General features: G+C 63.5%; 54 protein-coding genes, 2 tRNA genes and 1 pseudogene (2 of these 57 only partly in view). 31 read left to right on the top strand and 26 right to left on the bottom strand.

What is annotated here, in order from left to right; translation table 11 throughout:
* Positions 1–794, top strand: the 3' portion of a protein-coding gene (locus tag HB777_09700; GenBank protein QND64156.1) for a zinc-dependent alcohol dehydrogenase family protein. The gene continues 247 nt to the left of window position 1, outside the view; 794 of the gene's 1,041 nt are visible here — the last part of the coding sequence; the start codon falls outside the window, past its left edge; it ends in the stop codon at positions 792–794.
* Positions 795–839: 45 nt separating this feature from the next.
* On the opposite strand, the gene HB777_09695 is transcribed toward HB777_09700, so the two are convergent.
* Positions 840–1,703, bottom strand: coding sequence for a DMT family transporter (locus HB777_09695; GenBank protein ID QND64155.1), 864 nt, complete (start codon positions 1,701–1,703; stop codon positions 840–842).
* Positions 1,704–1,807: 104 nt separating this feature from the next.
* On the opposite strand from HB777_09695, the gene HB777_09690 reads away from it, so the two are divergent.
* Complete coding sequence (locus HB777_09690; GenBank protein QND68722.1) at positions 1,808–3,211, top strand: PLP-dependent aminotransferase family protein; 1,404 nt, start codon at positions 1,808–1,810, stop codon at positions 3,209–3,211.
* Between the two features lie 17 nt (positions 3,212–3,228).
* On the opposite strand, the gene HB777_09685 is transcribed toward HB777_09690, so the two are convergent.
* Positions 3,229–4,119, bottom strand: a complete 891-nt coding sequence (locus tag HB777_09685) for a LysR family transcriptional regulator (GenBank protein ID QND64154.1) — start codon at positions 4,117–4,119, stop codon at positions 3,229–3,231.
* 128 nt (positions 4,120–4,247) lie between these two features.
* On the opposite strand from HB777_09685, the gene HB777_09680 reads away from it, so the two are divergent.
* On the top strand, positions 4,248–5,741 hold the full coding sequence (locus HB777_09680) for an MFS transporter (GenBank protein ID QND64153.1): 1,494 nt from the start codon (positions 4,248–4,250) through the stop codon (positions 5,739–5,741).
* A 10-nt stretch (positions 5,742–5,751) separates the two neighbouring features.
* Here the strand turns inward: HB777_09680 and HB777_09675 are convergent, their stop codons facing one another.
* The 3 genes from HB777_09675 to HB777_09665 all read right to left on the bottom strand — a co-directional run bounded on the left by HB777_09675 (position 5,752) and on the right by HB777_09665 (position 8,277).
* Positions 5,752–6,249, bottom strand: a complete 498-nt coding sequence (locus HB777_09675; protein QND64152.1) for a MaoC family dehydratase — start codon at positions 6,247–6,249, stop codon at positions 5,752–5,754.
* Between the two features lie 192 nt (positions 6,250–6,441).
* Positions 6,442–6,870: a phasin family protein gene (locus HB777_09670; GenBank protein ID QND64151.1), complete on the bottom strand. Its 429-nt coding sequence runs from the start codon at positions 6,868–6,870 to the stop codon at positions 6,442–6,444.
* Positions 6,871–6,981: 111 nt separating this feature from the next.
* Positions 6,982–8,277 (bottom strand): DUF445 domain-containing protein, encoded by a 1,296-nt coding sequence (locus HB777_09665; GenBank protein QND64150.1) that lies wholly within the window; start codon positions 8,275–8,277, stop codon positions 6,982–6,984.
* Positions 8,278–8,551: 274 nt separating this feature from the next.
* Here HB777_09665 and rirA point away from each other — a divergent pair, with 274 nt between their 5' ends.
* Positions 8,552–9,016 carry an iron-responsive transcriptional regulator RirA gene (gene rirA / locus HB777_09660; protein ID QND64149.1) on the top strand — a complete coding sequence of 155 codons (465 nt, stop codon included), beginning with the start codon at positions 8,552–8,554 and terminating at the stop codon, positions 9,014–9,016.
* A 129-nt stretch (positions 9,017–9,145) separates the two neighbouring features.
* Here rirA and HB777_09655 read toward each other — a convergent pair whose 3' ends face one another.
* Genes HB777_09655 through hemP form a run of 5 tightly spaced genes read right to left on the bottom strand, consistent with a single transcriptional unit; the run spans position 9,146 to position 13,283 of the window.
* A complete protein-coding gene (locus HB777_09655) occupies positions 9,146–9,937 on the bottom strand; it encodes a heme ABC transporter ATP-binding protein (GenBank protein QND64148.1) in 792 nt (263 codons plus the stop codon).
* A 7-nt stretch (positions 9,938–9,944) separates the two neighbouring features.
* Positions 9,945–11,042, bottom strand: coding sequence for an iron ABC transporter permease (locus tag HB777_09650; GenBank protein QND64147.1), 1,098 nt, complete (start codon positions 11,040–11,042; stop codon positions 9,945–9,947).
* A gap of 11 nt (positions 11,043–11,053) precedes the next feature.
* Entirely contained in the window at positions 11,054–11,980 is a 927-nt protein-coding gene (locus tag HB777_09645) for a hemin ABC transporter substrate-binding protein (GenBank protein QND64146.1), read from the bottom strand.
* An 11-nt stretch (positions 11,981–11,991) separates the two neighbouring features.
* A complete protein-coding gene (locus HB777_09640; GenBank protein ID QND64145.1) occupies positions 11,992–13,053 on the bottom strand; it encodes a hemin-degrading factor in 1,062 nt (353 codons plus the stop codon).
* Positions 13,054–13,076: 23 nt separating this feature from the next.
* On the bottom strand, positions 13,077–13,283 hold the full coding sequence (gene hemP, locus HB777_09635) for a hemin uptake protein HemP (GenBank protein ID QND64144.1): 207 nt from the start codon (positions 13,281–13,283) through the stop codon (positions 13,077–13,079).
* A gap of 189 nt (positions 13,284–13,472) precedes the next feature.
* On the opposite strand from hemP, the gene HB777_09630 reads away from it, so the two are divergent.
* From HB777_09630 to HB777_09615, 4 genes are all read left to right on the top strand, one after another.
* Positions 13,473–15,677, top strand: a complete 2,205-nt coding sequence (locus HB777_09630) for a TonB-dependent hemoglobin/transferrin/lactoferrin family receptor (protein QND64143.1) — start codon at positions 13,473–13,475, stop codon at positions 15,675–15,677.
* A gap of 5 nt (positions 15,678–15,682) precedes the next feature.
* Positions 15,683–16,126 (top strand): hypothetical protein, encoded by a 444-nt coding sequence (locus HB777_09625; GenBank protein QND64142.1) that lies wholly within the window; start codon positions 15,683–15,685, stop codon positions 16,124–16,126.
* Positions 16,127–16,259: 133 nt separating this feature from the next.
* Complete coding sequence (locus HB777_09620) at positions 16,260–17,231, top strand: energy transducer TonB (GenBank protein QND68721.1); 972 nt, start codon at positions 16,260–16,262, stop codon at positions 17,229–17,231.
* Between the two features lie 67 nt (positions 17,232–17,298).
* On the top strand, positions 17,299–17,613 hold the full coding sequence (locus HB777_09615) for an antibiotic biosynthesis monooxygenase (protein ID QND64141.1): 315 nt from the start codon (positions 17,299–17,301) through the stop codon (positions 17,611–17,613).
* Positions 17,614–17,626: 13 nt separating this feature from the next.
* On the opposite strand, the gene putA is transcribed toward HB777_09615, so the two are convergent.
* A complete protein-coding gene (gene putA / locus HB777_09610) occupies positions 17,627–21,235 on the bottom strand; it encodes a bifunctional proline dehydrogenase/L-glutamate gamma-semialdehyde dehydrogenase PutA (protein QND64140.1) in 3,609 nt (1,202 codons plus the stop codon).
* A gap of 163 nt (positions 21,236–21,398) precedes the next feature.
* Between putA and HB777_09605 the strand changes: the two genes are divergently transcribed.
* Positions 21,399–21,851 (top strand): winged helix-turn-helix transcriptional regulator, encoded by a 453-nt coding sequence (locus HB777_09605; GenBank protein QND64139.1) that lies wholly within the window; start codon positions 21,399–21,401, stop codon positions 21,849–21,851.
* A gap of 1 nt (position 21,852) precedes the next feature.
* Here the strand turns inward: HB777_09605 and HB777_09600 are convergent, their stop codons facing one another.
* From HB777_09600 to HB777_09585, 4 genes are read right to left on the bottom strand one after another with little or no spacing between them, the layout of a single operon-like run.
* Entirely contained in the window at positions 21,853–22,167 is a 315-nt protein-coding gene (locus HB777_09600) for a helix-turn-helix transcriptional regulator (GenBank protein QND64138.1), read from the bottom strand.
* Positions 22,164–22,487, bottom strand: a complete 324-nt coding sequence (locus HB777_09595) for a type II toxin-antitoxin system RelE/ParE family toxin (GenBank protein ID QND68720.1) — start codon at positions 22,485–22,487, stop codon at positions 22,164–22,166. The genes HB777_09600 and HB777_09595 overlap by 4 nt, the downstream gene beginning before the upstream one ends.
* A 56-nt stretch (positions 22,488–22,543) precedes the next feature.
* Complete coding sequence (locus tag HB777_09590; GenBank protein ID QND64137.1) at positions 22,544–23,743, bottom strand: c-type cytochrome; 1,200 nt, start codon at positions 23,741–23,743, stop codon at positions 22,544–22,546.
* Between the two features lie 7 nt (positions 23,744–23,750).
* Positions 23,751–24,200, bottom strand: coding sequence for a FixH family protein (locus HB777_09585; protein QND68719.1), 450 nt, complete (start codon positions 24,198–24,200; stop codon positions 23,751–23,753).
* A gap of 151 nt (positions 24,201–24,351) precedes the next feature.
* Between HB777_09585 and HB777_09580 the strand changes: the two genes are divergently transcribed.
* Positions 24,352–25,272: a sugar kinase gene (locus HB777_09580; GenBank protein ID QND64136.1), complete on the top strand. Its 921-nt coding sequence runs from the start codon at positions 24,352–24,354 to the stop codon at positions 25,270–25,272.
* A 112-nt stretch (positions 25,273–25,384) separates the two neighbouring features.
* Here HB777_09580 and HB777_09575 read toward each other — a convergent pair whose 3' ends face one another.
* The 3 genes from HB777_09575 to HB777_09565 form a co-directional block, all read right to left on the bottom strand.
* A complete protein-coding gene (locus HB777_09575; protein QND64135.1) occupies positions 25,385–26,407 on the bottom strand; it encodes a galactose mutarotase in 1,023 nt (340 codons plus the stop codon).
* Positions 26,408–26,498: 91 nt separating this feature from the next.
* Positions 26,499–27,956 (bottom strand): NAD-dependent succinate-semialdehyde dehydrogenase, encoded by a 1,458-nt coding sequence (locus HB777_09570; GenBank protein QND64134.1) that lies wholly within the window; start codon positions 27,954–27,956, stop codon positions 26,499–26,501.
* A 195-nt stretch (positions 27,957–28,151) separates the two neighbouring features.
* On the bottom strand, positions 28,152–29,102 hold the full coding sequence (locus HB777_09565) for an AEC family transporter (protein QND64133.1): 951 nt from the start codon (positions 29,100–29,102) through the stop codon (positions 28,152–28,154).
* 130 nt (positions 29,103–29,232) lie between these two features.
* Here HB777_09565 and HB777_09560 point away from each other — a divergent pair, with 130 nt between their 5' ends.
* Both HB777_09560 and HB777_09555 read left to right on the top strand, forming a co-directional pair.
* Positions 29,233–32,253 carry a peptidase C14 gene (locus HB777_09560; GenBank protein QND64132.1) on the top strand — a complete coding sequence of 1,007 codons (3,021 nt, stop codon included), beginning with the start codon at positions 29,233–29,235 and terminating at the stop codon, positions 32,251–32,253.
* 97 nt (positions 32,254–32,350) lie between these two features.
* A complete protein-coding gene (locus HB777_09555) occupies positions 32,351–32,899 on the top strand; it encodes a histidine phosphatase family protein (GenBank protein QND64131.1) in 549 nt (182 codons plus the stop codon).
* Here the strand turns inward: HB777_09555 and HB777_09550 are convergent.
* Both HB777_09550 and HB777_09545 read right to left on the bottom strand, forming a co-directional pair.
* Entirely contained in the window at positions 32,896–33,366 is a 471-nt protein-coding gene (locus tag HB777_09550; GenBank protein QND64130.1) for an SRPBCC family protein, read from the bottom strand. The genes HB777_09555 and HB777_09550 overlap by 4 nt on opposite strands.
* On the bottom strand, positions 33,363–33,611 hold the full coding sequence (locus HB777_09545) for a hypothetical protein (protein ID QND64129.1): 249 nt from the start codon (positions 33,609–33,611) through the stop codon (positions 33,363–33,365). Before HB777_09545 ends, HB777_09550 begins: the two co-directional genes overlap by 4 nt.
* A gap of 257 nt (positions 33,612–33,868) precedes the next feature.
* Here HB777_09545 and HB777_09540 point away from each other — a divergent pair.
* The 8 genes and pseudogenes from HB777_09540 to HB777_09505 all read left to right on the top strand — a co-directional run bounded on the left by HB777_09540 (position 33,869) and on the right by HB777_09505 (position 40,743).
* Positions 33,869–33,942 (top strand) — tRNA-OTHER (locus HB777_09540).
* 1 nt (position 33,943) lies between these two features.
* Positions 33,944–34,009, top strand: a tRNA-Leu gene (locus tag HB777_09535).
* A 375-nt stretch (positions 34,010–34,384) separates the two neighbouring features.
* Positions 34,385–35,527 (top strand): slipin family protein, encoded by a 1,143-nt coding sequence (locus HB777_09530; protein QND64128.1) that lies wholly within the window; start codon positions 34,385–34,387, stop codon positions 35,525–35,527.
* 233 nt (positions 35,528–35,760) lie between these two features.
* Positions 35,761–36,042, top strand: coding sequence for an acyl carrier protein (locus HB777_09525; protein ID QND64127.1), 282 nt, complete (start codon positions 35,761–35,763; stop codon positions 36,040–36,042).
* A gap of 115 nt (positions 36,043–36,157) precedes the next feature.
* The gene (locus tag HB777_09520) at positions 36,158–37,348 is read left to right on the top strand and encodes a beta-ketoacyl-ACP synthase (GenBank protein ID QND64126.1); all 1,191 of its coding nucleotides are present in this window, start codon (positions 36,158–36,160) and stop codon (positions 37,346–37,348) included.
* 51 nt (positions 37,349–37,399) lie between these two features.
* Positions 37,400–38,677, top strand: coding sequence for a beta-ketoacyl-ACP synthase (locus HB777_09515; protein QND64125.1), 1,278 nt, complete (start codon positions 37,400–37,402; stop codon positions 38,675–38,677).
* Positions 38,678–38,713: 36 nt separating this feature from the next.
* Positions 38,714–39,743 (top strand): annotated as a pseudogene (locus tag HB777_09510) (zinc-binding dehydrogenase).
* Positions 39,744–39,756: 13 nt separating this feature from the next.
* Positions 39,757–40,743 carry a lipid A biosynthesis lauroyl acyltransferase gene (locus tag HB777_09505; protein ID QND68718.1) on the top strand — a complete coding sequence of 329 codons (987 nt, stop codon included), beginning with the start codon at positions 39,757–39,759 and terminating at the stop codon, positions 40,741–40,743.
* 217 nt (positions 40,744–40,960) lie between these two features.
* Here HB777_09505 and HB777_09500 read toward each other — a convergent pair whose 3' ends face one another.
* Together HB777_09500 and HB777_09495 are read right to left on the bottom strand one after the other, a co-directional pair.
* A complete protein-coding gene (locus tag HB777_09500; GenBank protein ID QND64124.1) occupies positions 40,961–41,803 on the bottom strand; it encodes a hypothetical protein in 843 nt (280 codons plus the stop codon).
* A gap of 208 nt (positions 41,804–42,011) precedes the next feature.
* Positions 42,012–42,440: a L,D-transpeptidase gene (locus tag HB777_09495; GenBank protein ID QND64123.1), complete on the bottom strand. Its 429-nt coding sequence runs from the start codon at positions 42,438–42,440 to the stop codon at positions 42,012–42,014.
* Positions 42,441–42,662: 222 nt separating this feature from the next.
* Between HB777_09495 and HB777_09490 the strand changes: the two genes are divergently transcribed.
* The 5 genes from HB777_09490 to HB777_09470 all read left to right on the top strand — a co-directional run bounded on the left by HB777_09490 (position 42,663) and on the right by HB777_09470 (position 49,274).
* Positions 42,663–43,943: an acetylornithine deacetylase/succinyl-diaminopimelate desuccinylase family protein gene (locus HB777_09490; protein ID QND64122.1), complete on the top strand. Its 1,281-nt coding sequence runs from the start codon at positions 42,663–42,665 to the stop codon at positions 43,941–43,943.
* Between the two features lie 164 nt (positions 43,944–44,107).
* Positions 44,108–45,586 (top strand): ABC transporter substrate-binding protein, encoded by a 1,479-nt coding sequence (locus tag HB777_09485; GenBank protein QND64121.1) that lies wholly within the window; start codon positions 44,108–44,110, stop codon positions 45,584–45,586.
* Positions 45,587–45,841: 255 nt separating this feature from the next.
* A complete protein-coding gene (locus tag HB777_09480; GenBank protein QND64120.1) occupies positions 45,842–46,789 on the top strand; it encodes an ABC transporter permease in 948 nt (315 codons plus the stop codon).
* On the top strand, positions 46,786–47,655 hold the full coding sequence (locus HB777_09475; protein ID QND64119.1) for an ABC transporter permease: 870 nt from the start codon (positions 46,786–46,788) through the stop codon (positions 47,653–47,655). Before HB777_09480 ends, HB777_09475 begins: the two co-directional genes overlap by 4 nt.
* A complete protein-coding gene (locus HB777_09470; protein QND64118.1) occupies positions 47,652–49,274 on the top strand; it encodes an ABC transporter ATP-binding protein in 1,623 nt (540 codons plus the stop codon). Before HB777_09475 ends, HB777_09470 begins: the two co-directional genes overlap by 4 nt.
* A gap of 4 nt (positions 49,275–49,278) precedes the next feature.
* Here HB777_09470 and HB777_09465 read toward each other — a convergent pair whose 3' ends face one another.
* Positions 49,279–49,764, bottom strand: a complete 486-nt coding sequence (locus HB777_09465) for an NUDIX domain-containing protein (GenBank protein ID QND64117.1) — start codon at positions 49,762–49,764, stop codon at positions 49,279–49,281.
* Between the two features lie 44 nt (positions 49,765–49,808).
* On the bottom strand, positions 49,809–50,240 hold the full coding sequence (locus tag HB777_09460; GenBank protein ID QND64116.1) for a hypothetical protein: 432 nt from the start codon (positions 50,238–50,240) through the stop codon (positions 49,809–49,811).
* Between the two features lie 149 nt (positions 50,241–50,389).
* On the opposite strand from HB777_09460, the gene HB777_09455 reads away from it, so the two are divergent.
* From HB777_09455 to HB777_09440, 4 genes are all read left to right on the top strand, one after another.
* Complete coding sequence (locus tag HB777_09455; protein ID QND64115.1) at positions 50,390–51,175, top strand: TSUP family transporter; 786 nt, start codon at positions 50,390–50,392, stop codon at positions 51,173–51,175.
* Positions 51,176–51,227: 52 nt separating this feature from the next.
* On the top strand, positions 51,228–51,398 hold the full coding sequence (locus HB777_09450; GenBank protein ID QND64114.1) for a DUF2207 domain-containing protein: 171 nt from the start codon (positions 51,228–51,230) through the stop codon (positions 51,396–51,398).
* A 102-nt stretch (positions 51,399–51,500) separates the two neighbouring features.
* A complete protein-coding gene (locus HB777_09445) occupies positions 51,501–52,331 on the top strand; it encodes a helix-turn-helix transcriptional regulator (GenBank protein ID QND64113.1) in 831 nt (276 codons plus the stop codon).
* Between the two features lie 72 nt (positions 52,332–52,403).
* Positions 52,404–52,823, top strand: coding sequence for a glyoxalase (locus tag HB777_09440; GenBank protein ID QND64112.1), 420 nt, complete (start codon positions 52,404–52,406; stop codon positions 52,821–52,823).
* Between the two features lie 279 nt (positions 52,824–53,102).
* Here the strand turns inward: HB777_09440 and HB777_09435 are convergent, their stop codons facing one another.
* Together HB777_09435 and HB777_09430 are read right to left on the bottom strand one after the other, a co-directional pair.
* Entirely contained in the window at positions 53,103–54,578 is a 1,476-nt protein-coding gene (locus HB777_09435) for a cobyric acid synthase (protein ID QND64111.1), read from the bottom strand.
* On the bottom strand, positions 54,578–55,192 hold the full coding sequence (locus HB777_09430; GenBank protein ID QND64110.1) for a transcriptional regulator: 615 nt from the start codon (positions 55,190–55,192) through the stop codon (positions 54,578–54,580). Before HB777_09430 ends, HB777_09435 begins: the two co-directional genes overlap by 1 nt.
* Positions 55,193–55,336: 144 nt before the next feature.
* Between HB777_09430 and HB777_09425 the strand changes: the two genes are divergently transcribed.
* Positions 55,337–56,503, top strand: a complete 1,167-nt coding sequence (locus HB777_09425) for an acyl-CoA dehydrogenase (protein QND64109.1) — start codon at positions 55,337–55,339, stop codon at positions 56,501–56,503.
* 26 nt (positions 56,504–56,529) lie between these two features.
* Positions 56,530–56,593, top strand: the start of a protein-coding gene (gene mmsB / locus HB777_09420; protein QND64108.1) for a 3-hydroxyisobutyrate dehydrogenase. It continues 821 nt past the right edge of the window; the window shows 64 of its 885 coding nt (coding positions 1–64); its start codon is at positions 56,530–56,532; the stop codon falls past the right edge of the window.

The following is a 56,593-nucleotide window of genomic DNA, read 5'->3' as shown; positions in this document are numbered from 1 at the left end:
CCGTGCCGTTCGCGGTCGGCTGCGGCCGCTGCTTCGAGTGCACATCGGGCAATCACCAGGTCTGCGAGCACCAGACACAGCCTGGCTTCACGGGCTGGGGCTCGTTTGCCGAATATGTCGCCATCGAACACGCCGACACCAATCTCGTGCGCTTGCCCGACGAGATGGAATTCGCCACCGCCGCCAGCCTCGGCTGCCGCTTCGTCACCTCGTTTCGCGCCATTGTCGACCAGGGCCGGGTGACGCCGGGCGAATGGGTCGCGGTGCATGGCTGCGGCGGCGTCGGCCTGTCGGCGATCATGATCGCCAGCGCCATGGGCGCCAATGTCATCGCCATCGATCTCACCGACGAGAAGCTGGAGTTCGCCAAAAAAATCGGCGCCGTCGCCACCATCAATGCGTCCACGACGCCGAATGTGGTCAAGGCGGTCAAGCAGATCACCAATGGCGGCGCGCATATGTCGATGGACGCGCTCGGCCACCCCACCACCTCGTTCAATTCGATATCCAATCTGCGCAGGCGCGGCCGCCACGTGCAGGTCGGCCTGATGCTGGGCGAGCATGCCCGGCCGCAGGTGCCGATGGACAAGGTGATCGCCTTCGAGCTCGAGATTCTCGGCAGCCACGGCATGCAGGCCTATCGCTATCAGGCGATGATGGACATGATCCGCAACGGCAAGCTCAAGCCCGAACTGCTCGTCGGCAAGAAGATCAGCCTCGACGAGGCGCCGGCGGCCCTGATGGCGATGGGCGGCTTCGAGGGCATCGGCATCGGGGTGGTGACGAAGTTCTAGGCGAGGACGGCACCGTCGTCAGGCGATCGCGCGTCGTGGCAATTCTTACTTCGCGAATCGCTTGGCCCCTACGACGCAAAGCACCACGCCAAGCGTGACGACAACCATCAGCGGGCTGACCTGCTCGTGCAGCAGCGTCGCTGCCAGCGCCAGCCCGAAAAATGGCTGCAGCAGCTGCAACTGCCCGACCGCGGCGATGCCGCCTTGCGCCAGCCCGCGATACCAGAACACGAAGCCGATCAGCATGCTGAACAGCGAGACATAGGCAAGCCCGATCCACGCACTGACGCCGACGCCGTCGAACGACGGCGGCATGGTCATCAGCGTCAGCACCAGCATGATCGGCAGCGACAGCACCAGCGCCCAGCAGATCACCTGCCAGCCGCCGAGCTTGCGTGACAGCGCGGCGCCCTCGGCGTAGCCGAGACCGCAGGCGATGATGGCGGCCAGCATCAGACCATCGCCGACCGGCGAGGCCGTCACGCCCTGCGTCAGCGCAAAACCCGCGACCAGCGCGCTGCCGATGCACGAAAACAGCCAGAATGCGGGGCGCGGACGGTCGCCGCCGCGCAGCACGCCGAAGATCGCGGTGGCCAGCGGCAGCAGGCCGACGAAGATGATGGAATGGGCCGTGGTGACATGTTTCAGCGCCAGAGCGGTCAGCAAGGGAAAGCCAACCACCACGCCCAGCGCCACGATCACCAGCGACAGCAGGTCGCCGCGCTCAGGGCGTTTCTGCCGGAACAGGAGCAGCAGCGCCAGGCCAAGCAGCCCGGCAATCGCCGCCCGGGCCGACGTCAGGAATGTCGGATCGAAATCCTTCACCGCCACGCGCGTCGCCGGCAGCGAGCCGCTGAAGATCAAAACGCCGATGAATCCGTTCACCCAGCCGCTCGCGGTCTTGTCCATCTTATGCTCCGTTTGTCGGCTCTGTATCGATCGGGGCCCGTGGCATTGCCAGAGACAATGCGGTACACTTATGCAAAACTGTCATGGTCAACAGAGCAGTACGGATGGACAATCAGGCCTCTGAAAGCGAGAGCAGCGGAACGCTCGTCGAAGGCGTCATGGCGACGATCCGCCAGCGGATCGCGGCGCGCAGCCTGACGCCGGGAGCACGATTGCCCTCGATCCGCGCTTTCGCCAAATCCATGCAGGTGTCCAAATCCACCGTGGTCGAAGCCTATGAGCGGCTCGCCGCCGAAGGCGCGATCCGCTCGCGGCCGGGCTCAGGCTTCTATGCCGCCGGCTCGCTGGCGCCGCTGTCTCTGGCCGAAATCGGTCCCCGCCTCGACCGCGCCGTCGATCCGCTCTGGATCTCGCGCCAGTCCCTGGAAGCCGGCGATGACATGCTGAAACCCGGCTGCGGCTGGCTGCCGGCCTCGTGGATGCCTCAGACAGGGCTGCGCCGGGCGCTGCGCACGGTGGCGCGTGCCGACGATGTCGCGCTGGCCGACTACGGCACGCCGCTCGGGCTGCCGCCGCTGCGGCAATTGCTGGCACGGCGCATGGCTGGCTATGGCATCGAAGCCTCGCCTGAGCAGATCGTGCTGACGGAATCGGGCACGCAGGCCATCGACCTCCTGTGCCGGTTCCTCATCGAACCCGGCGATACGGTGCTGGTCGACGACCCCTGCTATTTCAATTTTCACGCTTTGCTGCGCGCCCACCGGGCCAAGGTCGTCAGCGTCCCCTACACGCCGTCGGGGCCGGATATCGACCTGTTCGCGCAAGCGCTGGCCGAGCACCGGCCGCGCCTCTACATTACCAACTCCGCCATCCACAACCCGACCGGCGCGGTCTTGTCGCCGGTCACCGCGCACCGGCTGCTGAAGCTCGCCGACCAATCGGAATTGACCATCGTCGAGGACGATATCTTCGCCGATTTCGAACATGCGCCGGCCCCCAGGCTGGCGGCGTTCGATGGTCTCAACCGGGTCGTCCACATCGGCAGCTTCTCCAAGACCCTGTCGGCGTCGGTTCGCTGCGGCTTCATCGCCGCACCCCGCGACTGGATCGAGCCCCTGACCGACCTCAAGATCGCCACGACCTTCGGCGGCGGACGGCTTGCCGCCGAACTGGTGCTGACCCTGCTGAAGGACGGCAGCTACCGCAAGCATATGGATTTGCTGCGCGCGAAGCTTGCGCGCGCCATGGGCGAGACCAGCGCCCGCCTGAAGGCGATCGGCATCACGCCCTGGATCGACCAGCCGGCCGGCCTGTTCCTGTGGTGCAGCCTGCCCGATGGCGTCGATGCGGCCGAAGTGGCGCGCCGCGCTTTGGCCGACAACATCGTGCTGGCGCCCGGCAATGCGTTCAGCCTGTCCGGAACAGCCAGCCGCTTCCTGCGCTTCAACGTTGCCCAATGCGCGGACGAGCGGATTTTCAGGGTGCTCGAGGCGGCGATGGCGCGTTGATTTCGCACTCTCGTCCGTTAGCGGTTCGCACAGACCTCCCGCACGCAATCACGCAACCAGCGTTGCGCCGGATCGGCGTCGAGGCGCGGGTGCCACAGCATGGAGATGGTGACCCCAGCGGTGGCGACCGGCAGGGGAAAACTGTGCATGCCGGCGCGTGCGCCCTCGGTGTGCCGCTCGGGCACGCTGGCGATCAGGTCTGATGTGCGGGCCATGGCAAGGGCTGCCGAGAAACCGGAAACCATGCACACGACCGTCCGCTGCAGCCCCAGCCCGTTCAAAGCCTCGTCGATCGGCCCTTTCTCGCGGCCACGCCGTGAAACGCTGATGTGCCGGCCTGCCGCATAGCGCTCTGGCGTCACCGCGCCCTCACTCAGGGGATGGCCCGTTCGCACGGCGCCGATGAAGCGATCGCGAAGCAATGCCTGGATGCGCACCTCCGGTCCGGTCTCGCCGGCGACGCCTATGTCCAGGTCGATCGCCGCGTCGCGCAACGACATGACGTCCTTGTCGGACTTCGGTGCAAAGCGCAGCCGCGCGCCGGGCGCATCGGCCTGAATACGGGCGACGAGACGAGGTGCGAATTCTTCGACGAAACTCTCATTGGTGCGCAGCGTGAAGACCCTGTCCAGGCTCCGGAGATCAAGCAGGGTGGCAGGACGCAGCAGCGCCTCCGCATCCTGAACGACGCGGCCAACCTGCTGTCGCAGTTCTTCCGCGCGCGGCGTCGCCACCAGACCGCGACCGGCGCGAACCAGCAGCGGGTCGCCCGTCGCCTCGCGCAGCCGCGCCAGTGTCCGGCTCATCGCCGAGGGACTGAGGCGCAGACGGCTGGCGGCGCGCGCCACGCTGCCTTCGGTCAGCAGGGCGTCGAGAGCGAACAGCAGATTGAGATCGGGCGATGTCATCGGCGGATCATGGCACGATATGGCGTCAAACGCACGAATAAGATGCAAATGCTGCGTCTTTCGCCACATCGTCCATGGGATTAGATCTCCAGCAGTTCCGGTTGTGGGACCGATGGAAGGAGATCGCCGTGGCAATCGCTGAGCAAAATCGAGACGGGCGCGCACCGGCGCTGCCACAGATGCAATCCGCCCGCTGGGCGCTGGCAAGCCTGTCGCTCGCCACGCTGCTGTCGTCGCTGGGAACCAGCATTGCCAGCGTCGGGTTGCCGTCGCTGATGCAGAATTTCGGCGCGTCGTTCCAGTCCGTGCAATGGGTGGTCCTGGCCTATCTGCTCGCCATCACCACGCTGATCGTCAGCGCCGGACGGCTGGCCGACATGTTCGGGCGCCGGCCCTTGCTGCTTGGCGGCATCGCGCTGTTCACATCGGCATCGGTGCTCTGCGGCCTGGCGCCGACACTGTGGCTGCTGATTGCCGCGCGGGCCGTGCAGGGACTTGGCGCGGCGCTGATGATGGCGTTGACGCTGGCTTTTGTCGCCGAAACGGTAAGCAAAGACAGAATCGGCAGCGCCATGGGCCTGCTCGGCGCCATGTCCGCGATCGGCACAACACTTGGCCCCTCGCTCGGCGGCCTTCTGATCGCCGGCTTCGGCTGGCGGGCGATCTTCCTCGTCAATGTCCCGCTGGGTGTGCTGACCTTCGCTCTCGCCTGGCGTGCCTTGCCGGCGCGCAATAAAACCGCGCAGGTCGACCGAGGCACGTTCGATGTCATGGGGACTGCGCTGCTGGCCCTGACATTGGCCGCCTATGCGCTGGCCATGACGCTCGGCAGAGGCAATTTCGGCGCACTAAACATCGGCCTGCTGGTCGCAGCCGGCATCGGCGTCTTTCTCTTCGCCGCCGCGCAGGTGAGGGTGAAAAACCCGTTGATCCAGCTTGCCAGCTTCCGCGATCTCCAACTGAGCGCCAGTCTCGCCATGAGCCTCGTTGTCGCGACGGTGATGATGGCAACCCTGGTGGTTGCCCCGTTCTACCTGTCGCGAGGACTTGGGCTCGATGCCGCAATGGTCGGTCTCGTGCTGTCGACCGGGCCGCTTGTCTCGACCCTGTCGGCGCTGATGGCCGGACGCCTGACCGACCGCTTCGGCGCCCACAGGATGATGGTCGCCGGCCTGCTCAGCCTCACGACAGGCACATTCCTGCTGTCGCTCGCCATGACCAAATTCGGCATTGCCGGCTATGTCGTTCCGATCACCGTCACCTGCATCGGCTACGCGCTGTTCCAGACGTCGAACAACGCAGCCGTCATGACCGGTATCGAAGCCAGCCAGCGCGGCCTCATATCCGGCCTGCTCAACCTTTCGCGCAATCTCGGCCTCATCACCGGCGCATCGTTGATGGGCGCCATATTCGCCGTCGCATCGGCCGAAGGGCACCAAGGCATCGGTCTTCTGAGTTCCGAGGCCGCTGCCCGGGGAATGCAGGTCACCTTTCAGACGGCAACGGTGCTGGCGCTGGTCGCGCTGTTCCTCGCGATGCTCTCGGCCCGCGCCGAGTTCAAGCGGCAGAGACTGGTGGACGTGTCAAAAACCTCTGACTTTGCGCAAACCGACGGCTCCTAGCGGATCGCTCTCAGGCTCCTGCCCGCTTGCGGCGTTCATAGAGCATGACCAGCGTTTCTGCCATCAGGGCAGGTTTTTCCTCGCCTTCGATCTCGACCGTGTTGGCCGCCTTCATCAGATACTGGCCGGGGCCCCTGTCCTCCATGGACAGCAGCGTGGTGCGCAGCCTGATGCGCGCGCCGACCCTGACCGGCGCCAGGAACCGCACCTTGTCGAAGCCATAATTGAAGGCCGCCTGCGTATTCTCGGGCACGATGCCCATTCCGAGCGCCAGCGCGCCGATGATCGACAGCGTCAGATAGCCATGCGCGATCGTCGTGCGGAACGGGCTTTGCCGCCGTGCCCTTTCAGGATCGACATGAATCCATTGATGGTCGCCGGTGCATTCGGCGAACTGGTCGATGCGGTTTTGGTCGACCGTCGTCCATTCCGACACACCGAGCTCTTGCCCGGCCATCGTCCTCAACTGGTCGAAGGTCGGCGGCGTTTTAGGCCGTATTTCAGTCATTCCTGCTTTCCCGATCGCTTGCAAAGCCTCCGGACCACGAACTGACGGCCTCTGTCAATTCGCCCTGCGTGAATCCGTTCCGTCGAATCCAACCGCAATCGCGCCGTGCCTCCCAGCGCAACGGCAGGCTAAATCGGGATTTGTCGGCTTTCAGAGCAGCCGGCGGCAACGAACCCGCCTCGGCCACATCCGCTACTTCTTCTCGTAGCCGGCGCGGATTTCCTCCATCGCCTCCTTGATGCGCTTGCGCAGGATGTCGGCCGATTCGGTACCGGATTTCTTGACCAGTTCAGCCACTTCGCCGGCATTCTTCAACGCCGCCTCGAAGGACTTTCTGGCAAACTCCGTCTGTTTGGCCATCAGTTCCTGCGGATTGCCCGGCGCCCTGTAGCTTTGTGCTACCTCGGTGACCTCGCGCAGCGTGTCCTGCAGCATTTCGCGCTGTCTGGACAACAGCGAGGACGCGCCGGCGGCACCGGCTCGTGCCGATTTCTCCAGCGCTTCGAGATTCTTGCGATGATGGGCGAGGATCGCTTCGACATCGACATTGGGCACCTTCAGGTCGCGGCCGAACCTGCCGAACATGTCCATGAAGGAATCGGATTCCGGTTGTTTTGCCATGCTCGTTTGCTCCCCTTTGCCGCAAATGCGGGCGCCCTCAGCAGGAGAATAGCACCCGCGTGCCGTGAGTCCATTCGGACGCGGCGGAATCAACACCAGCCTGGCCGCGCATCAATTCACGAGGAACAGCCGCTCGGCCACATAGAGCACGACACCCGCGAGCCCGCCGATGATCATGCCGTTGAAGCGGATGTATTGCAGGTCCTTGCCGATGTTCATCTCGATCAGCCTTGTCAGCTGCGCGAGGTCCCAGCGCTTGACCTGGTCGGCGATGAATGTCGACACGCCGCTCTTCTGGCTCTCCACGAACGACGCGAGCGCCACCACGAACCCTTGGTTCATGTCGGCCCTTATCTGCGCATCGCTGGCAAGATGCCGACCGACCTCGACGAACATGTTGGTGAGATGCGCGCGGATAACCGAATTCGGCGCCTTGGCGTCCTGCTCGATGAACTGGCTGAGGCTTGCCCACATGTCGACGGCCAATCCCTTGACTTCCGGCCGGGCCAGGAAATCGCGCTTCAGCTTCTCGGCGCGCTTGGCATATTGCTTCGATGTCCTCAGCTTTTCGATGAAGGCTTGAGCGAAATGGTCGAATTCGGCGCGCATCGGGTGGTCGGGATCGGCCCTCACCTCGTCGAGCAGCGAGCCGGCCGAAGCGACGATCTTCTTCAGGAGATAGGCGTCGGCTCTGAACAGGTTGAACAGCGACGGCAGTTCCTCGCGGATCTTCTCGCGCATCGTCGCCAGCGCCTGTTCGTCGTTGAGGAACCGGCCGATCACCTTGGTGAATTCGTCGAACAGTTTCTGGTGGCGGCGATCATCGGTCAGGGCGGAGAGCAGCTCGGCGGCCAGCGGCGCCAGCGGGACCTTCTCGATCTGTTCGAGCATGCGGCTGGTGACGAAACCGCGCAGGCCGGATTGTTCGACGGCGGCCAGCGTCTGCGGCACCAGCCGCACGACGAAGCGCGACAGGCCGGCGGCGCGTTCGGTATCGGCCAGCCAGTCGGCGACCAGGGCCGAGAAATCGACCTCAGCAAGCTTTTCACGCACCGGCTCAGGGGCGAGGAAGTTGACCTCGATGAAGCGGCCGAGATTGTCGGCGATGCGGTTCTGGTTCTCGGGGATGATGGCGGTGTGCGGGATCGGCAGTCCCAGCGGCCGTCGAAACAGCGCCACCACCGCGTACCAGTCGGCGAGCCCACCGATGGTCGCCGCCTCGGCAAAGGCAGCGACGAAGCCGAGCCACGGATGGATGTGCTCGAAGGATTTGGCGAGCGCAAACACCGCCACGCAAAGCGCCAGTGCGGCCGCCGCGACGAATTTTGTCCGCCGCAACGCGGAAAGCTTGGTATCCGCGTCGGCATCGAAACGGACAGGCGCCAGGGACGAAGCCGATTGTGACATGGATGAGCCGCTCCTCGTCGATCTCAGCCTATTTAGTGTTTCGACGCCCGAAATACCCGTGACAGCCGGTTTCGCCCGGAATCTCGCCCGGCTGCGCACACAAAGTTGAGGAGAAAATTCATCTATTGGTCGAAGCCAGTCTGGAATTGTTCCAAGGTATAGGCCATATTCGGATAAGGCCAATGCGGCGAATCCGGAATTTCGGGTCAAAGCCGCATCAGCAAATTTCCAGATCTGGCGTGGTTGCACCGCACCAGTGCCTTGTGAGGACAAAATGCGGCTTACGCGCCAGACCAACTATGCCATGCGCATCTTGATGTATTGCGCGGCCAATGACGACCGGTTGAGCCGCATCCCCGAGATCGCGGCCGCCTATTCGGTGTCGGAGCTTTTCCTGTTCAAGATCCTGCAGCCGCTGGTCGAGCACGGCCTGGTCCAAACCGTGCGTGGCAGGAATGGCGGCGTCAAGCTTGGCCGGGCGGCTGAAGCCATCAGCCTGTTCGATGTCGTGCGCGTGACGGAAGAAAGCTTCGCCATGGCCGAATGCTTCGAGAACGATGCCGCCGAATGCCCGCTGGTCGACAGCTGCGCGCTGAATTCGGCGCTACGCGAGGCGCTGAATGCGTTCTTTGCCGTGCTCGCCCGCTACACGATCGCCGATCTGGTGGCGGCGCGGCCGAATGTGCGCAACCTGCTCGGCATCGACATGCTGATGGAGCGCCGCGCCCCGGCTGCCTGAGCATCTTTCTCCCCGTGCTACGGGGAGAAATGCCCGGCAGGGCAATGAGGGCGGCGCCGACGTCCACAATTGGCGCGCAATGCCGGAAGCGCAGGTATCAGCCGTTCGCAGGCCGGCCTCACCTGAACATCAACCGACCGACGATTGCGGCAGAACGAAGGGCATGTTCCCGGCCGGCAGCACGCCGACCCTGAGCCGGCAGTCGAACACTTTTTCGATCAGATCATCGCTCAGCACGTCCTGCGGCGACCCCGTGGCGGCCAGCCGGCCGCGATGCATGACGAAGATCCGGTCGGCATACATGGCCGTGAGATTGAGGTCATGCAGGATGGCAACCACGCCGCCGCCTCTTCTGGCGAAGTCGCGGGCAATGTTCATGATGATCAGCTGGTGCTTGATGTCGAGGCTGGAAACCGGCTCATCGAGGAAGAGATAGCGCGGTTTGCCGTCGAGCACCGGTGCCCAGACCTGGCACAGCACGCGCGCAAGCTGGACGCGTTGTTGCTCGCCGCCCGAAAGCTCCTGGTAGAAACGACCGGCAAAGCCGTCGAGATCGACGCGCGCCAGCGCCCGTTCCGGCAGCCGCGCATCCTCGCCCGGCAAGACGCCCGAGCGTCCGCCGACAAGGCCAAGCTTGACCACTTCTCGCACCGTGAACGGAAACGACAGCGTCGTCGCCTGCGGCAGCACCGCGCGCTGGACGGCGGTCTCGACCGGCTTCATCGCGCGGAGGTCGCGGCCGTTGAGCGCGACGCGCCCGGTGTAGGCGAGTTCGCCGGAAAGCGCCTTGAGGAAGGTCGTCTTGCCCGAACCATTGGGGCCGACGATGGCGGCGATCTCGCCGGGCCGCGCGTGGAAATCGACACCGGTGACGATAGGCTTGCCGGCAATCGCAACCGAAACGTCTCTTGCCTCGATCATCCAGGCCTCACAGGTCGACTACGCCGCGCTTGCGCAGCAGTATCCAAAGGAAGAACGGCGCGCCTGCTATCGCGGTGACGATGCCGATCGGCAGTTCGGCCGGCGCCACGATGGTGCGCGCCACAGCATCGGCCAGAAGCAGCAGCGAGGCACCGAGCAGCGCCGAAGCCGGCAGTAGATAGCGATTGTCGGGGCCAACAGCCAAGCGCAACAAATGCGGCACCACGATGCCGACGAAGCCGATGCCGCCGCTGACGGCAACGGATGCGCCGACCGCCGCCGAGACACCGATGATGGCCGTGTATTTCAGCCGCTGCACCGGAATGCCGAGATGGCCGGCGGTCGCCTCGCCCAGCGCCAGCGCGTTGAGGCCGCGTGCCAGGAACGGCATTGCCGCCAGCGCCAGCACGATGATCGGCCCGACGGAAGCAATCTTCGCCCAGGTCGCGCCGCCGAGCGATCCGAGCTGCCAGAAGGTCAGGTCGCGCAACTGGCGATCGTCGGCCATGAAGATGAGGATGCCGGTCAACGCCATGGCGAGCGCCGCCAGTGCGATGCCGGCGAGCAGCATGGTGGCAACCGAGGTTTGCCCCCGCCGCGTCGCGACCTGGTAAAGCACCAGCGTGGTAGCCAGCCCGCCGCAGAAGGCCGCCAGCGGCAGTGCGAGCGTGCCGAGCAAGGCTGTCACCGGAGCCAACATCGTGGCGCCGAGCACGATGACGGCAACCGCGCCGAGGCTCGAGCCGGCCGAAACGCCGATCAGGCCGGGGTCGGCCAGCGGATTGCGGAACAGCCCCTGCATGACCGCGCCGGAGACTGCGAGCGCCGCTCCGACCAGCATGCCGAGGATGATACGCGGCAGGCGGATGTCGTAGACGATCAGGCTGTCGCGGGCACTCAATGCGGCGTTATCAGGCACTGTGCCGAACAGCCAGTCGCCGATGACGTTGACGGCCGATGCGTCCGACGCCCCCGATGTCAGCGACAGGAAAACGGCAGCCGCGAGCCCCAGGCACAGCAGAAGAATGACGATACGGGCGCGGCCCGACCGGTCGCCTTCGGATGCGCTCGCCGTCACCGGACCGGCGATCGATTGATCGACCATGATCTGCCTGCTCAGTCCGTGACCTGCCCGCCATAAAGCGAGACAGCGAGGTCGTGGATGGCATCGGCCGTGCGAGGCCCGAAGCCGAGCAGATAGGCGCCGTCGATGCGGATCAGCTTGCGCGCGGTTCCGGCCGGCGTCGAGGCAACAGACGGATTGCCGAACAGTTCGGCGTCCGATACCGGAGGCCCGGCATTGCTCATCATCAGGATCACGTCCGGCCTGGCGGTGATAACAGCCTCGTCGGACATTTGCTTGTAGCCGGAAAAGCCCTCGACCGCGTTGACGCCGCCAGCCAGCTTGACCATGCCGTCGGCGGCGGTATCGCTGCCGGCCGCCAGGATCTTGCCGCCCTGTATCGACAGCACGAACAGGATGCGCTTGCGCTCCTTGATCGACGCCGTCTGCTTCTCGGCTGCCGTGAGCTTGGCATCGAGCTCCCTGGCCAGAACCTCGGCCTTGGCGTCGACGCCGAGCGCCTTGCCGACGATGCGGACCTTCTCGAGGATGCCTTCGTGGCTATAGTGCTCGGGCACTTCGATGAACGGGACGCTCGTCTTCTTCAAGACATCGACGGCTTCCTTGGGACCGCTGCCATGCAGCGCCAGGATGCCGGTCGGGTTGACCGACAGCACGCCTTCCGGCGACAGCGCACGCATGTAGCCGACATCAGGCAGCTCAAGCGCCGCTTTTGGATACCGGCTGGTGGAATCGCGCGCCACCAGATGCTTCTCCTCGCCGAGCGCATAGACGATCTCGGTGATCGAGCCGCCAATGGCGGCAATCTTCGAGCGATCGGCAAACACGGCCGTGCCTTCGGCGGCGCCAGCAGGTTGCAGCGCCACAAAAGCCAGGGAAAGACCGATCGCCGGCCCCATTGCCGATCTTAGAACGGGCGCCAAGCTGAGGACCGGCGCCAGTCTTGAAAAGGAAACCATTTCTAAAATCCTCAGGCTGCGGTCGGGCTTGGGATGCGCGGCAGGTTTTCCGCCAGGAACCGCCAGTCGTCACGCTCGCTTTCGCCCTCATGACGCTTGCCGAAGAACTGGATGATCATCTTGCCGTCGGCGTCATAGACCTCGAGCGAGGTGACATGACCGTTCTTGGTCGGCTTGCGCACGGCCCAGACCTCGTGGATGTGGTCGGTTCTCAGGTGCAAGTGGAAGGTCTCGTCCAGCACGTTGATCCATGGCCCCATCGGCTTGATGGATTTGATCGGACCGGAATGGATCTGGATGCAGCCGCGGTTGCCGACAAAGCACATGATCGGCATCTCGCCGTCCACGGCATGATGGAACATGGCCCGGACCGCATCATTGTCGAGCAGCCAGGCATAGTCCTGGCCGACCATGCGCACCGCCTGGCGGCGGCTGAGCTTCAGCGTCTTCAGCATGCCGAAGAACTGGTGCACGTCGGTCAGCCGGCTCCAGCGGTCGCGCAGATCGTCGAGATTGGCGGTCGCTTCGTCGCCATGGATCTCGTCATCGGGGAGCGGCCCTGAAATGTCGGCCGTCGGCTCCTGATTGGGCGATTCGAGCGCGGCGACCAGCTTCTGATAGGCATAGAGGCTGGAGGCCGGCCGCAGATGCACCTTGTGCACGGCCTCGCCTGCCGCGTCGAAGAACTGCAGGCTGCGGCGGATCTCGTCGCCATCGCGCTTTTCCACGGCAAAGCCGTGTGCCCAGACTTTCGGGAAGATACGCAGGTCGATGTTTTCGCCAAGCACCATGGCATTGTGGTTGCCGGTGACGACCTTGTCATAGACGCCGATCTTTTCGTGCACCGCGCTTTCGTTGCGGGTCAGCGCCATGACCTCGCCGACCGCTTCGAGGCCAGTCAGCAGGTCATTGACGCGCGGTTCGATGCGGACGACGCCGTCGCCGCAATGCGCTGCGACCAGCTCGGCCTCCGAAATGCCGAGCTGGGCGGCGAGATCACGCTCGCGCGTCTTCGGATTGTCTGTCCGTGCCCGCCGGACTTCATGCGGGGCGGGTTTTACGCGCTGGTCCATGTCTTGGTCCCTGTTGCCTTGCCTTATTTGTTGAGAATGAGCTTGCCCTGGCGGGTGATCTTCAGCCGGTAAAGCGCGCCATGATGCTCGATGCCGATCTCGTGCTCGCCCTGGAACAAGGTGTTGCTGGACAGGGTTCGCACCGCCAGCGGAACCCGGTCGAAACGGGCGGAGGCATCGTCGGAACGGCGGACGCGATAGCGAAAATCGTTGGGATTGTGGGTGTTCATCTGGATCGATCCCTTTCCTGTGCCGGGCGTCTGGCTAGGCGTTGCGTAGTCCGATTCATTTCTTGACTTGAATAATCATGTTTATTAGTCAGTGCAATACATGAGTCAACATTTAAGACGCCGGACACGATCAAAAATGCCAGCCAGCCCCGGGCCAGCCAGCATGAAACCTGGACTTTGGAGTTGGGCATGGGGTTTGTGACTTGGGAATGGCGCGGCCGGTCGGCGGCGAACGGCGCGGCGGCTTTGCTGGCAAGCGTGGCGGCGATCGCCTTGTCGGCGCAGCTGGCCAACGCTCAGCAGGCGGCGCAGCCGGCGGACCAGCAGACAGATCAAACGAAGAAGGCCGACGAAGAAAAGGCGGCACAAGCGGGCGCAACGCTGCTCGACAAGATCCTCGTCATCAGCCGCACCGGCGAGACGGCGATCGAATCGCTGGCGTCAGCCAGCCATGTCGGCCAGGAACAGCTCGACCGCCGCATGGCGACGACGCCGAACGAGATGTTGCTCGGCGTGCCCGGTGTCGCGGCGCAGGCGGACGCCAGGCGCGTCAGCACCAGCATCAACATCCGCGGCTTGCAGGATTTCGGTCGCGTCGCGGTCATCGTCGACGGCGCCCGGCAGAATTTCCAGCGTTCCGACCACGGCACCCAGTCGACCTTCCACATCGACCCCGAACTCGTCAAATCCGTCGATGTGATCCGTGGTCCGGTGGCCAACACCTATGGCTCGGGCGCCATCGGCGGCGTTGTCTTCTTCGACACCAAGGATGCGCAGGATTTCCTCAAGCCTGACGAGACGTGGGCCGGCTCGGTCACGGGACGCTATGAGAGCAACGGCAAGGGCTGGACATCAAGCGCATCCGGCGCCTATCGCTTCAACGAGAACTGGGACGCGCTCGGCAACATCGTCTACCGCAACTATGACGACTACAAGGATGGCGGCGGCGACACGGTCAAAGGCACCGGCTTCGACGTGCTCAGCGGCCTGCTCAAGACCACCATCCGGCCAACCGACAACAGCGAACTGAAGCTCGGCTGGGTCGGTTCAAGCGACGGCTGGAACGAGATCAGCGGCGGTGCGCCGGTCAATGACGTCGACCTGAAGTCGAACACCTTCACGGCGCGCTACAACATTACCGATGAGGACAAGAGCTGGCTCGATCTCCATATCAACACCTCCTACAACAAGACCAATCTCGATCTGACCAGCCTCGTGCCTCTCAACCGGTTTGACCCGACCACCGGCCTTCCCATCGTGCTGCCGGCTGGCTCGACGTCGACATTCGACATCGGCACGACAAGCATCGACATCTGGAACACGTCCCGGTTCGAGACTGCCGGCATCGCGCACGAACTGACTTATGGCGGCGATTGGGCCGGCGACAATGTCAAGACCGGCGGCACCGCCGGCGGCGACAGTTTCTACACGCCGTCGGGCAAGCGCAACGTCTCTGGCGCCTATGTCCAGGACAAGCTCACCTGGGAGTGGCTCGAAGTCATCGCCGGGCTGCGTTACGACAATTACAGCCTCAAGGATGACACACACGAAACGTCGGGTGACCGGTTGTCGCCGCGCATCACCGTCGGCGTCTCGCCTTTCGAAAGCGCCAGCCTTGCCGGCCTGCAATTCTACGGCACCTATGCGGAAGGATACAGGTCGCCCTCCCTGTCGGAAACGTTGATCAGCGGTCGCCATCCGGCTGGAGTCACCTTCCCGTTCCTGCCCAATCCCAATCTGCGGCCGGAAACCGGAAAGACCGTCGAATTCGGCGTCAACTACAAGCAGAACGACATCCTCGAAGCCGGCGATGCGCTGCGCATCAAGGCAGCCTATTTCAACAACGATGTCGAAGACTACATCGATGGCGTTACCCTGTCGCGGTTTGACCCGACAGCCGGCTGCCCGAGCGGACCCGGTATCCCGATATGCTTCCAGTACCAGAACTTTGCCAAGGCCAAGATCAACGGCTTCGAATTGGAGGGCGTCTATGATGCCGGATGGGGCTATGCCGGGCTCTCGGCTTCAATCACCAATGGTCACACCATTTCCTACAAGGGCGTTCGGGCTGACCTGCTGACCATCCCATCGTCCCAGGTCACCGCCCAGCTCGGACTGCGCTTCCTTGAGGACAAGCTGACTGTCGGCGGCGAAGTGCAATATAACGGCAAGCCCAGGGGCAATCCGATCGCCGAGGACTACACGCTGGTCAATGCCTTCGCCAGCTACCAGGCCACGGACAATCTGAAGATCGATTTCCGCGCCGATAATCTGTTCGATGTGAAATATGCCAACCCGCTCAATATCAGCACGTCAGGCCCAACCCCGGTCTTCGCGGCTTATGAGCCGGGCATAACGCTGAAGCTGGCGGCAACGATGCGGTTTGGAGGCTGATGACCATGACGAGCTTGACGACATCCCTTCGTCTGCTGACCTCGACGCTGGCGATGTCGCTTGCGATGGTTCCTGCGTGGGCGCAACAGTCCGCGCCGGTCCCCGCGCTCATCCTCGAACTCAACGCCGTGCAACCTTCCGACAAGGGCTGCCGCCTGACGTTCGTGGTCAACAACAATCTCGGCGCCGACCTCTCCAAGGCGACGTTCGAGATCGCTTTGTTCAACGAGGCCGGCGTCGTCGACCGGCTGACCGTGCTCGATTTCAAGGAATTGCCGGCCGGCAAGACCAAGGTGACGCGTTTCGATCTGGCCGGCACCGAATGCTCGAAGGTCAGCCGCGTGTTGATCAACAGCGCGACCGAATGCACTGGCACCGGCGTCGAACCGAATGCCTGCATGCGCGAGCTGAAGACGGACACCAGGACCGGTATCGCTTTCGGAGTCTGAGGTGGGACTGCATCCCGCATCCCTGCAAAATACCGTGGCGTGGCCGATGGCCGGCCACGGCCGACTGCCGCTGCCTGCGAGCGATCTTGATTTGACAATTCTGCTCTTGTCGCTGCAGGTCTCGCCGCGAGACATGCAGGATATCAGTCCCCTCCCCGAAGCCAGCGCCGAGCTGGCGATAACGCCAACCGAGCCGCTTGCGCCGCCGCGGCCATCGGCCTGGAACCGCAAATGGACGGCGGCGGTTGTCATCTCCTGCGCTCTCCACGCCGCAGTGGCAGCGGCCTTTCTGATCTCGCCTTCAGGGACATCCAGTTTCCAGGACGCAATGCAGTCGGAAGGCAGTGATCAGTCGGGCGCCAAGGTGGTCGGCAGCGCGCTGGACAAGGATCCGGCGGCAATAAATGTTGCGCTGGTGCCGAACCCTCAACCGGCCAAACCACAGCCGGCAACGCCACCCAAGCCGTCGCCGCCAACGGAGCCTTCTCAACCCGCGAAGGACGCAGCAAAGCCGCCGCTCAAGCCTTTGCCGGAACCTGTCAAACAGCAGACGGTGACGCCGGACATACTGGTGGCCGGCGCCCCACGCCCCGATGACCAGAGCGTGGCTCCCAAGACCGAAACGCCGGCACAGCCGACCGTCCAGACCGAGAGCACCGAAGTGCCTGTCGCCGTTCCGGAACAGCCGCCGATCCCCAGCGCCAGGCCAACTCCGGCAGCTGCCCCTTCAAAGACGGCGGATGAGAAGCGCGGCACGGCGGATGGTCAGGACCGGTTGGCGCAGGCCGCCAGCAAGGGCAACAAGCAGAAAGAGGCAGGCAGCGCCGCGGAAGACAGCTACCGCAGCGACGTCATCCGAAAGCTCAGCCGTGTCAATCGCGGCGTCCCGCCTTCGGTGCAGTTGACCGCCCGCAACAATGCCGTTGTGACGTTCGTCATTGGGAGCCGTGGCGGCATCGACGAGCTACGCATCCTGCAAAGCTCCGGATCGCCGAACTTCGATCAGGTCGTGCTCGGCATCGTACGCAAAGCTGCTCCCTTTCCGCCCATTCCGCCAAAGGTCGGCGACAGACTCGTCTTCACCGGCGCAATCGGTCCGTTTTGAGAGCCGCTGTCGCGCTGTTCAAACCATCTAGCAATCATCATAGTTCGCCAACATTGAAAGGAACCCGATGTACATCGCCATGAACCGCTTCAAAGTGCAGACCGGCTCGGAAAACGATTTCGAAGCCGTGTGGAAGAACCGCGATTCCAGCCTCGCGGAGATGAAAGGATTCCGTGAATTCCACCTGTTGCGTGGCACGGTCAACGAGACCGAAGGCTACACGCTGTTTGCGTCGCACACGGTGTGGGCGAGCCATGATGATTTTATCGCCTGGACCAAGTCGGAGAATTTCCGTGCCGCCCACAGAAATGTCGGCACGACGAAGGTCCACTATCTCGGCCACCCCCAGTTCGAGGGGTTTTCGGTCGTCGAAGGCGCGTAACGACTGGTCGGGATCAAGCCCCGGCCAGCAGGCTCGCATTGCCGCCCGCGGCGGTGGTGTCGACGCAGACAGCCCGCTCATGCGCGTAGGCGGCCGGGTTGAGCACCTCGCTGACCAGCGGCACGATCGGGCCTGAGCGGTCGGCGATGACCTTGCGTACGATGCGCGCGGCCTCCGGCGTGCCCGAGAATGCGACAACATCGACGCGCAGCGAGCGCGCTTCGACCGGATCGGGACGGCCGTCGATGGCGGCCAGCGGCAGGCCCTTGCCGGTCAATGCGGAAAGGGCTGCCGGTGCGCCGGGCGCCACCGCCAGCACCGCATTGCCGGCGGCGAGCGCCTGGATCGTCTGCGCGAGCAGCGTATCGCCATCGGGACCAAGGCACAGCACCCGTCCACGTGGCGACAGCGAGAGCGTGTTGGCCTCGCCGGTCGGTCCGGGCAGGTCGATCTGGCCGAAATCGATGCCGGCGGCGGCACCAATCGCCGCAGCACCCTTGCCGCGCAGATGCTTCCTCAGAATGGCGATCCGGTCGGGCCGCGTCGACCAGCCGCCAAGTGCGGGATCGGGCAGATTGTCGGCAAGTTCGGTCGCCGTGACCTTATGGCCATCCTGCAAATGGGTGCCGGCCTCCGGCCCCTTGCGGAAGCGCCGGAGATAGTGCGGGCCGCCGGCCTTCGGTCCGGTGCCGGAAAGCCCCTCGCCGCCAAACGGCTGCGACCCGACGACAGCGCCGATCTGGTTGCGGTTGACATAGATGTTGCCGGCATGGATGCCGTCGACGAAATGCTGGACGCGGCCCTCGATGCGGGTGTGCAGGCCGAAGGTCAGGCCATAGCCCTTGCGGTTGATGGCGGCGATGACCGCATCGATCTCGTCGGCGTCGAAGGTGGCGACATGCAGCACCGGACCGAACACCTCGCGCTCCATGTCCTCGATGCCCTTGACCCGGAAGACATGCGGCGCGACGAAACGACCTTCCTTCGGCGCCTCGAGCTTGGCGATCAGCCGGCCCTGCAGACCCATTTTCGTGCAGTACTCGCGGATCGAGCTTTGCGCCTCGTCGTCGATGACCGGGCCGACATCGGTCGAAATCCGCCAGGGATCCCCGATGCTGAGCGCCTCCATCGCGCCCTTCAGCATCTCCAGCATCTTCTTCTCGACGTCCTTCTGCACATAGAGCACGCGCAGCGCCGAGCAGCGCTGGCCAGCACTCTGGAAGGCCGAGGCCAGGATGTCGCGCACCGCCTGCTCGGGCAGCGCGGTGGAATCGACGATCATCGCGTTGAGGCCGCCGGTCTCGGCGATCAGCATGGCGTCAGGCGCGGCCGTCTCGGCCAACTGCTTCTCGATCAGCTTGGCGACCTCGGTCGAACCGGTGAAGCAGACGCCGGCAATGCGCGGGTCGGCGGTGAGCGGCCCGCCGACCGACGGGCCGTCGCCGGGCAGAAGCTGGATGACGTCTTCCGGCACGCCGGCCTCGCGCAGCAGTTCGACGGCGCGGAAGGCGATCAGCGGCGTCTGCTCGGCCGGCTTGGCGATGACCGAATTGCCGGTGACGAGCGCTGCCGCGATCTGGCCGGTGAAGATGGCGAGCGGAAAATTCCACGGTGAAATACAGACGATGGCGCCGCGCGCCTGCGTACCCGCCTCGGCATTGGCCGCCTCGGTGGCGTAGTAGCGCAGGAAGTCGACGGCCTCGCGCACTTCGGCAACGCCATCGGCCAGCGATTTGCCGGCTTCCCGGGTGGCGAGCGCGAAGAATTCGACGGCATTCGCCTCATAAAGATCGGCGGCGCGGTTGAGGATCGCGGCGCGCTCGGCGACGGGACGCTTCGCCCAGGCCGGTTGCGCTTCCACCGCGATGCGCACGGCGGTCGCCACTTGCTTGGCAGCGGCTTCGCTGACCGTGCCGACCACTTCGGAAGGCTTTGCCGGGTTGACGATCGGACGCTGCTTGCCGTAGCCGGCGGCCCGCGTGATCGGCTTGGCATGCCAGCGGTCGGGACCAGCGAAGGCCGCCTTGGCCTTGTCGATCGCCGCCAGCGTCACCGTGTCGGTGATATCAAATCCCTTCGAGTTGCGACGGCCGGCGCCAAAAATCTGGGAAGGCCGGGCAATCGCCGGATTGGCGGCCGGACCCTGGCTTTCGATCGTTTCGAGCGGATCACGCGCAATGTCCTCCGGCTCGACATCCTCATCGGTCAACTGGTGCACGAAGGAGGAATTGGCGCCGTTCTCCAGCAGCCGACGGACCAGGTAGGCCAGCAGATCGGAATGCGCACCGACCGGCGCATAGATGCGGCAACGCGTGCCTTCGGCCTGGCGCACCGTCTCATGCAGCGCCTCGCCCATGCCATGCAGGCGCTGGAACTCGAAGGAATCGCGGTTATCAGCCATCGACAGGATGGCGGCGACGGTGTGGGCATTGTGGGTGGCGAATTGCGGATAGATGCGGTCGGTCATACCAAGCAGCTTCTTGGCGCAGGCCATGTAGGAGACGTCGGTGTTGGCCTTGCGGGTGAAGACGGGGTAGCCGGTGAGCCCCAGCGTTTGCGCCCGCTTGATCTCGGTGTCCCAATAGGCGCCCTTGACCAGCCGCACCATGATGTTGCGGTCGTACTTCCTGGCAAGCGCGTAGAGCCAGTCGATGGCGAAGGCCGCGCGCGGCCCATAGGCCTGGACGACGACGCCAAAGCCGTTCCAGCCGGCGAGTTCCGGCTCGGCCAGCACCCGCTCGATGACGTCGAGCGACAGATCGAGGCGATCCGCCTCCTCGGCATCTATGTTGAGGCCCATGCGCGAATGGCGCGCGGCCAACGCCAGCGACAGCAACCGCTCGGCCATCACAGGCAGCATCTCTTCCTTCTGCGCCACCTCGTAGCGCGGATGCAGCGCCGAAAGCTTGACCGAGATGCCGTGGTTCTGCCTGATATCAGGACCGTTGGAGCCGGCATCGAGCGACGAAATCGCGTCGGCATAGGCCTTGAGATAACGCAAGGCGTCGGCCTCGGTGCGGGCCGCCTCGCCCAGCATGTCGAAGGAATAGAGATAGCCCTTCTGCGTCATCGGCCGGCCGCGCTTGACGGCTTCAGTGATGGTACGGCCGAGCACGAACTGCTCGCCCATTTCGCGCATGGCGGCGGCCACCGCCTTGCGGATGACCGGCTCGCCCAGCCGCCGCACCATAGAACGCAACGTGCCCTCGATGCCGCCCTCGCCCTCATCGAGGACGCGGCCGGTCAGCATCAGCGCCCAGGTCGAGGCGTTGACGAAGATGGAGCTCGAACCGCCCGAATGCGCCGACCAGTCGTGCGGCGCGATCTTGTCGGCGATGAGGTCGTCCATCGTCTCGGTATCGGGCACGCGCAGCAGCGCCTCGGCCAGGCACATCAGCGCCACGCCTTCCTTGGTGGAGAGGCCGTAAGCGGAAAGAAACACTTCCATCAGCCGGGGATCCGACGAACCGCGCACCGCCCGCACCAGATCGGCGGCCCGGGCCGAAATCGCGTCGCGGTCTTTCGCTGAAAGGCCTGTCGCCTTGGCCAGCCGCGTCACGGCCTCGTCTTCGTCGGGCAGGTAGTTGGCGCGGATCTGCTGGCGGATGGTATCGAGCGGCATGGCGGTCCCATGGATCGAGCAAAAGGGAGCGGGCCGGCGGTCACCGGACCGAATGGCGCAAGCTAGCACAGGTGCGAAATTTCGACCGGTCCAAAGAAATCGACATTGCAGATCATTCGATCTATCTTGATGGCCTACAATTGACATTTGGACTGCATTTTCGATGACAGAAGACCAATTGGACCGCATCGACAGGAATATCCTGTCCGCACTGGCAAGCGATGGCCGGCTTTCCATGTCAGAACTGGCCGCAAAGGTCGGCCTGTCGAAGACGCCGGTGCAGGCGCGGGTGAAGCGGCTGGAGAAGGATGGCTACATCAGGGGCTACCAGGCGATCATCGACCGCGAGCGCATGGGTGAAGGCCATGTCGCCTTCGTCCAGGTGAAACTGTCCGACACCCGTTCCGCCGCGCTCGATGCCTTCAACCGGTCCGTACAGGCCGTGCCGGAGATCGAACAGTGCCACATGATGGCGTCGAGCTTCGACTATCTGCTGAAGGTCCGCACAAGGGATATCGCCGCCTACCGCCGCGTGCTCGGCGAGCGCATTTCAGCCCTGCCCCATGTCGCCCAGACCTCGACCTTTGTGGCGATGGAAACGGTCAAGGATCGCTAGATCAGTGACCGGTGCGCGACTTCGGCTTCGCAGACTCGAAGCTGATGCGGAGCTTCGAGCCGGTCGCCTTGGCGAAACGCTGCAATGTTCGGGTCGAAGGCATGTTTCGACCACTCTCCAAGCGGGCAATCACGGCCTGTGTTGTTCCCATGGCGACGGCGACCTCTTCCTGAGTCATGTCGGCTTCACCCCGGGCCTTGATCAAAGCTTCGGCGATCGCGAACTCTTCCTCCAACGCTTCGTATTCGGCAACGAATTCCGGGTCCTTGAACCAGTCCTTGGCGACGTCCTCAACGGGGATAGTTTTCCGGCTCATAGAACCTCCTTTGCTCGCTTAAGAGCCAATTCGATTTCGCTTCGTGGCGTCTTCTGAGTCTTCTTGGCAAACACTCGCACCACTACCACACGGCGTTCGGCCGCGGTCACGTAAACCGCACGGGCGATGCCATCCCGGCCCTTCATGCGCATTTCCCAAAGCCTGCCTTCCAAGTGCTTGACGTATGGCTCGTGGACTTTCTGCAGCCCGTGCGCCTCGATCAGACGCGATATCCTCAGAAAGCTGGCCAAGATATCTTTCGGTTGAGCCTCAAGCTCCCGCCTCACCTCAATATTGAGAAATACGACCGACCAGCTCATCGACTTAAGTATACCTTTTTTGCAATATTTTTCAATCACCGATATCGCCGGCAACCTCACTCCGCCAGAGTCTTCAGGAACGCCACCAGCGCCGCACGCTCTCGGTCTGAAAGCTCCAGCGGGTGAACCTCTGACACCCCCTCGATGCTGGGCGCAGCCTTGGCGTAGTGCGCCACGACCTCGTCGAGCGACGAAAACTGCCCGGCATGCATATAGGGCGGCCGCGTTGCCGCTCCGCGCAGCGACGGCGTCTTGTAGGCACGGATGAGTTGCGATGCGTCCTTGACCATGAAGCGCAGCTCACCGCAGGCGCCGGCATCGCCATCGCGATAGGCGCCGAAGCAGTTGAACGGGTCGGCTTCGACTTGGTGCACCGCATCGATGCGGCCGCGATCCGGCGGCAGATCCGCAACGGGCGGCACACCGGTGTTGTGAAAGCTGTTGTCGGTGAAGCGCGGGCCGTCGTGGCAGGTCACGCAATTGGCCTTGCCGATGAACAGTTTCAGCCCAAGGATCTCCTCCTTGGAAAAGACCGCATCGCCTTTCGGCTCGGCGCCTGTGGCGAGGTCCAGCGCGAAGCGGTCGAAGCGCGTCGGCGCCGGCTCGATCGACCGTTCGAACGCAGCGATCGCCTTGCCGATATTGGCAAAGACGCCGTTGATGGCGTCGCGCTGCGCGCCGCTCATCGCGTTCCAGGCAGCCTTCTCAGCATCGTTTCCGAGCGGGCTGGCATTTAACGGCATGCCGGAAAAGTCAGGCAGCGGCCCAAAGATGCGCTCATAGCGCTCGCCGAAGCGCGCCTTGATGTAATGCGCGTAGGCGGCGCGGTTTCCCGCCTGCTCCAGCGGATTTTCGAGCGGCGTCAGCGCTTGCGCCCACAGGCTGTCGCGGCGGCCGTCCCAGAAGAACCAGGGATCGCGCGCGACACCGGCCAGCGGCATGGTGCGCCGGTTGGTGTGGCCGACGCCGACCGCTTGCGGCAGGTCGTCCTGGAACTGGCGGTCGATCTTGTGACAGGTCGAGCACGACACCGTGCCGTCGCGGCTCATGCCAAGGTCGAAGAACAGCGTCGAGCCGAGCGCGGCGGCGGCCGGCACGTCGGCAAAGCGGTTGGTGGTGTCGGGCTTCAGTGGCGGCAACCTCGACAGCGCCAGCGAGGCGATGGTTTTCTTCTCGGCGTCGGAAAAGTCAGGCTTGCCGCAGCCGACGAGGATGACGACGACCATCAGCGCCAGAAAGCAGAAAAGGCGCTTCATCGATTGCTCACAGCACCACGTTGAACAGTACTGTGTCGGAGCCGGCGCCGGACGAGATGGCGAAACGAAGTTGCCACCAGCCGCTCATCGTGAATTTCAGCCCCTCGATGCGATAACGGCCCTCGCCCAGGTAATCGGTCACCTGCGGGCTGGTTGGAAGGCCGTGATTGTGTTGCGGCATGCCGCCGGAGATGGCGATCGCGGCTCGCTCCACCGAAGCCCCTGTCTTTGTCTTCAGCGTCAGCAGCCAGGATTCCAGTTCGCCCTGCCGCACCACGCCCCGTTCCGGCACGAAACTCGCCATGTACAGCCCATTGTCGGTTTTCTTCGTCCGCGAGACATCCGGGCCGGCAGGCTGCGCCGACCGCGGCGCCGTCAGATAGACGACCGCGAGAATGCCGACCAGCAAGGCAGCCAGACCAAGACCTGCTAAGAGATAACGCCATAGTGATGCCAAACCGGTTCCTCTTCTGCAGACAACGCTCTGCCGGACGGATCGCATCCCGCCAGCCTGTGGGAAAACGCTGTGGCGGAAAAAACCCTGCTTGCCAAGCATGGCGCTGCTGGTGGCAAAAAGCTACAGCACCGAGATCACTGGAGGACTGTAGATGGCAGGAACCGGCGTCGCCTCGATCGGCGAATGCATGCTCGAACTGTCGGGCCAGACGGGACCGAACTGGCGCATGGGCTTTGCCGGCGACACGTTCAACACGCTGTGGGCGCTGCATGCGTTAAGTACAGACCGACCGGCAACCTATGTCTCGGCCTTCGGCGACGACCCGTTCTCGCAAGGCCAGATCGATTTCTTCGCCGAGAACGGCATCGGCATCGGCTCCAGCCCGGTCATAGCGGGCGCACGGCCCGGCCTCTATGCCATCACGCTGACCGGGGCCGAGCGTTCCTTCACCTATTGGCGTGGCGACGCCGCCGCGCGGCAGCTCGCCTCGAATCCGGCTGCACTGTCGAAAAACCTGCAAAATCAGGCGCTTGTCTATTTTTCTGGAATCACTGTGGCAATTCTGGACGAGGCCGCGCGCGCAGCGTTGCTGGCGGCCGTCGCCAAGGCGCGCTCGGCTGGTTCACTTGTCGCCTTCGACCCCAATTACCGGCCGCGACTCTGGCGCAGGCGCGAGGATGCGCAGGCAGCAATCCTTGAAGCCCTTGCCGTCACCGACATCGCATTGCCGACCTTCCCCGACGAGCAGATGCTGTTTGGCGATGAAGCGCCGCAGGCAACTGCCGAACGGATCGGCAAACTCGTCAGCGAGGTCGTCGTCAAGAACGGCGAAGCGCCGGCGCTGATTGCCCAGGGAGAAACGCTGCGCGAAGTCCCGGCGATCCATGTCGCCGCTCCCGCCGATACGACAGGCGCCGGCGATTCCTTCAATGGCGGCTATCTTGCGGCTCGACTTGCCGGCCACGACCCGCAGGAAGCCGCCCGCCGTGCTCATCGCGTCGCCGCCGCCGTGGTGCAGGTACGCGGCGCGCTGGCGCCGTTCGAGACGCTGCGAGCGGCATTCGAAGGCTAAGGTCTGAAAAACTAGAGCAATTCCAGGAAAAGTGTGAACGGTTTTCCGTCCGGAATTGCGTCAAAACAAAGAGTTAGAGCGGTTCGCCGTTTCCGTGAAACGGTGAACTGCTCTAAGGCAGGCGGAATCTGTATTCCGTCACATGATGGTAGATCGCGCCCGGCCACAGCGTTGCCTGCGGGAAATAGGGCCGGTTCGGCGCATCCGGCCACACCTGCGGCTCAAGGCAGAAACCGCAAAAGGCCTTGTAGTTCCGCCCTTCCAGCCCGGTGCGCGGCGTCACATACTGGCCGGTATAGAGCTGGACGCCGGGCTCGGTGGTCCAGACCTCCATCTCGACACCGGAACTGGCGCCTTGCGTCCATGCCGCCTGCTTGAGCGGCCCGCGTGCCGAAGCAAGGCAGAAATTCTGGTCGTAGGGCAGCTGTTCGCCCTCGGTCTCCATGCGCAGCGGCCGTGCCTGGCGGAAATCGAACGGGGTGCCGTCAACCGGCTTGACCACGCCTGTGGGGATCATGTCGCCATCGACCGGCAGATAAGCGCCGGCATTCAGCATCATCCTGTGGTCGAGAATGTCGCCGGCGCCGCCATCATCCAGGTTGAAATAGGAATGCTGGGTGAGATTGCACGGCGTCGGCTCCTCGCAGGTTGCGGTCAGCTCGACGCTGAGCGTGCCGGGGATCTTCAGCCGGTAGGTGCAGGTGACGTCGATCGCGCCGGGAAAGCCCATCGCGCCGTCGGGATCGTGCAGGGTCAGCGTGACGAAATCCCTGCCATGCAAGGAAACCGTCCACGGCCGGTGGGAGTAGCCTTGCGAGCCGCCATGCAGCGTATGCTTGCCGAGGAAATTCGGCTCGGTCTGGTAGCGGTTGCCGCCAATGGTGAAGCGGCCGTCGCGGATGCGGTTGGCATAGCGGCCGACGACGGCACCGAAGAAGCCCGTATCCGTCTCGTAGGCTTCCAGACTGTCATAGCCGAGCACCAGCGGTGCATCGTGCCCGGTCAGGCGCAGATCCTGGATGATCGCGCCCAGGCCGATGATGTTGGCGGTGATGCCGCCGCCTCTGATGGTAAAGCGACGCACCGGCTCGCCAGCCTGCGTCGTGCCGAAAACCTCGCCGTCCTTCATCGCCATGCCCGTAAATGCCAGTTGATCCAGAAGACTTCGGCTGGGTTCCCGTGAGAGATGGGCAGGTCATAGGCCTGCCCATCTCAGGGATAGATTATCAGAGGCCGAGGCCGCCGATGCAGACATATTTGGTGTCGAGGTAGTCCTCGATGCCCTGATGTCCGCCTTCCTTGCCGAGGCCGGATTCCTTGACGCCGCCGAACGGCGCTTCCGGCGTGGTGATGAGGCCTTCATTGACGCCGACCATGCCGTATTTCAGCCCTTCCATGACGCGGAAGGCGCGGCCGAGATCGCCGGTGTAGAAATAGCAGGCGAGGCCGAATTCGGTGTCGTTGGCGAGTGCGACGGCTTCCTCTTCGGTCTCGAACTTAAACACCGGTGCGACCGGGCCAAAGATCTCTTCCTTCATGAAGCGCATCTTCGGTGTCGCGTTGGCGATGACCGTCGGCTGAAAGAACGAACCGCCGAGCGCATGGCGCTTGCCGCCGGCAACGATCTTACCGCCCTTGGATGTGGCGTCGGCGATCAGCTCCTCGACCTTCTCGACCGCCTTCTCGTCGATCAGCGGTCCCTGCTGCACGCCGTCCTCGAGGCCGGAGCCGACCTTCAGCCCGTTGCTGGCGGCAGCAAGCTTCTCGACGAACTTGTCATAGACACCAGCCTGGACAAGGAAGCGGTTGGTGCAGACGCAGGTCTGGCCGGAATTGCGGTACTTGGCGGTGATCGCACCGGCAACCGCACGTTCGAGATCGGCGTCGTCGAAAACGATGAACGGCGCGTTGCCGCCGAGCTCCATCGACACCTTCTTGACGGTGACCGACGACTTCTGGATGAGAAGCTTGCCGACCTCGGTCGATCCGGTGAAGGTGATCTTCGACACCAGCGGATTGGCGCAGATCTCGTCGCCGATCTCGCTGGCCGAACCGGTCAGGATGTTGACGACGCCCTTGGGGAAACCGACTTCCTCGGCGAGCGCGCCCCAGGCGAGACCCGAATACGGCGTCTGCGAGGCCGGCTTGACAACGGCGGTGCAGCCGGCGGCGAGCGCCGGGCCGAGCTTGCGGGCCAGCATCGAGGACGGGAAATTCCACGGCGTGATGGCGGCAATGACGCCGACCGGCTCCTTGGTCACCAGGATGCGGCGGTCTGCCCATGGCGACGGCACGACGTCGCCATAGGTGCGGCGGCCTTCCTCGGCGAACCACAGGATGTAGGCCGCGGCAGAGCCGATCTCGCCCTTCGATTCGAACAGCGACTTGCCCTGCTCGATGGTCAGCAGTTCGGCCAGCACGTCCTGATTGTCCATCATCGCGTCGTGCAGCTTGCGCAGCAGCTTCGAACGCTCGAGCGCGGTGGTCTTGCGCCACGACTTGAAGGCGGCGGCGGCGGCTTCGATGGCGCGGCGGGTCTCGGCCTTGCCCGACTTCGGCACGGTGCCGATCTTGAGGCCGGTGGCCGGGTTGTTGACGTCGACCGTCTGGCCGCTGTCGGCCTGCACCCATTCGCCGTTGATGAGATTGGCCTGCCGCATGAAATGGCTGGTTTTCTGAAGCATGGTCTATCCTCCGTTTCGGCGCCCTGACGGGCCGGTCTGTGAAGTCTTTGGTGAGCGTGCGCAATGGACTGAAGCCGGCACGCCGAAGCCACTGCTCTTTACCTAGGGCAAGGCCCTCAAGCAATCGCAAGATGGCATATAGGGTTTAGGCCAGCGTGAGACGAGGCCAGGCAGCCATGCATCGCCCCAAATACTCTATCCAAAAACCTGCACGACAACCGTCAGCCAGAACGCGGTGGTGACGGCGGCGCAGGCCGTGGCGATGGTCATCTGGTTCGACGCCAACGCCTGGCCGGTGTTGAACTGCACCGCGATCAGATAGGAATTGACGCCGGATGGCATCGCAGCCACCATCACCGCCACCTTGGCCGTCAAGGGCGGCAGGCCGAGCAGCCAGACGAAGGCCAGAACCAGCGCCGGCATCAGGAACAGCTTCAGCACCGATAGCGCCAGCGCCGGCCTGACATTGCCCGAAATGCCGAAGCGGCGCAGGCTGAGCCCCATGGCAAACAGCGCCACCGGACCGGCCGTATCGGCCAGAGCATCGACCAAGCGCATGGCGACATCTGGCAGCGGCGCACCCGTGATGCGCCATGCAAGCCCTGCCAGAATGCCGATGATCAAAGGATTCATGAAAAGCCGCCTGAGGAAGCTACGGATAACGCGCAAGGGATGCACGGGTTCGCCGCTGCCGCGGCCGAAGACTTCGAACAATACGATCGAGGCCATCAGCATGATCGGCAGATGCACGGAGACCAGCAGCGACAGCACTTCGAAGCCGCTCGGGCCGAAGATGCCAAGAATGAAGGGAGCGCCGAGCAGCACGATATTGGAGAAGGCAGACGAAACCCCGCCGACGACGCCGGCGCGGGCATCCCTGCCGAAGATCCGGGTTGTGGCGAGATGGCCGACGGCCCAAGTGATGGCGACGGCCGCGAAATAGGCGCCCCACAGTGACCATGGCGCCACGCCGTGGAAATCGGACTTCACCATCGTCTGGAACAGAAGCAGCGGCATCGCCACGTTGATGGCAAATTCCGATATCCCCTCGCCGCTCGCTGGCTTCAGATAGCCGGTAAACCCGGCGAGATAGCCGAGCGCGACAAGGCTGAAGACGAAAAGGACGGTTTCGGTGAGCGGAGACATTTTTACCGTGACGGGCGAGTTTCCCGTGATAGGCGAGCCACGACCGCGACGCAATCGCGCCCGAATTTGATCATCGTCGGCTGGCAGCGTTATAGAAGGCTTGGATTATCAGGGCGGACACCAACGACAAATGGCCTTTGTCGAAACCACGAAGCGTAACTTGTTGCGGCAGGCGTGGCTGACGGCTTTCGTCGCCGCACTGCTTTGCCTTGCCGTGACCGCGCTTGCAGTTGCTGAAACAAAGAGCCTGAAGGGCGTGGCGCTGATCATCGGCCAGTCGAAATACGAGCACATCGCAGCGCTGCCCAACCCCGCCAACGATGCCCGCGACATGGCCAAGATGCTGACCGACCTCGGCTTCGACGCACGCAGCGTCACCGATCGCGACGCCACCAAGCTGAAACGTGACCTGGAGCGGTTCACGGAAGACGCCGAAGGCGCCGATGTCGCCTTCATCTATTATTCCGGTCACGGCATCGAGGCCGGCGGCGAGAACTATCTGGTTCCGGTCGATGCCGACGTGTCGTCACTGAAGGATGCCGACGCGGCTTTGGTGCCGATTTCCGCCCTCATGGACGCGTTGAAAAAGACCGTGCCGGTGACGATCGTGCTGCTCGACGCCTGCCGCACCAATCCGTTCCCGCAGGACGCCGTGGTGCGACGCGCACCGACCGCTTCCGCCTCGCCGATTGGCGCCGGCGGGCTGGAACCGGTGCGCGGCGCCAAGGCGCTCGGCAACGCGCCGGCGGCCGACGCGAGCCTCGGCACCGTGGTCGGCTTTGCCGCCGAGCCGGGTCGCCCGGCGCTCGATGGCGCCGCTGGCGAAAACAGCCCTTACGCGTCCGCTCTGCTGCGCCATCTTGCGGCGATGAAGGGCACCGAATTCGGCTCGGTCATGCGCATGGTGACCGAAGAAGTCTATCTCGACACCAAGGCAAGGCAGCGCCCCTGGGTCAATGAAAGCTTGCGCCGGCTGCTCTATTTCGGCGTCGCACCAGCGGAGCCGACCGGCGACGACGGGCTGATCACCGGCGAGCGGCGCCAGCTGCTGCTGACCATTTCCGACCTGCCCGACCCGAAACGGGCGCAGGTGGAACTGGCCTCGCTGCAGGAAGGCGTGCCGCTCGATGCGCTCTACGGCGTGCTGAAGGCGCTCGGTACGGAAAAGATCCCGGAGGATCCGTCCGACCTGCAAAAGGTCCTCGACGCCCAGGCCGAGCGCCTGAAGAAGATGATGTCCGAGCGCGCAGCGCTGCGCACCGACGATCCGGAGATCAAACGGCTGGTCGCCTCCGCCGACAAGGCCATCGGCCAGGGCGCCATCGTGACGGCGCGGAAATTCCTCGACGATGCGGTCGGCCGGGTCGAACAGACCAACGATGCGGTCGATGAGGCCGAGGATTTCGTCAAGCAGAAGCGCCTTGCCGATGCCGCGATCTACGCCCGGCGCGCCGGTGCCTCGGCGCTGGTCTTCGACTACAAATCCGCCGCCGGCGACTACGCCAAGGCGTTTTCGCTGGCCGAAAAATGGGACGACAAGCTGCGCTGGAATTACAAGAACCAGGAAGCCGAGGCGCTGAACGCCTACGGCTACGCCACCGGCGACCTGGATGCGCTGCAGCACTCCATCGAGGCCTATCGCACCATCCTGAACTTCATCCCCAATGGCGAACAGAATCGCGACTGGGCAATCACCCGCAACAACATGGCGGTTGTGCTGCAGACCATTGGCGAGCGCGAGACCGAAACCGCGCATCTCGAAGAAGCAGCGCTGATCTTTCGCGATTCCCTTGTCGTGTTCGAGCGTGAGAAGGACGATCTCAACTGGGCCGCCGCGCAGAACAATCTGGCCAATGTGCTGTTGAAGATCGGCGAACGCGAGAGCGATCCGAAGCGCCTGAACGAAGCAGTGGTGGCGATGCGCGCGACATTGGAGAAGCGCCCGCGTGAAAAAGTGCCGCTCGACTGGGCCGCTTCGCAGAACAATCTCGGCCTGGCGCTCTATGCGCTGTCCGAGCGCGAAGCCGCCGGCGAACATCTGACGCAAGCAGAAGTGGCCTACCGGCTGGCACTTGAGGAGTACACGCGCGAAAAGGCGCCGGTTGAATGGGCGATGGTCGAGAACAATCTCGGCAACACGCTGGTGTCGCTCGGCATCCAGCTCAACGACAAGGCCAAGATCAACGAGGCGGCGGATGCATTCCGTGCTGCGCTCGAGGTGCGAACCCGTGAAACCTTCCCGGTCTCGTGGGCAACCAGCCGGCTCAACCTCGGCAACGCGCTGAGCGGCGTCGCCCGCTTCGATATGGGCACCGACGCGCTCGAGGAGGCCGCGGCCGCCTATGACGATGCGCTGACGGTGTTCACCCGGCAGCGTTTCCCGATGGACTGGGCCTCAGTGCAGAACAATCTCGGTTCGATCTACCAGACACTTGGCCAGCGCACCCGCGACGCGGCCAAGCTGGAGCAGTCGGCCGCGGCGTTCCAGGCCGCCCGGCAGGTCTATGTCAGACGGAAATTCCCTCTCGACTGGGCAATGAGCCACTACAATCTCGGCAACACGCTGCAGCTTCTCGGCGGCGTCACCGACAAGCCGGAATATTACGGTGAGGCCATTGCCGCCTACCGGGATGCGTTGCGCGAGTACAAGCGCGAGACGAACCCGCGCCAATGGGCGCTGGCCCAGGCCGGTCTAGGATCGACGCTACACTGGCTGAGCATGAGCAGTGCCGACACCAAGACCTTGCTTGAGTCCATCGCAGCCCGCAGGGCGGCACTCGAAGTGCTGACCGTCGACGCGGCACCGGTCGACTGGGCCAACGCCCAGAACGGCATCGGCATGAGCCTGCTCAACCTCGGCAATCTCGAACGCACCGACAAATATCTCGGTGATGCCGAGGCCGCCTTCACGGCGACGCTGAAGGTATTCACCAGGGAGAGCCTGCCCATGCAATGGGCCTTCGCGCAGAACAATCTTGGCGACATCCACTGGAACCGAGCCACCTATGGCGGCGGCAAGGCCGAATATCAAAAGGCGATCGAATTCTTCGAGAACGCCAAGCAGGGCTTTACCGAGGCCGGCTACACGATCCCCATCCCGCTCACCGACCAGAAGATCGATCTGGTGAAGAAGCAGATGGCGAAGAAGTAGCGCTCCGTCCGACCGCGCCTTGTCTTTCGGCCGGCTTTACCGTCCCTATATGTCCTGTCACCGGAACCCATTGCCGGGAACCGGAGTAGGATAGCGGATGATTCGATTTGCCTTGGCGTTGTTCCTGCTTGTTGTTCCCGGCGTGGCTCACGCCACGGATGCAGGCTGGGCGCTGCTGCGCGATGGCGGGCATGTCGTGCTGCTGCGCCATGCCATGGTCACCGGCACCACCGACCCGGCCAATTTCGACATCGACAGCTGTGCCACCCAAATGAACCTGTCGGCGCGCGGCAAGCAGCAGGCAAGCAAGATCGGCGCTCTGTTTGCCGCCCGTGCGGCACCGATCGAGCGCGTGCTGTCCAGCCGCTATTGCCGCTGCCTCGACACCGCCCGCATCGCCTTCGAGGCCGAGCCGGCGCTCTTTGCACCGCTCGATCTCCTGAAGGGCGACGAGACGCAGAAGGCCGCGCAGATTGCCGCGATCCTGAAGGAAATCCGCGCCTATTCCGGTTCCGACAATCTGGTCATGGTCACCCATCTGGAAGACATCATGGCACTGACCGGCATCTCGCCGCGCGAAGGCGAGGCCGTGGTCGTCGAGCCGCAAGGCGATGGCCTGCGCGTGCTCGGCCGCGTGACCTTTTAGCCTTGGCGAGACCCGGCTGACGCGCCGGTGAGCAACCACGCATCGATGCGGACTTTCCATGCCTCGATCATGTGCGCGAACGCATCCTGCGTCAGTCCGGACAGATACGACCTGCCCGCCGCGTTCAGGGCCGTGAACGTATAGGCAATCGTCGCCTCGGTACCCCCGTCAATCGCCTTACGGCAGGCCACCTCGACAAATCCGAAACGCGAATCCGGCGTGACCCTGACATAGCGGACACGATGCCCGTCAGGATCCCAGTCGGCGCAGGCCCAGAGTGTCGTCTCATCACCGTGGACGGTCCGGAAGACCATGCCTTGCTGCGTTTCTCCGCTTTGCGGATGCAGGAACTCCGGCTCCCAGCCATCCACCCACAAGGTCTCGCCGATCGGTGTGAACAGCGGGAAGACGCGATCGATCGGCGCGGACAGGACGATGCTGTGATTGCGCTCAAGATGGCTCGTCATCCGCCTTCCCCCTCAGTCAGACGGTGGCTGTCCGCCGCACCGAGCTCCAGCCCGTAGATGCGCTTCAACTGGCCGATTGTTTCGAGCGTCGCCGGCGAAAACGGCGCCTGGCCTTCGAAAGCATGCAGCACGATGCCTTCGATGAGATCGCCGAGACTCATGTCGCGATGCTCGGCTAGGGCCTTGAGCACCTTCACCAGTCGTTTTTCCAAGCGGACCCCGGTCTGCACGCGTTCGATGTTCATAACGAAGTGGTATCATGGTACATTGGTAACATCAAGCGCGGACGATTGGTAACGACGGGGCGTGTTGCTGAAATGCCACCATTGAAAGAAGCCGCAAATCCGCCGCGACAATGCCGCTTGCGACAACCCGTCGCAGGAGCTATAGGCGCGCTCCCGGTCACGAGAACCGAAGTGAGCACAACGGTTGGAGCTTTCGTCTCCGCCCGTGCAGGCGGCTTTGCCGCCCTGTATACGGCGCCGCTTTGGGGATTGGGATCGCGGATGTAGCTCAGCGGAAGAGCGCCGGATTTGGGTCCGGAGGTCGGGGGTTCAATTCCCTTCATCTGCACCACGGATAGCTCAGTTGGGTAGAGCATCAGATCGAGAATCTGACTGTCGAAGGTTCAAATCCTTCTCCATTGGCTGATAAGCCAGCACCCTGCCACGGTGTTATCTGAAAACGGTCCGGGGACTGGAATGCTGAAGATCTGACGGACGGCACAAACCTTCGGGTGCGGGCCGTATCGAAAGGTCCGACGCCATCGGCTCGCGGCCAGGCCCGCGGTGACGATCAAGGCGCAGTGTCGCCGGCAAGGGAGGCCAAGGCTTCCGGCGCCCGCTTCGCTGCCCCGCGATCCGCTCCCGAAGGCCCGCTACGGATTGATGCCACCAGTCCCCGCATCATTCGTGCCCGGGCGATGACGCAAGACGACGAAGTGAAACGAGAAACGAAAAGGACGATCGACGCATGATTTGACGCCTCGCATGGGGCCATGCCCGACAGGAGTAAGACAATGACCATTCTCGACAAGGTTCTTGGACGCGAGCGCGTCCTCGTTAGGGAAAACGAACGTGCCCTCACCCTCCACAAGGGTGAGATCAAGGCTGTCCTGATGCCGGGCGAACATTGGCTCGCCAACCGGCGCGGCAGCCTCGAAGTGTCGCGGCACGATCTGAAGAACCCGGAATTCGTTTCGGCATACGAGAAGGCGTTGTTCGACAAGCTCCCGGATGTGGCCGCGCGTCATTTCACCGTTGTTCGCACCGGACGCACGGATGTTGCCGTCATCGAGCGTGACGGCAATCTGCACGCCGTTCTGGCGCCGGATCGCAAGCTGGTGCTGTGGACGGATGCCGGTCCGTGGAAGGTGACGCTGATCGACACGTCAGTCGATCTCGCCATCGATGCGGCGGTCATGCGCCGGCTCGGCCAGGCCCGGAAGGCGGAATTGATGTCCGTCCATCCGGTCGTCGACGGTCAGGCCGGACTGCTCTTCATCGACGGTGTCCTGGTCAGGACGCTGACGGCGGGCGTGCATGGCTTCTGGAACGTCGGACGCATGGTGCAGATCAAGGTCGTCGACCTCAAGCGCCAGTCGCTCGACGTTGCCGGGCAGGAAGTGCTGACCAAGGATCGCGTCACGATCCGCGTCAACATCGCCGCCGAATACCGGGTCGTCGATCCGGTCAAGGCGGTCAGCATGGTGAAGGACTTCTCCGAAGCCCTCTACCGCGCCCTGCAGTATGCCTTCCGCAAGACGCTTGGCGCGCTGACGCTCGACCAGATCCTTGAAAAGAAGGTGACGATCGACGAGGAGGCCGCCGGCAAGGTCCGCGCCGACATGGCCGAGATCGGAGTAGAGGTCAGCGATATCGCCCTCAAGGATGTCATCCTGCCGGGCGAGATGCGCGAGATCCTCAACCAGGTGGTGTCGGCCGAAAAGCAGGCCGAGGCCAACATCATCCGCCGCCGCGAGGAGACGAACGCCACGCGTTCGCTGCTCAACACGGCCAGGGTGATGGCGGAAAACCCGGTGATGCTGCGGTTGAAGGAGCTCGAGGCTCTGGAAACCATCGCCGGCAAGGTCGAGCGGCTGACCGTCCACAACGGAACGGGCGGGCTGCTGAACGACCTGGTTAAGCTCCGCGACAGCTGATGCATGTCGCCCAAAAGTGGTTCCGGTTTTGGGAAAACGACGTGCATCGAAACAAAGACTGACGTAACGTCAATGGAAGGGCCGCCGGGTCGACCGGCGGCCCTTCTTGCGTTTCCTCGGCACCCTACCCATCTGCGCCCGGCGTATCAGGCCTTTTCCTGCCGGGAAAAACCGATTAGACAGCGCCCAAACAAGATGCGGACAGATTCCGCCCGCAACCGAAGGAAAAGCCCTTGTCCACCACGTTCGACAAAGTCGCCAAGATCATTGCCGACACCAGCGAGATCGATATCGACACCATCACGCCCGAAAGCCACACGATCGACGATCTCGGCATCGACAGCCTCGATTTCCTCGACATCGTCTTCGCAATCGACAAGGAATTCGGCATCAAGGTGCCGCTGGAAAAGTGGACCCAGGAGGTCAATGACGGCAAGGCTTCGACCGACGATTACTTCGTCATGAAGAACCTGTGCGCCAAGATCGACGCGCTGGTCGCCGCCAAGACCGCTTGACGTCAGTTGAGCGCACGATCTTGACGCGCTCTGCGCATGACCCCGAAAATCGGCATCGATTTTCGGAAAGGATCATGCGCAAAGTCAAGAAACAACCTGACCCACAAAGCCGCCCATGAGCAGCCCCCGCGACGTCGTCATCACCGGTATCGGCCTTGTCTCCTCGCTGGGGGAAGGTCCTGATACCCATTGGCAAAAGCTCGCGCAGCCGGGCCTGCAGCCGATGCTGGAAACGGCGCGCTTTGCGCCCTACACCGTCCATCCGCTGCCTGAGATCGACTGGAACCTGCAGATCGCCAAGCGCGGCGATCAGCGCCAGATGGAAACCTGGCAAAGGCTCGGCACCTATGCTGCCGGCCTTGCGCTGGACGATGCCGGCATCAAGGGCAATGACGAACTCTGCGCGACCATGGACATGGTTGTGGCCGCCGGCGGTGGCGAGCGCGACGAGGCGGTCGATGCCGCCATTCTCGCCGCTTCGGAAAGCCGCAATGACCGCGATGTGCTGCTCAACGAGAAATTGACCACTGAATTGCGGCCGACACTGTTCCTGGCCCAATTGTCCAACCTGCTCGCCGGCAACATCTCCATCGTCCACAAGGTCACCGGCTCGTCCCGAACCTTCATGGGTGAGGAAGGTGCCGGCGTTGCCGCCGTCGAGACCGCCGCCGCGCGCATCCGCTCGGGCCAGTCGACGCATATCCTGGTCGGCGGCGCCTTCCAGACCGAACATTCCGACATGCTGCTCGGCTATGAGCTTGCCGGCTATCTGCATCGCGGCGCGTGGAAGCCGGTCTGGCAAAGACGGGGCGCCGAGGGCGGCGGCGTTGTGACCGGATCCGGCGGCGCATTCCTGGTGCTGGAGCAGCGCGAACACGCGACAAGCCGCGGACGAAAGATCTATGCCGAGCTCGGGCCGGTCGTCTCCGGCCGCGCCAGACGGCCACGGGGAGAACTCGACGCCGAGATCGCCGCGCTGCTTAACCAGGCTGCATTGCCGAACGGCAAATTGCTGGCCCTGTCGGGCGCATCGGGGGCGCATGCGGCGACATCAGCCGAGAAGGCAGCGCTCGATGCCAATCCGGCGATCGCCGCGCGCGGCTTCTCGACGCTAACCGGGCACATGAAGGAAGCGCAGTTTCCCTTCGCCGTGGCGCTGGCGGCACTCGCCGTCGACCGCAAGGCCGCATACCCTGTTTTTGATGCCGCAGCCGAGACGCCATACGAAGGCGTTCCCGCAGCCGTCCTTGCAACGGCGATCGGCTATCACCAATTCGAAGGCATGGCGCTGGTCAACGCCGCCTGAGGCGGTGCTCCACGATCCATGCTGCAACGATAAAAGGTCGAGGGCTACCGGATGGCCAATCTAAACGATCACATGGGCAGGCCGATCGTCGCCGTCACCGGCATCGGCGTGGTGACCTCGCTTGGCGTCGGCAAATCAGACAATTGGGCGGCGCTGACCTCCGGCAAGTCGGGCATTCACCCGATCACCCGCTTTCCCATCGATCAACTGAACACCCGCATCTCCGGCATGGTCGATTTCCTGCCGTCGAGTTCGAAAGGTGCCAGCCCGCTCACCTATGAGCTGGCCGAGCTTGCGGGCCTCGAAGCGGTGACCGAAGCCGGTCTTGATTCCAGCGATTTCGGCGGACCGCTCTTCCTCGCATCGCCGCCGGTCGAACTCGACTGGGCCGAGCGCTTCTCGCTCTACAATTCTGACAAGGACAAGGATGACACCGCCGCCGAAAGACTGCTTCGGGTCGCGCGTAGCTTGAAAGAGCTGGATATTTTCGAGACCACCCAGTTCGGTTCGATCGCCGACCGCCTTGCCGACCGCCTTGGCACACGTGGTCTGCCAATCACGCTGTCGACGGCTTGCGCTTCAGGTGCCACCGCGATCCAGCTCGGCGTCGAGGCGATCCGACGCGGCGAATGCGACCGAGCGCTATCGATCGGCGCGGACGGTTCCGCGACCGCCGAGGCATTGATCCGTTTCTCATTGCTTTCGGCGCTCTCCACGCACAACGACATTCCCGAAAAGGCATCGAAGCCCTTCTCCAGGGATCGCGACGGCTTCGTGTTGGCCGAGGGATCCGGGGCACTGGTGTTGGAATCGCTTGAGACGGCATTGGCTCGCGGCGCGACTATTCTCGGCGTCCTGGGCGGTTGCGGCGAGAAGGCCGACGACTTCCACCGCACCCGCTCGAAGCCGGACGCTTCGCCGGCCATCGCCGCGGTTCGCGCCGCCCTCGCCGATGCCGGCCTGAGTGAAGACGAGATCGACTATGTCAACGCCCACGGCACGTCGACTCCGGAGAACGACAAGATGGAACATCTGGCGCTCTCGACCGTGTTCGGCGAACGGATCGGCTCGATGCCGGTTTCGTCGAACAAGTCGATGATTGGCCACACGCTGTCGGCGGCGGGCGCGGTCGAGGCGGCGTTCTCGCTGATGACGATGCGCGAAAGCGTCATTCCGCCGACCATCAACTATGACAATCCGGACCCCGCGATCGTGCTCGACGTGGTGCCGAACAAGAAGCGCAATGCCGAGGTTCGCACCGTTCTGTCGAACTCCTTCGGCTTCGGCGGCCAGAACACTTGCCTTGTCATGGCGCGGGAACCGGTCTAAGCGACCTTTTTCAGCCAGACTGAACCGACAGGCCCCATGCGCGCATTGCAACTTATAGAGGACCGCCGTCTTGAGACGGTGGACCTGCCGCCTCCCCCCACCGCCGGCACTCGGCGAAGTCACGCTGCGCATCAAGGCGGTGGCGCTGAACCACATCGACGTCTGGGGCTGGCGCGGCATGGCCTTCGCCAAGCGCAAGCTGCCGCTGGTCGTTGGCGCGGAGGCCTCCGGCGAGGTCGAGGCGGTCGGCCCAGGCGTTTCCAGCCTGCTGCCCGGACAATTGGTGTCGATCTACGGCGCACGCACCTGTGGCCTTTGCCGCGCATGCCGCGAAGGCCGCGACAATCTCTGCGAACATGTTTCGGGCGTTCACGGCTTCCATCTCGACGGTTTCGCGCAGGAGAAAATCAACCTGCCGGCCCGCCTGCTAGTCCCTGCTCCGCCCGGCGTGACCGACATCGGTGCAGCGGTGGCGCCCGTCACCTTCGGCACCGTCGAGCACATGCTGTTCGACAACGCCAGGCTGCAGCCCGGCGAGACCATCCTCATCCATGCCGGCGGATCCGGCATCGGCTCGGCGGCCATCCAGCTGGCCAAGCGAATGGGCTGCACCATCATCACCACGGTCGGCTCGAACGACAAGATCGACAAGGCCAAGGCGCTCGGCGCCGACCATGTCATCAACTATCGCGACGACCGTTTCGAGGGCGTCGTGCGCAAGCTGACCAAGAAGAAGGGCGTCGATGTCGTCTTCGAACATGTCGGCGCCGACACCTTTGCCGCCTCGATGCTGTGCCTGAAGCGTGGCGGCCGCCTGGTGACCTGCGGTTCGACCTCCGGCGTGTCGACGCAGATCAATTTGATGCAGCTGTTCCAGCAGCAACTGAAACTGCTCGGTTCGTTCGGCTGCCGCATGGAGAACATGGCCAACGCCATGCAGAAAATGGCGGCGGGACAGGTCTCACCGGTCATCGACACCGAAGTCGACTTCGACGGTATCGATGCCGCGCTGAAGCGCATGGAAGGCCGCGACGTGTTCGGCAAGATCATCCTGCGCGTCGGCTAGAGCCTTGACCTCTGTGTTCAAGAAGTTCCGCCGGGACCTCAAATTTCGTTACGGCAGGCAGCTGCGCCAGCTCAATTACTGGCTGGTGGCGCGCGCGGCGATGATGATCATCTCGGTTCTGCGCCTGTTGCCGGCCGACAGTGCGCTGAACTTCGCCGACCGGGTCGCGCGCCGCGTCGGCCCCCGGGTGGGCCGCCATCAGGTCGCCGTCGACAATCTGCGCAACGCCTATCCGGAAAAAAGCGAAAGCGAAATCCAGGCGATCGCCTCCGACATGTGGGGCAACATGGCTCGGCTGGCCGCCGAATACATCTTTCTCGACGCCCTGTTCGACTACGATCCCGCAGCCAGCAAGCCCGGCCGCGTCGAGGTCGGGGGAATAGAGCATTTCGTCGAGATCGCCGGCGAACAGAAGCCGCATATCGTCTTCACCGGCCATCTCGGCAATTTCGAACTCTTGCCGGTGGCGGCAGCGACCTTCGGCATGAATATCACGGCGCTGTTTCGCCCGCCCAACAATCCCTATCTCGCCGACTACATCCTGTCGACGCGCCGTTCGACCATGGGCTCATTGCTGCCATCGATGGCCGGCGCCTCATTCGCGCTGGCAGGGGTTCTGGAGAATGGCGGCAATATCGGCATCCTTGTCGACCAGAAATTCTCCAACGGCCTGGACACGACATTCTTCGGCCGTCCCTGCCAGAGCAATCGGGTGTTGGGCACCCTTGCCCGTCACTACGACTGCGACGTCTATCCGGCGCGCTGTGTCAGGCTGCCAGGCAACCGCTTCCGGCTCGAGATCGAAGACAAGCTCACCTTGCCGCGCACCGCTGACGGCAGCGTCGATGTCCATGCCACCACCCAGTTGCTCTGCGACGTGGTCGAACGCTGGGTACGCGAAGACCCGGGCCAGTGGATGTGGTTCCACAAGAGGTGGGAGATCGGCGGCGGGCGGAGAAAGCGGCCTTCGCAGGCAAAGGCGCCGGTCGCCGGCGCCTGAGCTCGTTCATCGGCGAGGCCTGCCCATGCACTGCACGCAATTCATGGGTCAGCAAGCAATAGCCAGCCATATCCCTCTCGTTGCCGCAGCGTCCCAGCGAGGCCAGCGGCCCACCGCCGCACGGGGGCGGATGTGCACAAAAGGGAAAAGCCGCGAGGATTGCTCCCCGCGGCTTTCTCCAATCGATCTCTGTGCCGGCCTGGAAAGCCTGCCTATGTCAGATCCCCGGCAACGGCAAGATGAAATTGGGCCGATAGGTGTCCATCGTGGCGCCGTTGCGGTCTTCCTCGAGCAGCGTGTTCGAACCAAAGCTCGCGCGCAGGCCGATCAGGTATTTGTGGATGTTCAGATCAGTGCTCGCAATTGACATGTGATCCAGCTGATAGCGTCCAAACACCGAGAACGGCGTACCGGAGAACCGGTAGTTGGCCTGCAGCGCCGCGGTAATGGTGTTGAGATGATCGCCGAACCCTGACAGTCTCGCAAAGCCAAGCTCGCCGTCGAAGCGAAGATTGTCCTGGGCGAAGTAGCGCACCACGGCGCGGCCGCCCCATTGGTCATAATGCTCGGATTCGCCATTGGCCCGTAGCTGGCCGTAGTAAATCTGGCCATAGACGGTCACGTTGCCGAAATAGGCCTGGGCTTCGGGGCCAACCGTGAAGTTGTAGATCTTCGGACCGCCAATGTCCCCGCCGTAGCGTGTGAAGGTCGCGAACCCGCCAAGCGCATAGCTGCTCGGGTCGCGCCAGTAGCCGTGGACCGCGCCACCATAACCATAAAGGTTGCTGCCCTCGACCCAAAGCGAATCTATGTTCGCGTCGGTCTGGATGTTCCAGCGCGCGTCGATCGGGAAATTGACCCGGCCCGCACCGCCTGCTCCCCTCGCCGAGAGGTGTCCACCGTCGGCCGACAGGTACAATCCGCCGAGATAGGCTTCGACATAGCCGGAAATATGCGGCTGAGCGAGTTCCTGATCCATGACGATCGGCGTCACCGCGTCAGCGGCGAAAGCCGAAGTCGCTGTAGCGGCAATCGCCGCCCCAAGAAGAAATCTGTACATCAAAGCCCCTCGAAAATTAGCTGAATCGCATCTACCACAACCGCGCTCGTCGAAAGAACATTCACGAGGCGAAAGTGACGTAGCGGCACCGTTTCCATATCGGTGCGCTATTCCTGCAACATTTTCCGGGCGAAACGCCCGGGATGAAGGCAACCGAATCTGATCCCACCGCGAAAGATCACGGTGGAATCAACAGCCGGGCAAAGCCTTAGTTGGTGACGACAATGCGCGTGTTGCCGAAGCCCACTTCCCGCACCATCGAATAAAACGCTGCGGCATTGGCCGTGTGCAGTCGCACGCAACCATGCGACGCCGGGCTGCCAAGTTGCCTGACGGCGCCGGTTCCGTGGATGGCATAGCCGCCATGGAAGAACACGGAATAGGGCATAGGCGACATATGATATTTGCGCGAATACCACATCCGGGCCGTACGCTGCGGCCGATAGGTGCCGCGTGGCGTGAAATAGCCGGAACGCGCGGTGGAGACACTCCACCGATAAACCGACAGACCATATCTGACCGTCATCGTCTGCGACGACACGTCTATATTTGCAACGAGGCTGGCTGCCCAGCCTTGCCCCGAAGCACCGAACAGCATCGCGACGAACACGGCCGCCATGAGAACTGTCTTTTTCATGTGATCAAACCCCTTTGATTGCCCCTTACTTGCCTGCCCTCACGTTGTTTTTCATCTTTTTAATGGCAGGTGAACGGGGTAACACACACTCCTTGACCAATTCGCCAATCCAAAGCAGCGAATTTGAACGATTTCCCGCGATAGTTGCCGCAACGACACGCCGCACGGGCTTGATCATCGGCGGGCTTGCAAAACCGCTGATATCGCTGCTCAACTCCGCGCATGAACGAGCGACTCCTCCAGGCAATCGATGACAGGCGCGACGATGTCGTCGCGCTGACCGCCGAGCTGATCCGTTTTCCGACCATCAATCCACCCGGCGAGGCCTACCGGCCATGCGCCGAATATCTCGGTGCGCGGCTGAAGAAGAGCGGTTTCGAGACCGAATTCATCCGCGCCGAAGGCACGCCCGGCGACACCGACCGCTACCCGCGCGTCAATGTCGTTGCCCGTTTCGACGGGAGATCGCCCGGCGCCTGCGTCCACTTCAACTCGCATATCGACGTGGTCGAAGCCGGCGACGGCTGGACCGTCGATCCCTTTGCCGGCATCGTCAGAGACGGCAAGGTCTATGGCCGCGGCGCCTGCGACATGAAGGGCGGCCTTGCCGCCTCGATCATCGCCGCCGAAGCCTTCCTGGAAGTGTTTCCCGACTTTCCCGGCGCCATCGAAATATCCGGCACCGTCGACGAGGAGTCCGGCGGCTTCGGCGGCGTCGCCCATCTGGCCAGGCTCGGCTATTTCTCAAAACCCAGGGTCGACCACGTCATCATTCCCGAGCCGCTGAACAAGGACCGCATCTGCCTCGGTCATCGCGGCGTCTGGTGGGCGGAGATCGAGACCAAGGGCGAGATCGCGCATGGCTCCATGCCGTTTCTCGGCGACAATGCGGTGCGCCATATGGGCGCCGTGCTCAGGGCTTTCGAGGACGAATTGTTCCCCGCGCTCGACCGCAAGATGACGCGCATGCCGGTCGTGCCCGAAGGAGCAAAACGCTCGACCATGAACATCAATTCGATCCATGGCGGCCAGACCGAGGATTTCCGGCCCGGCCTGCCCTCGCCCAACGTGCCCGATTCCTGCCGGCTGACCATCGATCGCCGTTTCCTGCTCGAGGAGGATCTCGACACCGTCAAAGGTGAAGTGACCGGCATTCTCGACCGGTTGAAGCGCGAGCGGAAAAAATTCGACTACGAAATCCGCGACCTGATGGAAGTGCTGCCACTGATGACCGAGCGCGACGCGCCGGTGGTCAAGGCAGTTGCGCAAGGCATCATGGCGATCTTCGACCGCGAACCCGACTATGTCATTTCGCCCGGCACCTATGACCAGAAGCACATTGCCCGCATCGGCCATATCTATGATTGCATCGCCTATGGCCCAGGCATTCTCGACCTCGCCCACCGGCCGGACGAATGGGTCGGGATATCGGACATGGTGGAATCGGCCAAGGTGATGGCGATCGGGCTCAACGTGCTGCTGCGCGGCACTGCCACGGGATAAGGCGCGCACGGCGACAAGCTTCGACCTGCCGATGCGGCCCGCCAGGACAAAAACATTCCCGGCCACGCCGGCGGGCAGAACGAAACGCAATTTACTCCGCGGCGAAATCACGCTTCTATCGCCCGGGTTTAAGCACGTGTCTGAAACGCATGGGGAGTTGCACGATGAAATTGTGGAAAACCATCCTGGCCGCCGCAGTGCTGTCACTGGCCGCCGGCAGTCAGGCGTTTGCAGCGCGAACCGACCTGGTCATCGGCATTCCCCTCGAACCGCCCCATCTCGATCCGACCGCAGGTGCTGCCGCGGCAATCGACGAGGTTCTCTACGCCAATGTGTTCGAAGGCCTGACGCGCATCGGGCCGAATGGCGAAGTGCTGCCGGATCTGGCCGAAAGCTGGACCATTTCTGATGACGGCAAAATCTACACCTTCAAGCTGCACACCGGCGTCAAATTCCACGACGGCACAGACTTCGATGCCAGCGACGTGAAATTCTCGCTCGACCGGGCCCGCGCCGACAATTCAGTCAACGCGCAAAAGGGCCTGTTCGCGGCCATAGACAAAGTCGATGTCGTCGATCCGGCAACGGTCAAGGTGACGCTGAAGAACCCGCAAGGCTCCTTCCTTTACAATATGGGCTGGGGCGACGCGGTGATCGTCGCGCCTGAGACAGCCGAGACCAACAAGGAGAAACCGATCGGCACCGGCCCGTTCAAATTCCAGAGCTGGGCCAAGGGATCGTCGATCACCCTGGTCAAATCGGACACTTACTGGGGCACGCCGGCGTCCCTCGACAAGGCCGAGTTCCGCATCGTGCCGGATGCCGCCGCCAACGTGCCGGCGCTGCTTTCCGGCGACATCCAGGCCTTCCCTTTCTTCGATCCAGACAGCCTCGCGCAGGTGAAGGACGACCCGCGTTTCAAGGTGGTGGTCGGCTCGACCGAGGGCGAGACCATCCTGTCGATCAACAACAAGAAGCCGCCTTTCGACAAGCTGCAGGTGAGGCAGGCGATTTCCTACGCGCTCGACCGCAAGGCGATCATCGACGGCGCCTCGGCCGGCCTCGGCCTGCCGATCGGCTCGCATATGTCGCCGGCCAACAAGGACTATGTCGACCTCACCGGCCGCTATCCGCATGATGTCGCCAAAGCCAAGGAATTGCTGAAGGAAGCAGGCCTCGAGAACGGCTTCAAGGCGACGCTGAAACTGCCGCCGCCCGGCTATGCCAGGCTGGGCGGCGAGATCATCGCCTCGCAGCTTCGCGACGTCGGCATCGATCTGGAAATCATTCCGGTCGAATGGGCACAGTGGCTGGATCAGGTGTTCACCAAGAAGGATTACGACCTGACCATCGTCTCCCACACCGAACCCAACGACATCGATATCTATTCGCGCAAGGATTATTACTTCAACTACGACAATCCGGCCTTCGACAAGGTGATTGCCGATCTCGGTGTCACCTCCGACGAAGCCAAGCGCAAGGAATTGCTGGGGCAGGCGCAGAAGATCCTGGCCGACGATGCCGTGGTCGGCTTTCTCTACGAATTGCCGAAGGTCGGCGTCTGGGATGCCAAACTGCAAGGGTTATGGGAAAACGCTCCGATCCAGGCCAACGACCTGACCAAGGTGAAGTGGAGCGAGTGAGGTCGTTGGCCAAAACGCGACGCTTGCGTTCCTTCGCGCCCCCCTCTGCCCTGCCGGGCATCTCCCCCTCCAGGGGGGAGATTGCGCTCTCATCAAAGCTTTCGCCAATCATCATCGACGCATTTGTGGCGCCAACGTTGAAATTGCCAATCTCCCCCTTGAGGGGGAGATGTCCGGCAGGACAGAGGGGGGCGCCACAGAACGACACCGTCACCTGTTGTCTGCCCCCGGCAACGCAGCCGTCCCTCACCTTCCATGACCGCCTACCTCCTAAAACGCCTCGCCATCGCCATCGCCACGCTGGTGCTGGCCTCCATGGTCGTGTTCGCCGTCCTGGAGATCCTGCCTGGCGATCCGGCGCGGCTGATGCTGGGCATGAACGCCAGTGCCGATCAGGTCGAATTGCTGCGCAACCAGATGGGCCTCAACGCGCCGCTGGCTTGGCGCTATCTGCACTGGGCCGGCGGCCTGCTCAGCCTCGATTTCGGCCGCTCCTACACCTATTCGGTGCCGGTCATCGATCTGGTGCGCGAGCGGCTTGCCGTCTCGCTGCCGCTGGCGCTGATTGCGCTTGCGCTCTCCACCATCATCGCGATTCCCGTCGGCCTGTTTTCCGCCAGCCGGCGTGGACTGGCCGGTGATACGATTTCCATGGGCGCCGCACAGCTCGGCGTCGCCGTGCCCAATTTCTGGTTCGCGCTGATGCTGATCTATGTCTTCGCCGTCTGGCTGCGGCTGGTCCCTGCCGGCGGCTTTCCCGGCTGGAACGCCGGTATCTGGCCAGCCTTGAAATCGCTGCTGCTGCCGGCGGTGGCGCTTGCCTTGCCGCAAGCGGCGATCCTGGCGCGCGTCACCCGATCGGCGCTGATCGAGGTGCTGAACGAAGACTATATCCGCACCGCCCGCGCCAAAGGCCTGCCCTATCGCACTGTCTTGTGGCGGCATGCACTGCGCAACGCCATGATCCCGGTGCTGACCATCCTCGGCCTGCAGTTCGCCTTCCTGCTTGCCGGCACCATCATCATCGAGAATGTCTTTTACCTCCCCGGCCTCGGCCGGCTGGTGTTCCAGGCGATAACCCAGCGCGACCTGATCGTCGTCGAAAGCGTCGTCATGCTGCTGGTCGCCGCCGTCATCGCCGTCAACCTCCTCGTCGACCTTTCCTATGCGGTCGTCGATCCGCGCCTGAGAAGCCGGCAATGACGCTGCACATCGACATCCCTGAGGAGACGTTCGGCAGCATCCTGGCCAAGGCTTTCAGGAACACCGCCTTCGTTACCGGTTTCGTCATCACCTTGCTGATCCTGGCAATGGCAATCGTCTCCTATGCCTGGACGCCCTACGACGTCACGAAGCTGGTGATATCGGACAAGACGCAAGGTCCCTCGCTGGCGCACTGGTTCGGCACCGATCATTTCGGCCGCGACATCCTGTCGATGGTCATGGTGGGCGCCCGCAATTCGATCGCCGTGGCGCTGGTCGCAGTCGGCATCGGCATGGGTGTCGGCGTGCCGCTCGGCGCCTTTGCCGCGGCACGCGGTGGCCTCGTCGACGAGGCGCTGATGCGGCTGAACGACCTCGTCTTCGCCTTCCCGGCACTGCTGTCGGCGATCATGATCACCGCCATATTCGGGCCGGGCGCCGTCAACGCCATCATCGCCATCGGCATCTTCAACATCCCGGTCTTTGCGCGTGTCGCCCGGGCCGGCGCGCTGGCGATCTGGCCGCGCGAGTTCATTCTTGCCGCGCGCGCCGCCGGCAAGAACAGCACCCAGATATCCATCGAGCATGTGCTGCCCAACATTGCCACGCTGCTTCTGGTGCAAGGCACCATCCAGTTCGCGCTGGGCATCCTGGCCGAGGCCGGGCTTTCCTATCTGGGCCTGGGTGCGCAGCCGCCGATGCCGAGCTGGGGCCGCATGCTGTTCGACGCGCAGACCCGGATGGTGGTGGCGCCATGGATGGCGATCTTTCCAGGCATGGCGATCGTTGTCGCCGTGCTGGGGCTGAACCTCCTGGGCGACGGCATCGCCGACATCCTCGATCCGAAATCGCGGCGGCAGCGATGAGCCTGCTCGACATCGAGAACCTGTCGCTGACCATCGGCGACACGCAGATCCTCAAGGGCATGGAGCTTTCCGTCGCGCCCGGTGAGGTGATGGGCCTGGTTGGCGAATCCGGTTCGGGCAAGTCGATGACCGCGCTGACGGTGATGCAGCTGCTGCCCCATGCCGCGCGTGCCACCGGGCGCGTCACATTCGACGGCATCGACATCCTGGCAGCAACCGAGGACCAGATGTGCGCGCTGCGCGGCGACGACATCGGCATGGTGTTCCAGGAGCCGATGACAGCGCTCAATCCGGTCAAGACCATCGGCGAACAAGTTGCCGAAGGCATACGCTGGCACACCAAGGCCAGCCGCGCCGAAGCCGAAGACCGGGCGCGAAAAATGCTCGACCGTGTCGGCTTGCCCGAAGCGAAATTCCCAATGTCGCGCTATCCGCACGAACTGTCCGGCGGCCAGCGCCAGCGCGTCGTCATCGCCATCGCTTGCGCGCTGAAGCCGAAGCTGCTGATCGCCGACGAACCGACGACGGCGCTCGATGTGGTGCTGCAGGCACAGATCCTCGACCTGTTGCGCGACCTCGTCGCCGAAAGCCGCATGGGCCTGCTCCTGATCTCGCACGACCTCGCCGTGGTGACCGAGATGGCCGACCGCATCACCATCCTGCGCCACGGCGAGGTGATGGAAGCCGGTGACACGGCACGCACGCTGTCCCAACAGCTCCACCCCTACACGCGCCAGCTGGCGCAGGCCTCGATGCATGTGCCGGCGCGCGCCAGGCCGCATGGCATCGAGATGGCCCGACCTTTGCTTCAGGTCGAGGGCGTGACCCGCGACTATCCCGGCCGGCGCACCTCGCTGTTCAAGCGCGCTCCTGGTATCCGCGCCGTCGACGATGTCTCGCTGTCGATGGCGCCGGGTCAGTCGGTGGCGCTGGTCGGCCGCTCCGGTTGCGGCAAGTCGACGCTCGCCCGCATGATCCTGGCGCTGGACCGGCCAAGCTCGGGCACGATCTCGTTTCGCGGCGGGACCATAACCGGTAAGAGCGAAGCCGAGCTAAAGCCGGCGCGACGCGACATGCAGGTCGTTTTTCAAGATCCCTACGGATCCTTCGACCCGCGCCAGAAGGTCGAAAAACTGGTCGCTGAACCCCTGCATGTGCTGGAGAAAAAGCCGACGCGCGCCGAACGCCGCGAGATGGTGGCGCATGCGCTGCACGAAGTCGGCCTCGGCATCAGCGACATGGACAAGTACCCGCACGAATTTTCCGGCGGCCAGCGCCAGCGCCTGTCGATCGCCCGCGCCATCATCACCCGCCCCAAGCTGGTCGTCGCCGACGAGGCGGTCTCGGCGCTCGACGTCTCGATCCGTGCCCAGATCCTCGATTTGTTCGCGGAACTCAACCAGAAGCTCGGCATCGCCTATCTCTTCATCACCCACGACCTGACCGTCGCCCGCGCCATCACGGACGAGGTGCTGGTCATGCATGACGGCAAGATCGTCGAGCGCGGCAAGACAAACGAGGTGCTCGATCACCCGCAGTCCGAGGCGGCCAAGGCGCTTGTCACCGCAGCCCCTGATCTACACCGGGCGATCGCTCGGCGGATGCAGGAGCAAGGTTAACCTCTCAGGTCATCTGGAATTTTCCGGTGGCCTTGAACCGGAGATAGGCCTCGACGCTGCGCGCCATGTTGGGCAGCATTTCGGGCAAGCAGCCCGGCGCGAACCAGCCGACAGCACTGCTCTCGTCATCGGTGACGGCCGGCTCGCCTTCAAAGGAGCGTGTGTAGAACATCAACGCGAAGAACTGGGCGCGGTCGCCATTCGGAAACTGGAAGGTTTCATAGCGCGGGTCGCAGCCGAACCCGAATGGTTCGACGTTGCTGACGATCAACCCGGTTTCCTCAAGTACCTCCCGGATCACCACCGCTTCCAGGCCCTCGCCTTCCTCGGCATTGCCGCCAGGCAGGCCCCACAGGCCAAAATCGGTCCGTTTCTGCAACAGGATGCGGCCGTCGGCGCGCTCGACAACAATGCGCGCGCCCGGCATCAGCACCAGGCGACTCCCGATCAACGCCCGCAATTGTCCCAGATAGCTGTCGGCAAAGGTCATTTAGACGCCCCCTCGGCGCAAGCGAACCGTTGCAAAAGCATACGTCAGCCTTCCGGCTTCACCACATCGACCGGGCTGATGTCGAGCAGGTCGAGTGTGCGGCGCAGCAGGCGCACTTCGCTCTCGGCCAATTGCAGATCCGCCTTGGCGATCTCCGCCATATGTTGGGCCAATTGCTTGCGCCGTTCGACGTCGAGATCGCGAAACAGCGCGATGGCCTGCGAGCCATTGGTCTCGTAGCCGAACTCGTTGAGATATTCGATGACGCTGTCGATGCTGCTTTCCGCAATGCCGAATGCATCCTTGCAGATGCGCCGGAAGGCCACCATTTCGCTCTCGCTGACCGATCCGTCGGCCAGGATCATGCGAAACAGCATCAGCAGTTCCGCCGACAGGACAGGATCGTCCGCCACCTTGCGCACGCCCGGGTCGCCGTCGAAGATCTGACGTATCTGGTCCAGCAATGCGAATGCCATCAGGAGCCTCTTTCGGGTTAACTACAGACAAACACAAATCCAAGCGCGATGCGCTTGGATAGAGGTAGCGCGGAATCGACCTTGCGCAAACAGGGCGGTCGTGGTCGAACGCCCGCTATCTCAACCGGCCGACCTCCTCCATACATCAGATGATCGACCTTAGCATCCAGACCGTCGCCATGCTCGCTTTCGCCGCCTTTGCCGCGGGCTTTGTCGATCCGATCGCCGGCGGCGGCGGTCTGATCACGGTGCCGGCGCTGCTGCTCGCCGGCTTCACGCCGGTCCAAGCGCTCGCGACCAACAAATTGCAAGGCATGTTCGGCTCGGGCTCGGCGACCATCCACTACGCATCGAAGGGTCATGTCGACCTGCGACGGCAATTGCCGTCGGCGCTTTTGGCCCTTGTTGGAAGCGCCATCGGCGCCTTGCTGACGACGATCGTGCCGGGTGACATTCTGCGGGCTGCCTTGCCCATGGTGCTGATTGCCATCGCGCTCTATTTCGCGTTCAAGCCCAACATGAACGATGTCGATCGCGCCGAGCGCCTGTCGCCGTTCCTGTTCGGGCTGACCCTTGTGCCCGCCATCGGCTTCTACGATGGCCTGTTCGGGCCAGGTGCGGGCTCCTTCTACATGCTGGCCTTCGTGGCACTTGCCGGCTACGGCGTGCTCAAGGCGACCGCGCACACCAAGCTGCTCAACTTCGCCTCCAACATCGGCGGCTTCATCGTCTTCGCGGCCTTCGGCGTCGTCTACTGGAAGATCGGCCTGATCATGGGCGTTGCCCAGTTCCTCGGCGCCCGCGTCGGCGCCAGCCTGGCCATGCGCATCGGCGCAAAACTGATCAAGCCGCTGCTGGTGATCGTGTGCCTGGCGCTTGCGGTAAAGCTGCTGGCCGACCCTGCGAACCCGCTGCGGGCCTTGATTGGTGTGTGATCCCGCGCCCTGATAGAATGCCGCTGTTCGAATCATGTTGGAGGAGCCACACATGAATCTTAGCGCACCTACCCAGATCGTTTTTATCATCTCCGTTGTCATCGCCATCATCGGCGTTCTCGCCGCGCTTGGCGTTCTTGCGTTCATTCCACTCGCATCGGTGTGGATTGTTCTTATTGCTTTCATCGTGCTTGCCGGCGGCTGCTTGATGCGCGGCGCCTGACCATTTCCCTTGAAGTGGGGACGAGGAGCGCCCGGCCAAAAGCCGGGCGCTTTTGATTCCGGCCCCGGGTCTGCTAGATTTGACTTGGCGCAAGGATGATCGATGCCAGTCGAGATGCAACCCCGGCAAGAGCAGGACCAATCCGTCGCCGGGCGGTTTGAGATGCGCCGGCGCCTGCCCGATCCTCGACTTCAGGGCATTGTGTCCGACATTTGCGGTTATCGCGAAATGACGCCCGGCCATATGCGCAACGTCGAATACGCGTCGCTCACCGTACCGCTGGTCATCAGCTTCGCCGAACCCTTCGCCATCGGCCTCGGCAAGGCGCCCGGCGATAATGACCGCTTCGCCAGTTTCGCCGCAGGCCTCTATGCCGGACCGGTGGTGATCGAATCCTTCGGCGGCGCCTGCTGCGTCCAGATCAACTTCACGCCGCTTGGCGCACGCCGTTTCTTCCGCCTGCCGATGAGCGAACTGGCCGACAGCATGGTCGTCCTCGACGACGTGCTTGGCGCGCAAGGCTTGGCGCTGCGTGAACGGCTGGGCAACGTGCCGGACTGGGCAACGCGTTTCGACATGGCCGAAGCCTTCGTCACCGCCCGTCTCGAGAACGCCGCGGAAACGCCGCTCGAAATCGCCTGGGCCTATGACCGCATCATCACATCCGGCGGCCGGACCCGCATTGCATCGATCGCCGAAAGGCTGGGCTGGAGCCGCAAACATCTCGCCGCCGGTTTTTCCAACGCCATCGGCATCGGCCCCAAGACACTGTCGCGCATCGTCCGCTTCAACCGGGCGCTCGGCCTGGCGAGGCAGCCGGCGGCCGACTGGGCGGATATAGCCGCCGATTGCGGCTATGCCGACCAGGCGCATCTGGTGCGCGAGTTCCGCGATCTCGCCGGCGAGACGCCGACCGGAATCTCGGCCAGGTAACATTTCTTCAAGACGCTGGAGCGGCCTTTCCCCACAGTGGGGCATCGACCAACCCCACTGAAGGAGATCGACATGACCACCACCACCGAAGCGCCCCGCCTGTACCCCGCCCTACGCTACAGGAACGCGGCAAAAATGATCGACTGGCTGGGCGAGGCTTTCGGCTTCAGCGTCCGTGCCCGCTATGGCGAAGGCGATGTCGTGCACCATGCCGAGCTGGTCTTCGGTTCCTCGATGATCATGCTGGGCACGGTGCGCGACGACGACTATGGCAAAATGGTCGGCGAACCCGGCACAGGCGGCGGCAAGTCGATCTACATTGCCGTCGATGATGCCGATGCCGCCTATGCCAAGGCCAGGAAGGCCGGCGCCACGATCATCCAGGAATTGACGAACCGCGACTATGGCAGCCGCGAATTCATCTGCCGCGACCCGGAAGGCAATGTCTGGTCGTTTGGGACGTATTGGCCGAAGGCTGGGGAGAAGGGCTGAACCGGTAGCGCTGCGAGTTCGAGATTGGCCGGAAGCGCCCCCACCTTCGTCATCCTAGGGCGAAGCAGGAGCGAAGCTCCGTCGCGAAGACCCTAGGATCCATTCCGTGACCTTTATCGAAGGACGCAGCGGAGCAGAATTCTGAACCGTTGCAACGCCTTAACCTCACGGAATGGATCCTCGGGTCTGCGCTGCGTCGCTACGCTCCTTGCTCCGCCCGTGGATGACGACGCGGGGGGCGTTTATCGCCAATTGCCAAGGTTGTTCGCCAGCGCGCCCCTACCTAGCCAGCGCAAAGATCGCGTCGCAGTCGAGATGGGTCTCCAGCTCGGCTGCGACCTCGTCCAGCGCCCGCTCGACCTCGGCCCGGTAGTCGATGCCACCGCCCTTGATGCCGAGGCTTTCGAGGAATTTTCCGCGAAAGCCGTCGGCGCCAAACAGACCGTGCATATAGGTGCCGATCACCTTGCCGTCGGCCGACACTGCGCCGTCATCGACACCATTTATGACAGCGGAAGGCCGCAGCGTATCCGGTCCGGTGGTGCGGCCGAGATGGATTTCATAGCCTTCGAGCGGCAGGTCGAACTGTACCGAACGGGCGCTGACATTGCGCACCGTCTTTTCCGGCTCCATCACCGTTTCGATGTCGAGCAGGCCGAGCCCTTCGGCTTCGGTGACGCTGCCTTCGATGCCGTCGGGGTCGCGCACGATACGGCCGAGCATCTGGAAGCCGCCGCAAATGCCGACGACATGGCCGCCGCGCTTGGCGTGCGCAAGAAGGTCGCGATCCCAGCCGTTCTCTCGGAACTTCAGCAGATCGCCGATCGTCGACTTCGAGCCTGGAATGACCACCAGCCCGGCATCGGCGGGCAGCGGCTTTCCCGGCGGCACGAACACCACCTCGACCTGCGGTTCGGCCTTGAGCGGGTCGAGATCGTCGAAATTGGCGATGCGGCCAAGCACCGGCACGGCCACCTTCAGCGCGCGCGTCTGACCTGACGCCAGCCGTTCCAGCACCACCGAATCTTCCGAAGGCAGGCGTGCCGCCGCCTTCAGCCATGGCACGACGCCGAAACAGCGCCATCCCGTGAATGCCTCGATCGACTTCAAGCCGTCGTCGAACAGCGAAACGTCGCCGCGAAACTTGTTGATGAGGTAGCCGACGATCATGCGCCGGTCCTCCTCCGGCAGGATCAGATGCGTGCCGGCAACCGAGGCGATGACGCCGCCGCGATCGATGTCGCCGACCAGCACCACAGGCACATCGGCGCGCGTGGCAAAGCCCATATTGGCGATATCGCGGCTGCGCAGGTTGATCTCGGCCGGCGAGCCGGCGCCCTCGACGATGACGAGATCGGCGCCCTCGCCGACCTTGCCCCAGGAGTCCAGAACGGCATCCATCAGCCGGCCCTTCATCGCCTGGTAGTCGCGCGCCCGCGCTTCACCGAACACCTTGCCCTGCACGATGACCTGCGCGCCGACATCGGTCTGCGGCTTGAGCAGCACCGGGTTCATGTGGACCGAGGGCGCCACGCCACAAGCGATCGCCTGCAGCCATTGCGCGCGGCCGATCTCGCCGCCGCCGGCATTGTTGTCGCCCGGAATGTCGGCGACGGCGGCATTGTTCGACATGTTTTGCGGCTTGAAGGGCCGCACCTTCAGGCCACGCTTTTTTGCCGCGCGGCAAAGGCCGGCAACCAGCACCGTCTTGCCGACATCGGAACCCGTGCCTTGCAGCATGATCGCTTTGGCCATCAGCCCCTGCCCTGCGCCACGGTTCCGGTGATGTTCGATTTTGCCGCCAGCGGCCCGCCACGCCAAATGTAGAGCGCCAGCAATGGGTCTTTGCCTGTGCGCATGGCGTGATTGACGTTGGATGCGTGGTGGACGACCTCGCCGACCGTGCGCATGCAAAAGCCGCTCTCGCCCATGCGCCATTCGGTGCCGCCGGTCAGCGGAATGTAGATTTCCTCGGCGACGTGATGGTGGTCGGGATAGACGATATCGGGTCCAAGGATCAGCAGGCCGGCGGCGACCGCGTCATTGGCGAAGTGGCCTCGGGTGCCGAACACTTCCAGCCAGCCGTAATTGTCGATGAACTCCTTTCCGAAATCCGCCTCGCTATATGTCTGCCCCCAGCGGAAATCATTCCGACGCTCGGAAAGCAGTTGCACCAGCGGCTTGGCATCCGGCGGCGCCAGTTCGGCGGCGCGATCGAGATGGCGCAGGCAGGCAAGCGGATGCGGCTCCAGCGTGCGGGCCGGCATGTCCCAGCCGATCCGCGCCACGGCATCGCGCACCAGGGCGTGATCGACGGACGCAAGGTATGCGTGGAACTGTCCCAGCAGTTCATCGAATTTTGTCGTCACATCGTGCTCCGGACATGCATTGGTGCACAGCCGCTCCGCGAAGGGTCGGGTTGCGCGGCGGCATCATTGGTCTAGATTGGTGCGCGCGCAAAGCCAAAAACGACAGGCCAGCGAGCTAGCTGGCCAGCACATAGGGAGCACGCCATGGACGCCGCGGTCGATGCGAGCACCAGCCAGTTCGAACTCAACGAGGAGCAGCGTGCCATCCAGGAGATGGCGCAGGCCTTCGCTGCCGACCGCGTCGCGCCGAACGCACTCGACTGGGACCGCAACAGGCATTTCCCGGCCGACGTGATCCGCGAGACCGGGCCGCTCGGGCTCGGCGGCATCTATATCAGGGATGATGTCGGCGGTTCGGCACTTGGCCGGCTCGACGCCGTGCTGATCTTCGAGGCGCTGTCGCACGCCGATCCGGCCTTTTCGTCCTTCATCTCGATCCACAACATGGTGGCCTCGATGATCGACCGTTTCGGCAATGACGAACAGCGCCAGCGCTTCCTGCCAAAGCTGACCTCGATGGAATGGCTGGCGAGCTACTGCCTGACCGAGCCGGGATCCGGCTCCGACGCTGCCGCGTTGAAGACGCGCGCGGTGAAGAGCGGCGGCGACTATGTGCTGAACGGCACCAAGCAGTTCATCTCGGGCGCCGGCGACAGCGATGTCTATGCCGTCATGGTGCGCACCGGCGCGGACGGGCCGAAAGGCATTTCCACCATCGTCGTGCCGAAAGATGCGCCCGGCCTCTCCTTCGGCGCCAACGAGCACAAGATGGGCTGGCACATGCAGTCGACCCGCCAGGTCATTTTCGAAGATTGCAAGGTGCCGGCGGAGAACCTTTTGTCCGGCGAAGGCGCCGGCTTCGGCATTGCCATGGCCGGCCTCGACGGCGGCCGGCTGAACATCGCCGCCTGTTCGCTGGGCGGCGCGCAGTCGGCGCTAGACAAGGCGCTCGCCTACACCGCCGAGCGCAAGGCCTTCGGCTCGAAGATCAACCAGTTCCAGGCTTTGCAGTTCAGGCTGGCCGACATGGAGACCGAGCTGCAGGCGGCGCGTATCTTCCTCTATGCCGCCGCCTCAAAACTCGACCGCAAGGCGCCGGATGCCGGCAAATGGTCGGCGATGGCCAAGCGCTTCGTCACCGATACCGGCTTCAACGTCGCCAACGATGCGCTGCAACTGCTCGGCGGCTACGGCTACCTGCACGACTACGGCATCGAGAAGCTGGTGCGGGACCTGCGCGTCCACCAGATTCTCGAAGGCACCAACGAGATCATGCGCGTCATCATCGCGCGAGCGCTGATCGGCCGCTGAAGCCAGCAAACTCCGGGAGAGAGACAATGACGACGATCGCCTTCATCGGCCTCGGCAACATGGGCAATCCAATGGCGGCCAACTTGGTCA

The organism is Mesorhizobium loti, assembly GCA_014189435.1.
In the GTDB taxonomy this organism is placed as follows: Bacteria; Pseudomonadota; Alphaproteobacteria; order Rhizobiales; family Rhizobiaceae; genus Mesorhizobium; species Mesorhizobium loti_G.
The sequence above is the reverse complement of the archived record's forward strand: the minus strand, read 5'-3'. Positions and strand labels throughout refer to the sequence as shown.

Bases quoted from the DNA above. Each gene is read 5' to 3' on its own strand.
- HB777_09695 (QND64155.1), bottom strand. From the start codon at position 1,703: ATGGACAAGACCGCGAGCGGCTGGGTGAACGGATTCATCGGCGTTTTG.
- HB777_09690 (QND68722.1), top strand. From the start codon at position 1,808: ATGGACAATCAGGCCTCTGAAAGCGAGAGCAGCGGAACGCTCGTCGAA.
- HB777_09685 (QND64154.1), bottom strand. From the start codon at position 4,119: ATGACATCGCCCGATCTCAATCTGCTGTTCGCTCTCGACGCCCTGCTG.
- HB777_09675 (QND64152.1), bottom strand. From the start codon at position 6,249: ATGACTGAAATACGGCCTAAAACGCCGCCGACCTTCGACCAGTTGAGG.
- HB777_09670 (QND64151.1), bottom strand. From the start codon at position 6,870: ATGGCAAAACAACCGGAATCCGATTCCTTCATGGACATGTTCGGCAGG.
- HB777_09665 (QND64150.1), bottom strand. From the start codon at position 8,277: ATGTCACAATCGGCTTCGTCCCTGGCGCCTGTCCGTTTCGATGCCGAC.
- rirA (QND64149.1), top strand. From the start codon at position 8,552: ATGCGGCTTACGCGCCAGACCAACTATGCCATGCGCATCTTGATGTAT.
- HB777_09655 (QND64148.1), bottom strand. From the start codon at position 9,937: ATGATCGAGGCAAGAGACGTTTCGGTTGCGATTGCCGGCAAGCCTATC.
- HB777_09650 (QND64147.1), bottom strand. From the start codon at position 11,042: ATGGTCGATCAATCGATCGCCGGTCCGGTGACGGCGAGCGCATCCGAA.
- HB777_09645 (QND64146.1), bottom strand. From the start codon at position 11,980: ATGGTTTCCTTTTCAAGACTGGCGCCGGTCCTCAGCTTGGCGCCCGTT.
- HB777_09640 (QND64145.1), bottom strand. From the start codon at position 13,053: ATGGACCAGCGCGTAAAACCCGCCCCGCATGAAGTCCGGCGGGCACGG.
- hemP (QND64144.1), bottom strand. From the start codon at position 13,283: ATGAACACCCACAATCCCAACGATTTTCGCTATCGCGTCCGCCGTTCC.
- HB777_09630 (QND64143.1), top strand. From the start codon at position 13,473: ATGGGGTTTGTGACTTGGGAATGGCGCGGCCGGTCGGCGGCGAACGGC.
- HB777_09625 (QND64142.1), top strand. From the start codon at position 15,683: ATGACGAGCTTGACGACATCCCTTCGTCTGCTGACCTCGACGCTGGCG.
- HB777_09620 (QND68721.1), top strand. From the start codon at position 16,260: ATGCAGGATATCAGTCCCCTCCCCGAAGCCAGCGCCGAGCTGGCGATA.
- HB777_09615 (QND64141.1), top strand. From the start codon at position 17,299: ATGTACATCGCCATGAACCGCTTCAAAGTGCAGACCGGCTCGGAAAAC.
- putA (QND64140.1), bottom strand. From the start codon at position 21,235: ATGCCGCTCGATACCATCCGCCAGCAGATCCGCGCCAACTACCTGCCC.
- HB777_09605 (QND64139.1), top strand. From the start codon at position 21,399: ATGACAGAAGACCAATTGGACCGCATCGACAGGAATATCCTGTCCGCA.
- HB777_09600 (QND64138.1), bottom strand. From the start codon at position 22,167: ATGAGCCGGAAAACTATCCCCGTTGAGGACGTCGCCAAGGACTGGTTC.
- HB777_09595 (QND68720.1), bottom strand. From the start codon at position 22,487: ATGAGCTGGTCGGTCGTATTTCTCAATATTGAGGTGAGGCGGGAGCTT.
- HB777_09590 (QND64137.1), bottom strand. From the start codon at position 23,743: ATGAAGCGCCTTTTCTGCTTTCTGGCGCTGATGGTCGTCGTCATCCTC.
- HB777_09580 (QND64136.1), top strand. From the start codon at position 24,352: ATGGCAGGAACCGGCGTCGCCTCGATCGGCGAATGCATGCTCGAACTG.
- HB777_09575 (QND64135.1), bottom strand. From the start codon at position 26,407: ATGGCGATGAAGGACGGCGAGGTTTTCGGCACGACGCAGGCTGGCGAG.
- HB777_09570 (QND64134.1), bottom strand. From the start codon at position 27,956: ATGCTTCAGAAAACCAGCCATTTCATGCGGCAGGCCAATCTCATCAAC.
- HB777_09565 (QND64133.1), bottom strand. From the start codon at position 29,102: ATGTCTCCGCTCACCGAAACCGTCCTTTTCGTCTTCAGCCTTGTCGCG.
- HB777_09560 (QND64132.1), top strand. From the start codon at position 29,233: ATGGCCTTTGTCGAAACCACGAAGCGTAACTTGTTGCGGCAGGCGTGG.
- HB777_09555 (QND64131.1), top strand. From the start codon at position 32,351: ATGATTCGATTTGCCTTGGCGTTGTTCCTGCTTGTTGTTCCCGGCGTG.
- HB777_09550 (QND64130.1), bottom strand. From the start codon at position 33,366: ATGACGAGCCATCTTGAGCGCAATCACAGCATCGTCCTGTCCGCGCCG.
- HB777_09545 (QND64129.1), bottom strand. From the start codon at position 33,611: ATGAACATCGAACGCGTGCAGACCGGGGTCCGCTTGGAAAAACGACTG.
- HB777_09530 (QND64128.1), top strand. From the start codon at position 34,385: ATGACCATTCTCGACAAGGTTCTTGGACGCGAGCGCGTCCTCGTTAGG.
- HB777_09520 (QND64126.1), top strand. From the start codon at position 36,158: ATGAGCAGCCCCCGCGACGTCGTCATCACCGGTATCGGCCTTGTCTCC.
- HB777_09515 (QND64125.1), top strand. From the start codon at position 37,400: ATGGCCAATCTAAACGATCACATGGGCAGGCCGATCGTCGCCGTCACC.
- HB777_09500 (QND64124.1), bottom strand. From the start codon at position 41,803: ATGTACAGATTTCTTCTTGGGGCGGCGATTGCCGCTACAGCGACTTCG.
- HB777_09495 (QND64123.1), bottom strand. From the start codon at position 42,440: ATGAAAAAGACAGTTCTCATGGCGGCCGTGTTCGTCGCGATGCTGTTC.
- HB777_09490 (QND64122.1), top strand. From the start codon at position 42,663: ATGAACGAGCGACTCCTCCAGGCAATCGATGACAGGCGCGACGATGTC.
- HB777_09485 (QND64121.1), top strand. From the start codon at position 44,108: ATGAAATTGTGGAAAACCATCCTGGCCGCCGCAGTGCTGTCACTGGCC.
- HB777_09480 (QND64120.1), top strand. From the start codon at position 45,842: ATGACCGCCTACCTCCTAAAACGCCTCGCCATCGCCATCGCCACGCTG.
- HB777_09475 (QND64119.1), top strand. From the start codon at position 46,786: ATGACGCTGCACATCGACATCCCTGAGGAGACGTTCGGCAGCATCCTG.
- HB777_09470 (QND64118.1), top strand. From the start codon at position 47,652: ATGAGCCTGCTCGACATCGAGAACCTGTCGCTGACCATCGGCGACACG.
- HB777_09465 (QND64117.1), bottom strand. From the start codon at position 49,764: ATGACCTTTGCCGACAGCTATCTGGGACAATTGCGGGCGTTGATCGGG.
- HB777_09460 (QND64116.1), bottom strand. From the start codon at position 50,240: ATGGCATTCGCATTGCTGGACCAGATACGTCAGATCTTCGACGGCGAC.
- HB777_09455 (QND64115.1), top strand. From the start codon at position 50,390: ATGATCGACCTTAGCATCCAGACCGTCGCCATGCTCGCTTTCGCCGCC.
- HB777_09450 (QND64114.1), top strand. From the start codon at position 51,228: ATGAATCTTAGCGCACCTACCCAGATCGTTTTTATCATCTCCGTTGTC.
- HB777_09445 (QND64113.1), top strand. From the start codon at position 51,501: ATGCCAGTCGAGATGCAACCCCGGCAAGAGCAGGACCAATCCGTCGCC.
- HB777_09440 (QND64112.1), top strand. From the start codon at position 52,404: ATGACCACCACCACCGAAGCGCCCCGCCTGTACCCCGCCCTACGCTAC.
- HB777_09435 (QND64111.1), bottom strand. From the start codon at position 54,578: ATGGCCAAAGCGATCATGCTGCAAGGCACGGGTTCCGATGTCGGCAAG.
- HB777_09425 (QND64109.1), top strand. From the start codon at position 55,337: ATGGACGCCGCGGTCGATGCGAGCACCAGCCAGTTCGAACTCAACGAG.